This is a genomic window from Marivita cryptomonadis (genome assembly GCF_002115725.1).
GTDB lineage: Bacteria > Pseudomonadota > Alphaproteobacteria > Rhodobacterales > Rhodobacteraceae > Marivita > Marivita cryptomonadis.
The window spans coordinates 55815-113485 of sequence record NZ_JFKD01000011.1 but is presented as its reverse complement, the minus strand read 5'-3'; the positions used below and the strand labels follow the sequence as shown (position 1 = coordinate 113485).

The 57671-nt window shown below is 60.4% G+C and carries 50 protein-coding genes, 2 tRNA genes and 1 pseudogene (1 of these 53 only partly in view); 25 read left to right on the top strand and 28 right to left on the bottom strand.

The features are described from left to right. Positions 1-95 precede the first annotated feature (95 nt). Positions 96-1631, top strand: coding sequence for a trimethylamine methyltransferase family protein (locus MCRY_RS13570; protein WP_085630757.1), 1536 nt, complete (start codon positions 96-98; stop codon positions 1629-1631). A gap of 76 nt (positions 1632-1707) precedes the next feature. After that, on the top strand, positions 1708-2037 hold the full coding sequence (locus MCRY_RS13565; protein ID WP_085630886.1) for a DMT family transporter: 330 nt from the start codon (positions 1708-1710) through the stop codon (positions 2035-2037). 64 nt (positions 2038-2101) lie between these two features. Here MCRY_RS13565 and MCRY_RS13560 read toward each other — a convergent pair whose 3' ends face one another. Further along, positions 2102-2683, bottom strand: coding sequence for an outer membrane protein (locus MCRY_RS13560; protein WP_085630755.1), 582 nt, complete (start codon positions 2681-2683; stop codon positions 2102-2104). Between the two features lie 325 nt (positions 2684-3008). Between MCRY_RS13560 and typA the strand changes: the two genes are divergently transcribed. Then, positions 3009-4829, top strand: coding sequence for a translational GTPase TypA (typA, locus tag MCRY_RS13555; RefSeq protein WP_085630753.1), 1821 nt, complete (start codon positions 3009-3011; stop codon positions 4827-4829). Between the two features lie 50 nt (positions 4830-4879). On the opposite strand, the gene MCRY_RS13550 is transcribed toward typA, so the two are convergent. The 3 genes from MCRY_RS13550 to recA form a co-directional block, all read right to left on the bottom strand. Next, positions 4880-5167: a DUF1330 domain-containing protein gene (locus MCRY_RS13550; RefSeq protein WP_085630751.1), complete on the bottom strand. Its 288-nt coding sequence runs from the start codon at positions 5165-5167 to the stop codon at positions 4880-4882. A 3-nt stretch (positions 5168-5170) separates the two neighbouring features. Beyond that, on the bottom strand, positions 5171-7846 hold the full coding sequence (gene alaS / locus MCRY_RS13545; RefSeq protein WP_085630749.1) for an alanine--tRNA ligase: 2676 nt from the start codon (positions 7844-7846) through the stop codon (positions 5171-5173). Between the two features lie 195 nt (positions 7847-8041). Further along, positions 8042-9124 carry a recombinase RecA gene (gene recA / locus MCRY_RS13540; protein ID WP_085630747.1) on the bottom strand — a complete coding sequence of 361 codons (1083 nt, stop codon included), beginning with the start codon at positions 9122-9124 and terminating at the stop codon, positions 8042-8044. A gap of 181 nt (positions 9125-9305) precedes the next feature. On the opposite strand from recA, the gene MCRY_RS13535 reads away from it, so the two are divergent. Further along, entirely contained in the window at positions 9306-9911 is a 606-nt protein-coding gene (locus MCRY_RS13535) for a gamma-glutamyl kinase (protein ID WP_085630745.1), read from the top strand. 9 nt (positions 9912-9920) lie between these two features. Here the strand turns inward: MCRY_RS13535 and MCRY_RS13530 are convergent, their stop codons facing one another. From MCRY_RS13530 to guaB, 3 genes are all read right to left on the bottom strand, one after another. Next, positions 9921-12248: a hybrid sensor histidine kinase/response regulator gene (locus MCRY_RS13530; protein ID WP_244897912.1), complete on the bottom strand. Its 2328-nt coding sequence runs from the start codon at positions 12246-12248 to the stop codon at positions 9921-9923. Positions 12249-12342: 94 nt separating this feature from the next. After that, on the bottom strand, positions 12343-13494 hold the full coding sequence (locus MCRY_RS13525; protein WP_085630741.1) for an RsmB/NOP family class I SAM-dependent RNA methyltransferase: 1152 nt from the start codon (positions 13492-13494) through the stop codon (positions 12343-12345). 18 nt (positions 13495-13512) lie between these two features. After that, positions 13513-14961 (bottom strand): IMP dehydrogenase, encoded by a 1449-nt coding sequence (gene guaB / locus MCRY_RS13520; protein WP_085630739.1) that lies wholly within the window; start codon positions 14959-14961, stop codon positions 13513-13515. Between the two features lie 137 nt (positions 14962-15098). Here guaB and MCRY_RS13515 point away from each other — a divergent pair, with 137 nt between their 5' ends. Together MCRY_RS13515 and MCRY_RS13510 are read left to right on the top strand one after the other, a co-directional pair. Beyond that, positions 15099-16058, top strand: coding sequence for an agmatinase (locus MCRY_RS13515; protein WP_085630737.1), 960 nt, complete (start codon positions 15099-15101; stop codon positions 16056-16058). Between the two features lie 99 nt (positions 16059-16157). Beyond that, positions 16158-17309 carry a CaiB/BaiF CoA transferase family protein gene (locus MCRY_RS13510; RefSeq protein ID WP_085630735.1) on the top strand — a complete coding sequence of 384 codons (1152 nt, stop codon included), beginning with the start codon at positions 16158-16160 and terminating at the stop codon, positions 17307-17309. Between the two features lie 328 nt (positions 17310-17637). Here the strand turns inward: MCRY_RS13510 and MCRY_RS13505 are convergent, their stop codons facing one another. Then, on the bottom strand, positions 17638-18105 hold the full coding sequence (locus MCRY_RS13505) for a DM13 domain-containing protein (protein WP_085630884.1): 468 nt from the start codon (positions 18103-18105) through the stop codon (positions 17638-17640). Positions 18106-18265: 160 nt separating this feature from the next. Here MCRY_RS13505 and MCRY_RS13500 point away from each other — a divergent pair, with 160 nt between their 5' ends. Then, positions 18266-20314 (top strand): ASKHA domain-containing protein, encoded by a 2049-nt coding sequence (locus tag MCRY_RS13500; RefSeq protein WP_085630733.1) that lies wholly within the window; start codon positions 18266-18268, stop codon positions 20312-20314. Between the two features lie 940 nt (positions 20315-21254). On the opposite strand, the gene MCRY_RS13490 is transcribed toward MCRY_RS13500, so the two are convergent. Both MCRY_RS13490 and MCRY_RS13485 read right to left on the bottom strand, forming a co-directional pair. Next, positions 21255-21851, bottom strand: coding sequence for an SDR family oxidoreductase (locus MCRY_RS13490; protein ID WP_085630729.1), 597 nt, complete (start codon positions 21849-21851; stop codon positions 21255-21257). Between the two features lie 30 nt (positions 21852-21881). Beyond that, the gene (locus tag MCRY_RS13485) at positions 21882-23258 is read right to left on the bottom strand and encodes an NAD-dependent succinate-semialdehyde dehydrogenase (RefSeq protein ID WP_085630727.1); all 1377 of its coding nucleotides are present in this window, start codon (positions 23256-23258) and stop codon (positions 21882-21884) included. 133 nt (positions 23259-23391) lie between these two features. On the opposite strand from MCRY_RS13485, the gene MCRY_RS13480 reads away from it, so the two are divergent. Then, a tRNA-Gly gene (locus tag MCRY_RS13480) sits at positions 23392-23465 on the top strand. Positions 23466-23600: 135 nt separating this feature from the next. Then, entirely contained in the window at positions 23601-24530 is a 930-nt protein-coding gene (locus tag MCRY_RS13470; protein WP_138488173.1) for a hypothetical protein, read from the top strand. Between the two features lie 170 nt (positions 24531-24700). On the opposite strand, the gene mfd is transcribed toward MCRY_RS13470, so the two are convergent. Both mfd and MCRY_RS13460 read right to left on the bottom strand, forming a co-directional pair. Beyond that, positions 24701-28177, bottom strand: coding sequence for a transcription-repair coupling factor (gene mfd / locus MCRY_RS13465; RefSeq protein ID WP_085630721.1), 3477 nt, complete (start codon positions 28175-28177; stop codon positions 24701-24703). Positions 28178-28210: 33 nt separating this feature from the next. After that, positions 28211-28738 (bottom strand): component of SufBCD complex, encoded by a 528-nt coding sequence (locus MCRY_RS13460; RefSeq protein WP_085630719.1) that lies wholly within the window; start codon positions 28736-28738, stop codon positions 28211-28213. Between the two features lie 102 nt (positions 28739-28840). On the opposite strand from MCRY_RS13460, the gene hemB reads away from it, so the two are divergent. After that, positions 28841-29842, top strand: a complete 1002-nt coding sequence (gene hemB / locus MCRY_RS13455) for a porphobilinogen synthase (protein ID WP_085630717.1) — start codon at positions 28841-28843, stop codon at positions 29840-29842. A gap of 119 nt (positions 29843-29961) precedes the next feature. Then, entirely contained in the window at positions 29962-30519 is a 558-nt protein-coding gene (locus MCRY_RS13450; RefSeq protein WP_085630715.1) for a lipid-binding SYLF domain-containing protein, read from the top strand. 168 nt (positions 30520-30687) lie between these two features. Here MCRY_RS13450 and MCRY_RS13445 read toward each other — a convergent pair whose 3' ends face one another. Beyond that, positions 30688-31311: a thiamine phosphate synthase gene (locus tag MCRY_RS13445; protein ID WP_085630713.1), complete on the bottom strand. Its 624-nt coding sequence runs from the start codon at positions 31309-31311 to the stop codon at positions 30688-30690. 132 nt (positions 31312-31443) lie between these two features. On the opposite strand from MCRY_RS13445, the gene MCRY_RS13440 reads away from it, so the two are divergent. The 3 genes from MCRY_RS13440 (at position 31444) to MCRY_RS13430 (ending at position 34868) form a co-directional block, all read left to right on the top strand. Next, on the top strand, positions 31444-32187 hold the full coding sequence (locus tag MCRY_RS13440) for an RNA methyltransferase (RefSeq protein WP_085630711.1): 744 nt from the start codon (positions 31444-31446) through the stop codon (positions 32185-32187). 63 nt (positions 32188-32250) lie between these two features. Then, positions 32251-33399, top strand: a complete 1149-nt coding sequence (ctaA, locus tag MCRY_RS13435) for a heme A synthase (protein WP_085630709.1) — start codon at positions 32251-32253, stop codon at positions 33397-33399. Next, positions 33396-34868: a carboxypeptidase M32 gene (locus tag MCRY_RS13430; RefSeq protein ID WP_085630707.1), complete on the top strand. Its 1473-nt coding sequence runs from the start codon at positions 33396-33398 to the stop codon at positions 34866-34868. The genes ctaA and MCRY_RS13430 overlap by 4 nt, the downstream gene beginning before the upstream one ends. A gap of 84 nt (positions 34869-34952) precedes the next feature. Here MCRY_RS13430 and MCRY_RS13425 read toward each other — a convergent pair whose 3' ends face one another. Next, the gene (locus MCRY_RS13425) at positions 34953-35225 is read right to left on the bottom strand and encodes an usg protein (RefSeq protein WP_085630705.1); all 273 of its coding nucleotides are present in this window, start codon (positions 35223-35225) and stop codon (positions 34953-34955) included. 242 nt (positions 35226-35467) lie between these two features. Here MCRY_RS13425 and gyrA point away from each other — a divergent pair, with 242 nt between their 5' ends. Beyond that, a complete protein-coding gene (gene gyrA / locus MCRY_RS13420) occupies positions 35468-38167 on the top strand; it encodes a DNA gyrase subunit A (RefSeq protein WP_085630703.1) in 2700 nt (899 codons plus the stop codon). A 455-nt stretch (positions 38168-38622) separates the two neighbouring features. After that, positions 38623-38877, top strand: a pseudogene (locus MCRY_RS23610) (CBU_0592 family membrane protein); the annotation flags it as partial. 46 nt (positions 38878-38923) lie between these two features. Here MCRY_RS23610 and olsA read toward each other — a convergent pair. The 3 genes from olsA to MCRY_RS13405 all read right to left on the bottom strand — a co-directional run bounded on the left by olsA (position 38924) and on the right by MCRY_RS13405 (position 40820). Beyond that, positions 38924-39751 carry a lyso-ornithine lipid O-acyltransferase gene (gene olsA, locus MCRY_RS13415; protein WP_085630882.1) on the bottom strand — a complete coding sequence of 276 codons (828 nt, stop codon included), beginning with the start codon at positions 39749-39751 and terminating at the stop codon, positions 38924-38926. Continuing rightward, complete coding sequence (gene olsB, locus MCRY_RS13410; protein WP_085630701.1) at positions 39748-40509, bottom strand: L-ornithine N(alpha)-acyltransferase; 762 nt, start codon at positions 40507-40509, stop codon at positions 39748-39750. Before olsB ends, olsA begins: the two co-directional genes overlap by 4 nt. A 128-nt stretch (positions 40510-40637) precedes the next feature. Further along, positions 40638-40820: a DUF3553 domain-containing protein gene (locus tag MCRY_RS13405; RefSeq protein WP_085630699.1), complete on the bottom strand. Its 183-nt coding sequence runs from the start codon at positions 40818-40820 to the stop codon at positions 40638-40640. A gap of 33 nt (positions 40821-40853) precedes the next feature. Between MCRY_RS13405 and MCRY_RS13400 the strand changes: the two genes are divergently transcribed. Continuing rightward, positions 40854-41483 (top strand): histidine phosphotransferase family protein, encoded by a 630-nt coding sequence (locus tag MCRY_RS13400; RefSeq protein ID WP_138488175.1) that lies wholly within the window; start codon positions 40854-40856, stop codon positions 41481-41483. Here the strand turns inward: MCRY_RS13400 and MCRY_RS13395 are convergent. From MCRY_RS13395 to MCRY_RS13380, 4 genes are all read right to left on the bottom strand, one after another. Beyond that, the gene (locus tag MCRY_RS13395; RefSeq protein ID WP_085630697.1) at positions 41463-42566 is read right to left on the bottom strand and encodes an acetoin utilization protein AcuC; all 1104 of its coding nucleotides are present in this window, start codon (positions 42564-42566) and stop codon (positions 41463-41465) included. The two genes, MCRY_RS13400 and MCRY_RS13395, sit on opposite strands and share 21 nt — an antisense overlap. 88 nt (positions 42567-42654) lie before the next feature. Continuing rightward, positions 42655-44469, bottom strand: a complete 1815-nt coding sequence (locus tag MCRY_RS13390) for an ABC-F family ATP-binding cassette domain-containing protein (protein WP_085630695.1) — start codon at positions 44467-44469, stop codon at positions 42655-42657. A 9-nt stretch (positions 44470-44478) separates the two neighbouring features. Then, positions 44479-45267, bottom strand: coding sequence for a GNAT family N-acyltransferase (locus MCRY_RS13385; protein ID WP_085630693.1), 789 nt, complete (start codon positions 45265-45267; stop codon positions 44479-44481). Continuing rightward, a complete protein-coding gene (locus tag MCRY_RS13380; protein ID WP_085630691.1) occupies positions 45267-45722 on the bottom strand; it encodes an outer membrane protein assembly factor BamE in 456 nt (151 codons plus the stop codon). The genes MCRY_RS13385 and MCRY_RS13380 overlap by 1 nt, the downstream gene beginning before the upstream one ends. A gap of 87 nt (positions 45723-45809) precedes the next feature. Here MCRY_RS13380 and MCRY_RS13375 point away from each other — a divergent pair, with 87 nt between their 5' ends. The 8 genes from MCRY_RS13375 (at position 45810) to MCRY_RS13340 (ending at position 51411) form a co-directional block, all read left to right on the top strand. Beyond that, positions 45810-46367 (top strand): YceD family protein, encoded by a 558-nt coding sequence (locus MCRY_RS13375; RefSeq protein WP_085630689.1) that lies wholly within the window; start codon positions 45810-45812, stop codon positions 46365-46367. A 165-nt stretch (positions 46368-46532) separates the two neighbouring features. Next, a complete protein-coding gene (gene rpmF / locus MCRY_RS13370; protein ID WP_085630687.1) occupies positions 46533-46739 on the top strand; it encodes a 50S ribosomal protein L32 in 207 nt (68 codons plus the stop codon). A gap of 25 nt (positions 46740-46764) precedes the next feature. Then, a complete protein-coding gene (gene plsX, locus MCRY_RS13365; protein WP_085630878.1) occupies positions 46765-47874 on the top strand; it encodes a phosphate acyltransferase PlsX in 1110 nt (369 codons plus the stop codon). After that, positions 47871-48842 carry a beta-ketoacyl-ACP synthase III gene (locus MCRY_RS13360; RefSeq protein WP_085630685.1) on the top strand — a complete coding sequence of 324 codons (972 nt, stop codon included), beginning with the start codon at positions 47871-47873 and terminating at the stop codon, positions 48840-48842. Before plsX ends, MCRY_RS13360 begins: the two co-directional genes overlap by 4 nt. 94 nt (positions 48843-48936) lie before the next feature. After that, complete coding sequence (ihfA, locus tag MCRY_RS13355; protein WP_085630683.1) at positions 48937-49239, top strand: integration host factor subunit alpha; 303 nt, start codon at positions 48937-48939, stop codon at positions 49237-49239. A 4-nt stretch (positions 49240-49243) separates the two neighbouring features. Then, the gene (locus MCRY_RS13350; RefSeq protein WP_085630681.1) at positions 49244-50083 is read left to right on the top strand and encodes a MerR family transcriptional regulator; all 840 of its coding nucleotides are present in this window, start codon (positions 49244-49246) and stop codon (positions 50081-50083) included. 71 nt (positions 50084-50154) lie between these two features. Next, a tRNA-Pro gene (locus MCRY_RS13345) sits at positions 50155-50231 on the top strand. 100 nt (positions 50232-50331) lie between these two features. Beyond that, positions 50332-51411, top strand: a complete 1080-nt coding sequence (locus tag MCRY_RS13340) for a 2'-deoxycytidine 5'-triphosphate deaminase (RefSeq protein WP_085630679.1) — start codon at positions 50332-50334, stop codon at positions 51409-51411. Here the strand turns inward: MCRY_RS13340 and MCRY_RS22925 are convergent. The 7 genes from MCRY_RS22925 to MCRY_RS13310 all read right to left on the bottom strand — a co-directional run. Next, a complete protein-coding gene (locus MCRY_RS22925; protein WP_171046176.1) occupies positions 51408-51560 on the bottom strand; it encodes a hypothetical protein in 153 nt (50 codons plus the stop codon). The genes MCRY_RS13340 and MCRY_RS22925 overlap by 4 nt on opposite strands. 166 nt (positions 51561-51726) lie before the next feature. After that, complete coding sequence (scpB, locus tag MCRY_RS13335) at positions 51727-52398, bottom strand: SMC-Scp complex subunit ScpB (protein WP_085630677.1); 672 nt, start codon at positions 52396-52398, stop codon at positions 51727-51729. Further along, positions 52395-53183 (bottom strand): segregation and condensation protein A, encoded by a 789-nt coding sequence (locus tag MCRY_RS13330; RefSeq protein WP_085630675.1) that lies wholly within the window; start codon positions 53181-53183, stop codon positions 52395-52397. Before MCRY_RS13330 ends, scpB begins: the two co-directional genes overlap by 4 nt. Next, on the bottom strand, positions 53180-54193 hold the full coding sequence (locus MCRY_RS13325) for a glycoside hydrolase family 3 N-terminal domain-containing protein (protein ID WP_085630674.1): 1014 nt from the start codon (positions 54191-54193) through the stop codon (positions 53180-53182). Before MCRY_RS13325 ends, MCRY_RS13330 begins: the two co-directional genes overlap by 4 nt. Beyond that, positions 54190-55176 (bottom strand): SPOR domain-containing protein, encoded by a 987-nt coding sequence (locus MCRY_RS13320; protein WP_085630672.1) that lies wholly within the window; start codon positions 55174-55176, stop codon positions 54190-54192. Before MCRY_RS13320 ends, MCRY_RS13325 begins: the two co-directional genes overlap by 4 nt. 73 nt (positions 55177-55249) lie before the next feature. Continuing rightward, positions 55250-56995: an arginine--tRNA ligase gene (gene argS / locus MCRY_RS13315; RefSeq protein ID WP_085630670.1), complete on the bottom strand. Its 1746-nt coding sequence runs from the start codon at positions 56993-56995 to the stop codon at positions 55250-55252. A 56-nt stretch (positions 56996-57051) separates the two neighbouring features. Beyond that, positions 57052-57671 carry the 3' end of a cation:proton antiporter gene (locus tag MCRY_RS13310; RefSeq protein WP_409644986.1) on the bottom strand. The gene runs 1210 nt beyond the window's last position, so 620 of the gene's 1830 nt are visible here — the last part of the coding sequence; its start codon lies beyond the right edge, outside the window; it ends in the stop codon at positions 57052-57054.

Sequence of the window (57671 nt, the reverse complement as noted above, 5' to 3'; positions counted from 1 at the left end):
CACCATCGGGGCGCGACGCGGACGCGCGGCACGCGGACGTCCCTGATCGGGGTCTTTGCTGTCACCGTCCCCATCCCCTTCAAAAGAGTTTTCACATGACCGATCTGTCCCCTCGTCGCGCCGGTGGCCGTGCTGCCCGGCGTCATGCGCGTGCCAACCCGCTGGCCGACAATCTGCGCCCGATCCGCCCCGGCATGTCCGGTGGTCGCTATGATCCGCTTGATGTGGCGGATCTTGACCGCATTCACAACGCAGCCCTGACCGCACTCGAAGAAATCGGCCTGTCCGAAGCGCCTCCCTCCGGCATCAAGATCATGACCGACGCGGGTGCGATCCTTGGTGACGATGGTCGCATCCGGTTCCCGCGTGCGCTGGTCGAAGATATGCTGGCGATTGCCAACCGCGCGGTCACGCTGTGTGGCCGCGATCCGCTTTATGACCTCGATCTGTCAGGCACCCGTGTGCACTACGGCACGGCTGGCGCTGCGGTACACATGGTCGATGTGGAGAGTGGCAATTACCGCGAAAGCACGGTGCAGGATCTGCACGACGCGGCCCGCATTGCGGACCATCTCGAAAACATTCATTTCGTGCAGCGCCCAATGGTGGCGCGCGACATTCCCGACAACAAGGAAATGGATCTCAACACCATTTATGCCTGCTGTTCGGGCACCTACAAACATGTCGGTGTGTCCTTTACCGAACCGTCTTTCGTGCCGGATGCGTTTGAACTTCTGCACCTGATCGCGGGCGGCGAGGACGCATGGCGCGCGCGACCTTTCGTGTCGAATTCCAATTGTTTCGTCGTCCCGCCAATGAAGTTCGCAACCGAGTCCTGTCAGGTCATGGAAGCCTGTATCCGTGGCGGCATGCCTGTGCTCTTGCTCAGCGCGGGGCAAGCCGGGGCCACCGCCCCTGCGTCAATTGCCGGTGCCATCGTGCAGGCGGTTGCCGAATGTCTGGCAGGCGTCGTCTATGTCAACGCCATGGCGCCGGGCCATCCCGTGATCTTCGGCACATGGCCGTTTGTCTCGGACCTGCGCACCGGGGCCATGTCTGGCGGTTCGGGCGAACAGGCGCTGCTGACCGCAGGTTGTGCACAGATGCACCGCTACTACGGCTTGTGCGGCGGTGCTGCGGCCGGGATCGCTGACGCCAAGCTGCCCGACATGCAGGCGGGCTGGGAACAGATGTGTTCCAACGTCATGGCGGGGCTGTCGGGCCTGAATATGGTCTACGAGGCCGCCGGGATGCATGCATCGCTTTTGGGTTTCTGCCATGAAAGCCTGATCTTGGGGGACGACCTGATTGGTCAGGCGCTGCGCTGCGTACGCGGCATCGAAGTGACCGAGGACGATCTTAGCCTCGAAGTCATGCGCAAGACCTGCATCGGTGGGCCGGGGCATTATCTGGGCAGTGATGATACACTGAACCGGATGCAGCGAGACTATGTCTATCCGGTGCTGGGCAATCGTGCTTCGCCCAAGGAATGGGTCGAACAGGGGCAGCCGATCCTTGTGAACAAGGCGACCGAGCGCAAAGAGATGATCCTGTCGAAACCGTCGCGCGCCCGGATGGCACCCGAGGTCGATGCAGCAATCCGCAACCGCTTCAACATTCACCTGAATTGATCGCAACATGTGGTGCGGGGGGCTGGTCCCCCCGTCCGCAATCGGCCATGAAGATCGCACCGTTCAGGAGATCGCCATGCCCTATCTCGTCCTCATGCTTGCCGTTCTGGCCGAAACCATCGGCACCACCGCCTTGCAGGCCAGCCAACAGTTCAGCCGCCCCCTGCCTTCGGCCATCGTGGTCGTGGCCTATGGGGCCGCGTTCTACCTTCTCGCCATCGCGCTCAAGACATTTCCGGTGGGCATCGCCTATGCCATGTGGTCCGGCATGGGGATTGTGTTCATCGCGATCATCGGTTTTGCCGTCTTCGGACAAAAGCTCGACTGGCCCGCGATCTTTGGCATCGCCATGATCATGGCGGGTATCTTGGTGATCAACCTGTTCTCGAACACCGCAACACACTGACCCGCAAAGAAACGCGCACCGGAGGGACCGATGCGCGTTATGTGCCTTACGACAAGCGACTGCCTTAGAAGCGGAAGCTGCCGCGGATCGACAATGTGTCCGCCTCGACATCGACGCCGGTGTCGTCGAAATCATCAAAGCGATGGGCCAGGTATTCGCCACCCACAGTGAACTGTTCGGTCACCTTGTATTCGACGCCCAGACCGCCGACGATCCCGGTATCATCGCCAATGCTGGTGTTCAGCTGCGCCGCACCAACAGTGGCATAGACCAATGTCTGACCAAGGTCATAACCGCCACGCACCTTCGCACGCAGCACGTCGTCCACTTCGAGGCCGCCCAGCTGGATATCTTCGCCGGTCTGGTAATCGAGTTCACCACCAACCACGAACTGGCCGAAGTCGTAGTCATAACCACCATACACACCATAGACGCCTTCGCTGTCCTCAACACCGTCCGCATCTGCAGACAGGTTCCCAAAGCTCAGACCGCCGTAAGCGCCGGTCCAGTCGCCGCCCATCTGCGTCGGGGCCACGGTGACGGGTTCGACGATCATCGGCTCGACAGGTGCCGGATCGGCGCTGCCCGCATAGCTCGAAGTCGCTGCAGTGGCCACAAGAGCCGTTCCAAGCAGTATATGTTTCATGAGAGTTCCTTTCTCGTTTGCCTCATTGATCACGTCAGGCGCAGGAACCTCCTGTCGTCCCGCCGTGCTGCTGTCTCAACGTCGGCACCCTTGATCGCGTTTCAACGCCATGGGCAGAGCTTTCTTGAAACGGGCGGTTTTCCGGCCAAAGCCCGCCCAAAAACCCCGTGGCATCAGTGCTTTATTGCCGGTTCCCTGTCACGCTCTCGTGAGGGGCCTGTGGCGGCGATTGGGCAACACCCATATCGACGGGCTTTTTTGCTGGCCTTCTCTGGCGGTCCCTTGTAACCCCCGGCCAACTCTTCCCTGTACGAGACAAAGATTCATGGACCTTCGCAACATTGCGATCATCGCACACGTGGACCACGGTAAAACGACCCTGGTTGACGAACTGCTGAAACAATCAGGCGCGTTCCGCGCAAATCAAGCCGTCGCTGAACGCGCGATGGACAGCAACGACCTCGAACGCGAGCGCGGCATCACCATTCTGGCCAAGGCCACATCGGTCGAATGGAAAGGCAAGCGCATCAATATCGTCGATACGCCCGGCCACGCCGATTTCGGCGGCGAGGTGGAGCGCATCCTGTCGATGGTAGACGGTGTTGTCCTGTTGGTCGACGCCGCCGAAGGCCCGATGCCGCAGACCAAGTTTGTGACCTCCAAGGCGCTGGCCCTCGGCCTGCGCCCCATCGTCGTGTTGAACAAGGTCGACAAAACCGACGCCGAACCTGACCGTGCACTGGACGAATGCTTTGACCTTTTCGCCAATCTCGGTGCCAACGAGGACCAGCTCGATTTCCCGCACATGTACGCCTCCGGCCGGTCTGGTTGGGCGGACATGTCACTTGAGGGCCCTCGCAAGAACCTCGACGCGCTGTTCAAGCTGATCGTGGATCACGTGCCTGCCCCCAAGCAGGTCAAGCACCAGGACGAAGATTTCACAATGCTTGCCACCACATTGGGCGCGGACCCCTTTGTGGGCCGCATCCTGACAGGCCGCGTCGAAACCGGCCGCCTCAAGGTCGGCGCCACCGTGCAGGCTCTGAGCCGTGTCGGTCAGAAGATCGAACAGTTCCGCGTCTCCAAAATCCAAGCCTTCCGCGGCCTTGGTCCACAGGACATCGACGAAGCGCTGGCCGGCGACATCGTCAGCATCGCAGGCATGTCCAAGGCCACAGTGGCCGACACGATCTGCGCACTGGCAGTTGACGTGCCTCTCGAGGCGCAGCCCATCGACCCGCCCACGATCACCGTGACCTTTGGCATCAACGACAGCCCGCTGGCAGGTCGTGACGGCAAGAAGGTTCAATCGCGCGTGATCCGCGACCGTCTGATGAAAGAAGCGGAATCCAACGTCGCCATCAAGATCAAGGACACTCCCGGCGGCGAAGCCTTTGAGGTGTCGGGTCGCGGCGAACTCCAGATGGGCGTTCTGATCGAAAACATGCGCCGCGAAGGCTTTGAGCTGTCGATCTCGCGCCCTCGCGTGATCTTGAAAGAGGGCGATGACGGCAAGATGCTGGAGCCCGTCGAAGAAGCCACGATCGACGTGGATGACGAGTATTCTGGCGCTGTGATCGAAAAGCTGACCGGCGCCCGCAAAGGTGAACTGGTCGAGATGCGCCCCGCCGGTGTCGGCAAAACCCGCATCATCGCACATGTCCCGTCGCGCGGGCTCATCGGCTACCATGGTGAATTCCTGACCGACACGCGCGGCACAGGTGTGCTGAACCGTGTGTTCCACGGCTGGACCCCGCACAAGGGGCCGATTCCGGGCCGTCGCGCGGGTGTTCTGATCTCGATGGAAAACGGTGTCTCAGTGGCCTACGCCCTGTGGAACCTCGAAGATCGGGGACGCATGTTCATCGGTGCGCAGGAAGCGATTTACACGGGTATGATCATTGGCGAACACAGCCGCGAGAACGATCTCGAAGTGAACCCGCTGAAGGGCAAAAAGCTCACCAACGTCCGGGCCTCGGGCACCGACGACGCAGTACGCTTGACCACGCCAATCACGCTCTCGCTGGAAGAGGCGATTGCCTATATCAACGATGACGAACTGGTCGAAGTGACGCCAAACGCAATCCGTCTGCGCAAGCGTTATCTCGACCCGCACGAACGTAAGCGGATGTCGAAGTCAGGATGAGCCGGTTTGAAAAGGCTTGGGAAGGGCTTTCGAAAGCCCTTCCCTGCACCCTACTCAGTCGTTTCAACGATAAGCAATTCGCGCTCGGACGCGCCACGTGCATGGTCTAATGCGCGCTGGTATTCAGGGCTGTTGTAACAGGCTTCTGCTGCCTCGACAGATGGGAACTTGGCCACCACATTGCGCGGTCTTTCCTGCCCCTCAAGCTGCACAAAACGACCGCCACGGGCAATGAAATGCCCGCCATGTTTGGCAATCGCAGGGCCCGCAAGCTCGGCGTATTTCGAATACGCCTCGGGGTCCGTCACGGTGACATGGGCGATCCAGAGTGCAGGCATGGTTTATCCTCCCAAAACGGCTTCGGCGGCCTTGATGGCGGCTTCGGCATTCTCTGCCGACGCACCACCGCCCTGCGCCATGTCCGGACGGCCACCGCCGCCTTTACCGCCCAATTCTGGCACGGCAGCTTTGACCAGATCAACCGCAGAGATGGTGTTTGTGAGGTCTGAGGTCACGCCCGCAGCCACAGCCACTTTGCCACCTGTGTCGGCAATCAATAGCACGGCGCCCGATCCGATCCGCGATTTGTGTTCGTCAATGAGTGGCGGCAGGTCTTTGCCCGAAACCCCCGAGAGCACCTGAGCAAGGAATTTCACCCCGTTGATCTCTCGCGGTTCGGCCCCGCCACCCTGCCCTGCGCCACCAGCCATGGCCAGTTCGCGGCGCAATTGCGCGACTTCGTTCGACAGCGCCTTGCGCTCATCCAACAACGCACGGACACGGGCCGGCACGTCGGTTGCTTGCGCTTTCAGATCCAGCGCCACTTCGCCAAGGCGATGATCCTGCTCAGACAGGTAGCGGAACGCATCAGCGCCTGTCAGCGCTTCGATCCGGCGCACGCCCGCGCTTGAAGCGGAATCGCCGAGCGTCACAAAGACACCGATGTCACCAGTGCGCCGAACATGGGTGCCACCGCACAGTTCCAGCGAATAGGTGCTGCCATTGGTGCCTTTCCCAGATCCGGACTGTTCGCCCATCGACACAACCCGCACTTCGTCACCGTACTTTTCGCCAAACAACGCCTGCGCGCCAATGGAGCGTGCGTCATCCGGGGTCATGATCCGCGTCTCGACCGGAGCGTTCTGACGGATGTATTCGTTCACTTCGGCTTCGACTTGTTTCAATTCGGCCATGCTCAACGCTTTGCCGTGGCTGAAATCGAACCGCAGACGATCCGGCGCATTCAGCGACCCGCGCTGTGCGACGTGATCACCCAATGCGCGGCGCAGCGCCTCGTGCAGCAGGTGCGTCGCCGAATGGTTCGCCCGGATCGCCGTGCGGCGGCTGTGATCCACCTCAAGCTGCACCGCTTCGCCCTTCTTGAATGTCCCACTTTTGACCGTGACGTGATGCGCGAACACCTTGCCGCCACCCATCCGCTGCGTGTCGGTCACTTCGGCCTGATCGTCCTCGTTCTCTAGTCGGCGCAGCCAGCCGGTATCGCCCACCTGACCACCGGATTCGCCATAGAATGGCGTCTGATTCAGCACGATCCAACCGGACTCGCCTTCCGCCAACGTATCCACAACGGCGCCATCCTTAATCAGCGCCAGCATCTGGCCTTCGGCGGTTTCCGTGTCATAGCCAAGGAAATCGGTCGCGCCGTGGGTTTCAGCCAGATCGAACCAGATCGCCAGATCCGCAGATTCGCCCGTGCCAGACCACGCAGCCCGCGCTTTGGCCTTCTGTTCGGCCATCGCCACATCGAAGCCCTCGGTGTCGACCTTACGACCTTTTTCGCGCAGCGCATCCTGCGTCAGATCAAGCGGGAAACCATAGGTGTCATAAAGCTTGAACGCTGCAGCGCCCGGCAGCGGCGCATCATCGGCCAATCCGCCCAGCTCTTCGTCCAGTAACTTCAGCCCGCGATCCAGTGTCTGCTTGAACCGCGTCTCTTCCAACCGCAGCGTTTCTTCGATCAACGCCTGCGCGCGCGGCAATTCCGGATAGGCCGCCCCCATCTGGCGCACCAACGCAGGCACCAAGCGGTGCATGACCGGATCTTGGGAGCCCAGCAAATGCGCGTGGCGCATTGCACGTCGCATGATCCGGCGCAGCACATAGCCGCGCCCGTCGTTCGACGGCATCACCCCATCCGCGATCAGGAACGAGGTCGAGCGCAGGTGATCCGCGATCACCCGGTGATGCGTCTTGCCCGGGCCGTCAGGGTCGGACGAGGTCACATCCGCCGACGCCTCGATCAGCGCGCGCATCGTGTCTGTATTGTAATTGTCATGGCTGCCCTGCAACAGCGCGCCGATCCGCTCCAGCCCCATGCCGGTGTCGATCGACTGCATGTCGAGCGCTTTCATGGAGCCGTCTTCGAACTGCTCGTTCTGCATGAAAACGATGTTCCAGATCTCAATGAAGCGGTCGCCATCTTCGTCGGGGCTGCCCGGAGGGCCACCCCAGATGTGATCCCCGTGATCATAGAAGATCTCGGTGCACGGGCCACAGGGACCGGTCGGGCCCATCTGCCAAAAATTGTCGGATGTGGCGATGCGGATGATCCGGCTTTCGGGCACGCCGACCTTTTTCCAGATCTCGAACGCCTCGTCATCGGTGTGATAGATCGTGACATAGAGGCGCTCGGCGGGAATGCCGAAATGCTTGGTGATCAGTTCCCACGCAAACGGGATCGCTTCTTCCTTGAAATAGTCGCCAAAGCTGAAATTTCCCAGCATTTCAAAGAACGTATGGTGCCGCGCGGTATAGCCGACATTGTCGAGGTCATTATGCTTGCCGCCGGCGCGCACGCATTTCTGTGCAGTCGTCGCACGTTTGTAATCGCGGTGTTCGACCCCGGTGAACAGGTTCTTGAACTGCACCATGCCCGAGTTGGCGAACATCAGTGTCGGGTCGTTGCGCGGCACCAACGGGCTGGAGGCCACAACTTCGTGTCCCTGTTTCTCAAAGTAGCTCAGAAAGGTGGAGCGGATATCGTTCAACGTGGGCATGTGTGACCTGACCTGCATGGTATTCGGGGTCCGGGCGTTCCGGGTTCGGCCTGAAATAGCCCTTGGCACGGGGGCTGTCCACCGCAGAGGTCACGCCGAAACGGAAACAGGGTGACGCATCCGCCACCCTGTTCCAGGTATTCTCGAACTCAAGTCTGACTTCGGGGCGTTTCTGCAGTCGCCGTCTGCGTTTGTTCAGGATTCGACGATGTCGTCGGTGGTGTCGTCGTCATCCGATGCGGACATGTCGAAATCCAGCCCGTGTGCGGCGCGGATCTTGTCTTCGATCTCAAGCGCAATGGCCGTGTTTTCCTTGAGGAAGTTCTTGACGTTCTCCCGGCCCTGCCCGATCCGCTCGTCCCCGTAGGAATACCACGCACCCGATTTCTCGACCACTCCGGCCTTCACGCCAAGGTCGATCAATTCCCCGGTTTTGGAGATGCCTTCGCCATACATGATGTCGAATTCCACCTGCTTGAACGGCGGTGCAACCTTGTTTTTGACCACTTTCACGCGGGTGGCGTTGCCCACCACTTCGTCACGGTCCTTGATCGCACCGATGCGGCGGATGTCCAAACGCACCGAGCTGTAAAATTTGAGAGCATTGCCGCCTGTGGTGGTTTCAGGGCTGCCAAACATCACGCCAATCTTCATGCGGATCTGGTTGATGAAGATCACCATGCAGTTGGACCGTGAAATCGAGCTGGTGAGTTTCCGCATCGCTTGGCTCATCAGGCGTGCATGTACGCCGACACTGCTGTCGCCCATATCGCCCTCAAGCTCTGATTTCGGCGTGAGCGCAGCAACCGAGTCGATAACGACAAGGCTAACCGCGCCAGATCGGACCAGCGTATCCACGATCTCGAGCGCTTGTTCGCCAGTGTCGGGCTGCGAGATCAGAAGCTCGTCAAGATCGACGCCCAGTTTCTTGGCATATTGCGGATCAAGCGCGTGTTCCGCGTCGACAAAGGCACAAACGCCGCCTTTCTTCTGTTCTTCGGCCACGGAATGCAGGGTCAGCGTCGTCTTGCCCGAGCTTTCCGGCCCATAGATTTCGATGATCCGACCCTTCGGCAGGCCCCCGATACCAAGCGCAATGTCGAGCCCAAGTGATCCTGTCGAAGTCGATTCAATGTCACGCATGGCGTTTTCGCCACCCAGCTTCATGATCGAGCCCTTGCCGAACTGGCGTTCGATCTGCGCAAGCGCCGAATCGAGGGCTTTTTGTTTGTTCGCGTCCCGCTTGCTGTCCATGGTAAGAAGATCTGCCGTTGCCATTGCTTTTGATCCTTATTCCACACCCCGTCCGGGGCGGCAATTGCTGCTTTTGTTCGCCTCTTGTTCTCATTCTTTATGAGATCAAAACGCGAACATTTCAATATTTATTTTCACCTCCACTGTTGCGCGCTTTGGTTAAGGAGTGGTTTATAAAACCTCAAAAGGGATCGGAGCAGCGCGTATGATGGTGTTTTGGAACGAACGGCTTGTGCTGCTCTCGGTGCCCAAGACGGGCACTCATGCCTATACACAGGCACTTGGGCCGCGCGCGTCGATGGTCGTCACCGATCCACCCGATCTGAAGCACGCACCGGTCTATCGCTACAACCGATTCTTCCGCCCGATGTTCGAGAAGATGGGCGCCGAGGACATGGAGCTTGTTGCAGTGATCCGCGAGCCGCTCAGCTGGCTGGGCAGTTGGTATCGGTATCGACAGCGCCCGGCGCTTGATGGACGACCGACCTCGACCAAAGGGCAGAGTTTTGATGCCTTTCTGACCGCCTGCTGCGCCGAAACACCACCGCCTTTTGCAAATGTCGGCAATCAGGCGAAATTCGTCGAAGCGCGGCCAAACGGCACCGCGGTGCGCCATTTTTTCCGCTATGAAGATCAAGCCGGTTTGCGGGCCTTCCTGACTGAGCGTTTGGGGCCTTTGCCTGACATTCCAGCCGCCAATGTCTCTCCGAAGCTGCCACTCGACATGTCTGCCTCGGTGGCGGCGGAGGTGCGCCGTGCGCGGGCTGCGGAGTTTGCATTGTGGGAGTCGATCCCGCTGCGCGGAGCCTGATACAACCCTCTACTGCACCGGTGTCTGCCTTTCTGTCGCGCCCTGTATCGCGAGTTGCTGGTTTACGATTGAGGTCAATTCAGTGAGTGAAAACGGCTTGGCCAGAAAGGCCGAGGCTTCGATCCGCGCGCCCTGAGACTTGAACACGTCTTCCGCATAACCGGACATGAACACCACCGGCACCTCGGGGCGCATTTGCCGGGCTTTGCGCACCCAGCTTGGCCCGTCGAGGCCCGGCATCACCACGTCTGTGACGAACACATCCACTTTTAGCTCGGCGTCCTTCAACAATTCCAGCGCGTCCTCGGCGGTGCTGGCCTCGATCACGCGAAACCCGCGATGGGCCAGCGCGCGCGAAGCAAAAGCCCGAACCGGCGCTTCGTCCTCGACCAAAAGGACAACACCATCGCCATGACGCACCGGAATCGGGCGTGGCGGTTCCGGTGCGATGATGGGTTCGACCACAGGGTCATCACAGACCGGGAACATGAGCGTAAAGACGCTACCGCGTCCCGGCGTGCTGTCGACAAAGATAAAGCCGCCCGTCTGTTTGACGATGCCGTACACTGTCGAAAGCCCCAATCCGGTGCCTTCGCCCGTGCGCTTGGTGGTGTAGAACGGCTCGAACACCTTTTCGAGCTTGTCCGCCGCGATCCCGGTGCCATCGTCCTGCACCCGCACCACGACATACGCGCCCGCCGGCACATGTGCCCGGCCTTGGTTCAAGGGCGTATTCAGAATGCGATGATCGGTCTCGATCAGAATTGTGCCGCCCTTTGACATTGCGTCGCGTGCATTGACGACAAGGTTCATGATCACCTGTTCCAATTGCCGCTTGTCGGCGCGAATGGGCGGCAGCGCCGGAAGCTGACGCAGGTCAAGTGCGATCTTTTCGCCCACGAGCCGGTTCAACAGATGTGTCAGGTCCGACAGGATGTCGCGCAGTTCAAGACGTTCCGGGCGTAGGGTCTGCTTGCGGGAAAAGGCCAACAATTGTCCCACGAGCGCTGCTGCGCGGTTGGCGTTCTGGTGGATCTGGACAAGATCACCATATTCCGGATCCCCGGGGTCGTGCCGCAGGAGCAACAAGTCGCAATGGCCTGATATCGCTGTCAGAAGATTGTTGAAATCATGCGCCACCCCACCTGCAAGCTGACCGATGGCCTGCATTTTCTGGCTTTGCACGAACTGCGCCTCAAGGCTTTTGAGCTCGGTCGCATCGTTCAGAACCGCCACAAGCAGAACCTTGCCGTCCTCCACCACGCGGGTCAGGGTCACCTGAACGAAAATCTCACGCTCGGGGCGGGTCAGGCGGAGGAATTCGGATCGCCCAAGCCCCTTGCCCGCCGCCGCATCGGCCAGCCAATCCGGGATCGACCGGCCCAACCCTTCCATCAGGTCCGAAAGGCTTCGGTCGCGTTCGGCATCGGCATGCAGCAAATCCCGTGCACAGCGGTTTACGTTCGTGACATCGCCTTGTGGCGAAACCTTGAGCAATGGAACGGGCAGAGTTTCGAAACCCATATCCTCGGGAAGGGACGGCACTGGTATGGGTTTGGGGACAAACACCACCTCTTCCCGCCCGGCCCCTGCTGGGTGGACATTGATGACAAAGTCCTGTGCCGTACCATCGGTGCCGACACGGTGGGTCTGCCCTGGTCGAAGCGGTGGATCGGTGATCAGATCTTCCAACGACCGGACCCTCCCGCCCGCAAGATCCCGCGCAGCCGCGTTCATCCAAAGCACGGTCCCCCCGCGTCCGATGGTCAGCGTCGGGTAAACCGTTGCCAGCCCGGCGGCATCAGTGTCGGCGGAGCGCGCAACGTCCAGCCGCCACAAAAGCGCCGTTGGACCCACCTGATGCGCCGACACGTCAAACCGCCGATCCGGAAGCACAACTGTTTCTGACGCGATTCCCTGTCGCAAAGCCGCAGTCTGCACCCGGTGAATCAAGCCCGCGGCATCGACGATCTGCATCTCGATCAAAGCGCGGAGCATCTGGCCGGTCTGCGCCCGCAATTTCTTGACGCCCGCCCGGTTGGTTTGCAGCACAAGACCCTGCAGATCGGTCATGACGCAGGGCACGACATCATGTTCGACAAGCAAGGCAATGTGATTCAATGATCTTTTCTGCCGCCAGAGACTAAGGTTGCGCAGCGCGACAAGCCAAAAGAACGCGCAACCGAAGGCAATTGAGGCAAACACCAGCAGGCTGCGTACGCCATTGGCCGGTGCTGTTATGGCCAAACCTGCGGAAACACAGGCGCAGATAAGCATCCACGTGGGTGCCGATACACCATAGCGGGAAACGGATGGGCTTGGGTCGATGACGGTCACAGCATGGTCCCCGGAACACTGGTTCCCTGCCATTAGACCGCATGACACTTAAGCGACGCTTAACAAGGATGCGCGTATAAGTTGTATCTTAGACTCATGATCTCGTCAAGATGGCAGAGAAGAAGCCATCACCACCTGACTGAAGCCCAAACCGCGTCTGCTGCCCACATGTCCAATCGGGATGGCGGGTCAGAAAGCTCTCGATCTGATCCTCGTTTTCCGATTTGAGAACCGAGCAGGTCACATAGGCCAGGCTGCCGTTCGGCGCGACAAGCCCCGTGACCTTATCGAGGATGTGAGCCTGCGTCTGGTGCAGGCCAGCAAGGCTGTCCGGGGTCAGCCGCCATTTGCCCTCAGGGGCTCTGCGCCATGATCCGCTGCCGGAACAGGGCACATCGCACAGAACGAGATCATAGGGGCCTTTGGGTTTGTCGGTGCGCATCACACGGGCGTCCGCCCTTTCCGCACGTTCCGGCAGGTCCGTCATGCGGCGCGGGTCGGCGTCATGTGCATCAACGGGGCCGTCAATACGCGCCGCAAGCGCAAGTGTCTTGCCGCCACCGCCGGCGCAATAATCAAGACACCGCATCCCTTTGAAAACAGGCAAGGTTTCGATTACAGCTTGGCTCGACACGTCCTGCAATTCGACAAGCCCTGTACGGTAGGCCGTGCTTTGGGCGATACGCCGTGCACCGTCGGTAACCTCCAGCGCTGTGGCGCACAGAGGATGCGGCGTGCTCTCTATGCCATCATTGCGCAATGCGTCCTGTGCTCTGGCCAAATCGGCCTTGAGCAGGTTGACCCGAAGAAACACCGAGGCACGATGCCTCAAGGCCTCTGCCATTACATCAGCATCACCAGACAGGTCATTGAGAAATATCGCATAAAGCCAATCAGGCAGATCGACGGCTTCGGCCCCAACGGGATTTTGCCCTGCTTGTCGCTCTGTGTCGGTGCAAGCTGCTAGCGCATAGCCTTCGCCGGTGAACACAGTTTCCGGGTCGTCACCTGTCTGACGCAACCGACCCAGCACGCGCGCGCGCCCTGTCTCTCCCCCACCAAGGGCTGCGGTGCTCCGCCAGCAGCGCAGGATGTCATAGACATGATCCCGGATCGCTGCGCGGTCCTTGGACCCGGCAAAGCGCGACTTGCGCGCCCATGTGGTCAGCGCCTTTTCCGCCGGTTCTCCGGCTTCGATCTGGTCGAGAACGCTGGCGGCAGCGGCCCATCGTGCGGCTGGTGTCATGCGGGCAGGCTCTTGCGATCAGCCAAGGCGATAATTCGGCGACTCGCGGGTGATCTGCACGTCATGCACGTGGCTTTCCTTGAGGCCCGCGCCTGTGATCTTGACGAATTGGCAGTTGCTCCGCATTTCTTCGATGGTCGCGCACCCGGTATAACCCATGGCCGCGCGCAGGCCGCCAACCAACTGGTGCAGCACTGTTCCCGCCGAGCCCTTGTAGGGCACCTGTCCTTCGATGCCTTCGGGCACCAGCTTGTCGCTGGCCGCGTCCTTCTGGAAATAGCGGTCGGCCGATCCACGCGCCATTGCTCCGATCGACCCCATGCCGCGATAGGCTTTGAAGCTGCGGCCCTGGTACAGGATCACCTCACCGGGGGATTCGTCGGTGCCCGCAATCATGCTGCCGACCATCGCGCAGGACGCGCCCGCAGCAATCGCTTTGGCGAAATCACCCGAGAACTTGATGCCACCGTCTGCGATCACCGGAGTGTCGCCTGCTTCTTTCGCGCAATCCATGATGGCAGTCAGCTGCGGCACGCCCACACCCGCGACCATGCGCGTGGTGCAAATCGACCCCGGACCGATCCCGACCTTGACCGCATCGGCCCCTGCGTCGATCAGTGCGCGCGTGGCCTCTGCCGTGGCGACGTTGCCCGCGATCACCTGCACCTCATTCGACAGGGTCTTGGCGCGGGTCACCGCTTCGATCACGCCGCGAGAATGACCATGTGCTGTGTCGATGACCACGATGTCCACACCTGCCGCAACGAGTTCTTGTGTCCGCTCGAAACCGGCATCGCCGACCGATGTGGCAGCAGCGACGCGCAGGCGGCCCAGATCATCTTTGCAGGCGGTCGGGTTCAGCACAGCCTGTTGCGTGTCCTTGAGCGTGAGAAGGCCTGTCAGCTTGTCGCTGCCATCCACGACCAGCAGCTTTTCAATGCGGCGCGACTTCATCAGGCTGATCGCCTCTTCGCGGTCGGCGGGTTCGCGCAGGATCGCCAGATTGCTCGAGGTCATCATCACGCTGACCGGCGTGTCGTCGGATGTGGCAAAGCGCATGTCGCGATTGGTCACGATGCCGACCACGCGGCCCTGCTCGTCCACCACGGGGAAGCCGGTGAAGTTATAGCGCTCAATCAACGCCTTGGCGTCGGCCAGCGTCTGGTTGGGCCGCAGAGTGACCGGGCTGTAGACAATGCCAGATTCGAACCGCTTGACGCGTCGCACTTCGCGGGCCTGCTGTTCAACGCTGAGGTTCTTGTGGATCACCCCTATGCCGCCCGCCTGCGCCATTGTGATCGCCATGCGACCTTCGGTGACCGTGTCCATGGCAGAACTCAGCAACGGGATGTTCAAAGCGATGGTTTTTGTCACCCATGTGCGGGTGTCGGCAGTCGACGGAAGAACTTCTGACGCACCCGGCACCAGCAGAACATCATCAAAGGTGAGAGCCTCGCGAATCTCCATCGGAATCCCTTTCCACGGACAGCATCGTTAGGCACGTCCCTATCGCATGGGTTGCCGGTGGTGGAAAGCCCCAATCCGCCCTTTACGGCAGCAAAGCGCTGTCGCAGTCTGGCGCCAGATCAACAGGAGCATCATCCATGTCTCACGGATACGAAGCAGGCCGCCTGAACCTGCCTTTCACCGGCATCTGCACCTTTGGCCGCAACCCTTATGTTGCAGACTGGTCCACCATCGACGCCGATGTGGCCATCCTGGGCGCACCGTTCGATGCGGGCACACAATGGCGTGCGGGCGCACGGTTCGGACCACGTGGCGTGCGCGAGGCATCGACATTGTTTAGCTTTGGTCATGCCGGGGCGTATGACCACGAAGACGACGTGACCTACCTGGCCGATACGCGCATCGTCGATCTGGGCGATGCCGATATCGTTCACACCGACACGGTCCAAAGCCATGCCAATATCCGCAAGGGAGTCGAGGCCATTCGGGCGGCAGGTGCCCTGCCTGTGGTGATCGGCGGCGATCATTCGATCAACATCCCCTGCATCGATGCGTTCGAAGGTGCAAAGCCGTTCCATATCCTGCAGATCGACGCGCATCTTGATTTCGTCGATGAACGTCACGGGGTGCGCAATGGCCACGGCAATCCGATGCGTCGTGCTTCTGAGAAAGCATGGGTCAGTGGCATGACACAGGTCGGCATCCGCAACGTAAGCTCGACCGCGCGCGAAGGTTATGAGGCTGCCCGCGCCTGCGGATCAGACATCCTGTCGGTGCGGCAGGCCCGTGCGCTTGGTCCGGATGGTGTGGCAAACCGCCTGCCACAAGGCGCGCCGGTTTACATCACGATCGACATCGACGCGTTCTGCCCGTCCATCGCGCCCGGCACCGGCACCCCCAGCCATGGCGGGTTTTTGTATTACGACGTGCTGGAACTGCTGCAACAGGTGGCCAACCGACACGAGATCGTCGGCATCGACCTTGTTGAAGTGGCGCCCGATTACGATGCGACAGGCGCTACGTCGATCCTCGCGGCGCAGGTGCTGATGAACCTGCTGGGCTTCATTTTCCACGCCCGCGCGCAGCGCGACGGATGAGCACAGCAGTCGGGTTTTCGCCGACCCGACACCGCCCTGTTGCACTTATGTGCTGGGCTGCGTTCACTTGACAGAAACCACGACTCGACAGGGACACCCATGACCAAACCGCTTGCAGGTATCACTATACTTGACCTGACCCATGTGCTGGCTGGCCCGTACTGTTCGATGACGCTGTGTGACTTGGGGGCGCATGTGATCAAGGTGGAACGCCCCGTGATCGGCGATGACACCCGCGCCTTCCCTCCCTTCACCAAGGGCAAGTCTGCCTATTTCGCCACGATCAACCACGGCAAGAAATCCATCGCGCTTGACCTCAAGGCCGAAGGCGATCGTGCGATTTTCGAGCGTCTCTTGGCGCGGGCCGATGTGATCCTTGAAAACTACCGTCCCGGCGTGATGGAGCGGATGGGCTATGGCTGGGACGATCTGCACACACAATACCCCCGCCTGATTTACGGTGCGGTCTCGGGGTTCGGCCACACCGGACCCGAGGCCAAGCGCCCCGCCTATGACATGGTGGTACAGGCGCGCGGCGGCGTGATGTCGATCACTGGCGAAAAGGACCGCGAGCCGGTGCGCGTTGGGGCCTCTGTTGGGGATATCGTCGCGGGCATGTTCCTGTGCCAGGGCGTGCTGGCGGCGCTCGTGGACCGGGAACGGACAGGACAGGGGCGTAAGGTCGATGTGGCGATGCTGGATTCGCAACTGGCGATTCTCGAACATGCGGTTGCCATCACCTCGGTGACGGGGACACCGCCGGGCCCCACCGGGGCACGGCATCCGTCGATTGCCCCATTTGAAACCTTCCATGCCGCGGACGGACTTTTTGTGATTGCTGCCGGCAATGATGTCTTGTTCGAAAAACTGTGTGTTGCGCTGAACCTTCCGCTTGCTGATGATGCCCGCTTTGCCACCAACCCGGCACGGGTTGAAAACGCGCGCCTGCTCAAACGGTTGATCGAGGCGGTGACGCTCGACAAGACCCGTGCCCATTGGATCGCCAAGCTGGGCGCCGCAGGCATCCCAAGCGGTCCGATCCAGAACGTGGCTCAGGCGATGCGGGACCCGCAGATTCTGGCGCGCAATATGGTGGTGGATGTGCTGGACAGAAACGGTCGGCCGGCGTTCAAAGCGGCGGGGAACCCGATCAAGATGAGCGGGCTGGGTGATCCGACCGTGCGCGCCGCCGCACCCGATCTCGACGGTGACCGGGGTGAAATCCTGCGCTGGCTGGAGGAAAAGGGCTAAGCCCCTACGAATAGGCTTCTCCGCAACGGACGCAGGCTTTCCACATCCTTAACGCCTCTGCTGCACCTTCCGCCGCACAAAAGCTTTTGAGCGGGAAGGGTCACTCCCATGCCGCGACACGTGAACTGACATCGCTCTCAGACGCCCCAATACGGGGACGACCATGAGAGACCGGTCACATCAGGCCTCCGATCTGGGGGTACAGGTCCAAAGCCACGGCTTTGCCAGCATGAGAGACGGTCAGGCCTAAGGGGCGGCGCCGCTTCCACATGAAAAAACGATTGCCACGACCCCTGCCCGCATGTGCGTGGCGGGGCCGTCGTGCCTGTTATTTGTATTGTCCTGCTGTGATGAACTCGCCGAACGCTTCGCACCAAACCACCACGGTAGTGTATTTGGCCACGTCGACGCCCTCCGGCACCTCGAGCAGGAAGCCCGAGAAGGATTTGACGTCACCGATCAGCACCGCATCCGCCTTGATCGGCTCGAATGCGTCTTCGTGATCGACAAACTCCTTGGTCAGGTACAGCTTGTAATCCGGCCCCGGTGCCAGCTTGCCCTCGTGCACGATCTCCTCGGCTGTGACGCTGATCATGCCTTCCCCCCAATGCAGGAAATCACTGCCGCGCAACTCGCGTGTCAGCTCCACTGAATAAAGCGCCCGTGCTGCCTTTTCCTCCAGCATCGCGGCGTCTGGTGCGGGGGCCGCGGTCAGGATCGGCAGGATATAGATGCCAAGCGCCAAACCGGCGGCAAACGCCGCACCGTGAGTGATCAGGCGAAAGAGGTTGCGCATGGTGTGTCCTTTGCTCGGGCGTGTGTCACCATGCGCCTGACATGGCGACTGGTCAACGGCAGCAATGATGACGCTCTGCATAAAGATTATGACGCAATTCACCTTTTTCCCACCGCGCGGAACGCTATGGTCCCGATCAACCAAGGCCAGAGAGAATCCCATGTCCAATCAAGACCCGCTCGTCGTCTTCACCCCGTCCGGCAAACGCGGCCGGTTTCCCGTCGGCACCCCGGTGCTCACCGCTGCGCGGCAATTGGGTGTGGACCTCGACAGCGTCTGTGGCGGGCGGGGCATCTGTTCGAAATGCCAGATCACGCCGGGCTATGGTGAGTTCTCCAAACATGGTGTCACCGCCCGCGACGGTGCGCTGTCCGATTGGAACGCGGTCGAGGCGCGCTACGACGAAAAGCGTGGGCTAAAACAGGGGCGCCGTCTGGGATGTCAGGCCAAGGTGCAGGGCGACATCGTGATCGACGTGCCGCCGGAATCCCAAGTCCACCGTCAGGTCGTGCGCAAGGCCGCCAGCGCGCGGGTGATCGAAATGGACCCCGCCACGCGGCTTTACTACATCGTGGTAGATGAGCCTGACATGCACACGCCCACCGGCGATTTGGAACGTGTGGCCCGGGCGCTCAAGGACCAGTGGGAGATTGACAAGATCACCTGCGAATTCCCGGTCCTGACCCAGCTGCAAACAACCCTGCGCAAAGGCAAATGGGCGATCACCGTCGCGCTGCACAAAACCAGCGCCACCGCCACACCCAGCATCATCGCGGCATGGCCGGGCCTGCATGAAAAGGGCCTCTACGGCCTTGCCATCGACCTTGGCTCCACCACCGTCGCGGCGCACCTGACCAATCTTGACACCGGCGAAGTCGTGGCAAGCTCGGGCATCATGAACCCGCAGATCCGCTTTGGCGAAGATCTGATGAGCCGTGTCTCCTATGCCATGATGAACCCCGGCGGCGACCATGAAATGACCCGCGCGGTGCGCGACGCGATCAACACGCTGGCCGAGGAGATTGCCAAAGAGGCGGGCATCGAAACCAACCTCATTCTGGAAACCGTGTTCGTCTGCAACCCGGTCATGCACCACCTGCTGCTGGGCATCGACCCGGTAGAACTCGGCCAAGCGCCCTTTGCGCTCGCCACGTCGGACCACCTCAACCTGACCGCCCGCGATCTGGACCTGACCACCCTGCCCGCCAGCGCACAGATCTACCTGCTGCCCTGCATTGCGGGCCATGTCGGGGCCGATGCCGCCGCTGTGGCACTGTCGGAACAGCCAGGCAAATCCGACGACCTCGTGCTGATCGTCGATGTGGGCACCAATGCGGAGATCCTCTTGGGCAACACCAGCCGCGTGCTGGCCTGTTCCTCGCCCACGGGCCCTGCGTTCGAGGGCGCGCAGATCTCATCCGGGCAACGCGCTGCCCCCGGCGCCATCGAGGCGATCCGCATCGACCCCGTCACCCGCGAACCGCGCTTCCGGGTCATTGGCTGTGACAAGTGGTCGGACGAGGACGGCTTCTGGGACGAGACCGCCGCCTCTGGCATCACCGGCATCTGCGGCTCGGGCATCATCGAGGCGGTGGCCGAGTTGCGCATCGCGGGGCTGCTCGACCCGTCGGGCCTGATCGGATCAGCGGCGCAGACCGGGACCGACCGCTGCTTTGCCGAAGGGCGCACCAACGCCTACCTGATCCACGACGCCACGGCCGAGGGCGGACCGCGCATCACCGTCACCCAAGGCGACATCCGCGCGATCCAGCTGGCCAAATCCGCGCTCTACGCGGGGGCGCGGTTGTTGATGGACGAGATGGGTGTAGACGTGGTGGACCGGGTGGTGCTTGCCGGCGCGTTCGGCGCGCATATCAGCGCCAAACACGCGATGGTGCTGGGGATGATCCCGGACGTGCCGCTCGACAAGGTCTCCAGCGCGGGCAACGCCGCAGGCACCGGGGCGCGCATCGCGCTGTGCAATCTGGCCGCACGGGCCGAGATCGAACGCACCGTGCGCCAGATCACCAAGGTCGAAACCGCCATCGAGCCGCGCTTTCAGGAACATTTCGTCGCCGCCAACGCCATCCCCCACGCCACCGACCCGTTCCCGGAATTGGGCAAGGTGGTGACGTTGCCCGTCGTCGGGTTCAACACGCAGGGGGATGGGAGTGATGGCGGTCGGGTGCGGCGGAGGAAGCGGGGGTGAAATATTGAGAGGCAATATTCGTGCAATCTCGAAGCTTGACACTTAACGAGAAACAAATCTCTAAAGAGATTGACGAATTATTTCGAGGAATAATCGTACCACTCAAGATTTGGATGCCTGTTTTAAATGGCTCCTCGTCAAAGAGCGATGAATACATCAAAGATATTGCTTTTGTTATCCTGCAATCCTGTTTGAAGGACACTATCGAAGTTCACACTAAGCGATTTGACGATTTAAAGAGGCGAGTGAACAAAAGTGGGCGCGTGAGCATGGTCGTCAGCTTTGAAGTTTTTGAGGAATTAGCTCTCATGCCGTCTTTGGTCTTCGAGGATATGACAGACAATGAACAAATCTTGCTAAGCCTCGTTCGGGATCGGCTAGTTCATGGGTACTTGGGTGGTCGAGTTAGCCCCCAAGACCGCGTAATTCGATTTGTGCGTGGAAAACGAATTGAGAAAAGTCCCGTTTCACCTGCCAAGATAAAAACAGTCATAGGCTTCAGTGACAAAGTCACTAGCGAAGAAATTCGACCTATACGGCTTCGCACGTTCCCCAAAATTTCTGCATACGCAAACAAAGCGATTAAGTTTAATTCACTGTATGATCAGTTCGGAGATTTGGACAAGTTCTTCGAATCAGGGTCTTTTCTGTATAGAAACGAGTGAGACATATAGAGCGCGTGATTTCACGCATTTTTTTGGAAGTTGGTTTTTGGAACGTGCAAGCACACACTCTCCAAATCCTCAACTTTGGATATTCTAAACTCCGCCGTCGCGCAGCGGCGGCGACGCGTCCGCCCGCCCCATGGCGGGCGCGTTCCGCGCCCACCCGGGCGGACGCTTGCACTGTGATCGGATGTGGTGACATGGCGTAGGGTGCGTGATTTCACGCACCTTCCCAACAATAAAGGTGCGTGATTTCACGCACCCTTCGGGATGATTTAAGCCGACGCCATCAACAGCGTCTTGCCGCGCCATTCCGGGTCATCCACCGCCTGCGCCAACACATGGGCCACGTCGCCCCGGGCGGCCTCGCCCTGCACGTCCACAGCATCGCCATAGACGATGTCGCGCGACCCATCTTCATCCGTCAGCGCCACGGGCCTCAGGATGGCAAAGTCCAGCCCTGACGCCTTGAGGTGTTCATCCGCCTCGTGCTTGGCCATCAGGTAATGCCCCAGCTTGCTGTCGGGGTCCGGGTCGCCCGCCCCCACGGTGCTGAGCATGACAAAGCGCGCCACGCCCGCATCCTTGGCCAGATCGACCAGCCGCTTGGCCCCGTCGCGGTCAACCTTGTCGGTCATTTCCGGCCCCGTGCCGCTGCCCGATCCGGCGGCAAAGACCACCACGTCACAGCCATCGCAGACGCCCTGTTGCAGGTCGGTCAGATCGCCGTGGCGCGTCTCGGTGCCATTCGGCAGATCCGAGGTGTCCGAGCTGTCGCGCACCAGCGCAATCGGGTGGTGACCATTGGCCAAGAGGGTTTGGGTCAGGCGCAGGCCTGTTTTGCCGGTGGCCCCGGCGACGAGAATATTCATGGTCTTTCCTTTCAGATGGGAGGGGTCGGTTCAGGGACGGAAGATCGCCTTGATGTTCACGAACTCCTTCATCCCGAACCCGCCATGTTCACGGCCGTAGCCTGAGTCCTTGACGCCGCCGAACGGCATGTTCGGATCCGCCGCGCCAAAACTGTTGATCCGCACCATGCCGGTGTCAAAGTGATCGCGGGCGAGTTTCATTGCGTGTTCCTCGTCCTGACAGAAGATGCCACCGCCCAGCCCGTAGCGGCTGTCATTGGCGATGCGCATCGCGTCCTCGTCATCCTTGGCGCGGATCACCGCCGCCACGGGGCCGAAGATTTCGTCGTCATAGGCGGGCATCCCCGGTGTAACCTCCGCCAGCACGGTGGCCGGGTAATAGTGCCCGGTGCCGTCTTTCGGATCGCCACCACACAGGAGTGTTGCACCCTTGGCGATGCTCTTGGTCACTTGTTCTGCCACGGTGTCGAACTGGTCTTGACTGGAGAGCGGCCCAAGCTGGGTGTCCTCGTCCATCGGGTCGCCCAGTTTGATGGCCTTCATCTGGTCGACAAAGGCATCGACAAAGGCGTCATAGACCGCGTCCGTCACCACAAAGCGCTTGGCCGAGACACAGGTCTCGCCGTTGTTGAACAGCCGCCCCATGACGCTGGTCTTCACGGCCAGTTCCACATCCGCCCTTTCAAGCACAAGGTAGGCGTCGTTCGACCCCAGTTCGAGAACCGTCTTCTTGAGGTGCTTGCTCGCCAGTGCGCCAATGTGCCGACCCGCGCCATCACTGCCGGTCATGGTCACGCCGCGCACAAGGTCGTGGGCGATCAACTCGTCCGAGGTGTCGTGGTCAATGATCACCACTTGGAACAGGTCTTCGGGCAGTCCCGCCTCGATACAGATCTCGCGCAGTTTGAGCCCGCTGCCCGTGCAGATCGACGCGTGTTTCAGCACCACACCATTGCCCGCCATCAGGTTCGCCGCGAGCACGCGCACCGGCTGGTAGAGCGGGAAGTTCCACGGCTGGATGGAGTAGATCACACCAATGGGGCTGAACGTGACGATCCCAGACTTTTCGCCCCCGCCATGGGTGCGGGTCTCATCGGCGAGTTCGGCAGGGCCGTGTTCGGCGGTGTATTCAAAGATTTGCGCGCAGAGTTCGACTTCGGTCTTGCCGTCACGGTACAGCTTGCCCACCTCGCGGGTCATCAACTCGGCCAGTTCACCCGCGTGGTTGCGCAGCGCTTTGGCGATCTTGGTCAGGTACGGCGCGCGGTCGCGATGGGACAGAGAGCGCCAGTCGAGAAAGGCCGCATGGCACGCCTCGACCTTGGCCATCACGGCGGACGGATCCATGACCTCGTATGTGGCAATGGCGGTTTCGGTGGCGGGATTGATGGTTTCCATCTTTGACATGCTGACCTCGAATGTGATTATCGGTTTCGTTGGTCAGGCAACGCGTGATTGGGGGGATCGTTCCCTTCGCCGCCCGAAGGTGCGGAGCGATCTTGACGCCGATCAGAGCGCGGCGTATCTCAGCCCGCAGAGCGCGGGTATGGTGAAAAGGTATCACGCGAGCTTCCCAAGCTTACGTTGCGGGTTCGATTCCCGCTACCCGCTCCACTCTCCGGCAACAGCGCACTTGGACGACAACAGAGCATTTGGCTTGCGTGGTTTTTTCTGCCAGTCTGTCACGTGCATTCGTGGCGGCCCGGTGCCGCAAACCTTATTGTCAAAGCTGATTTCCGGAGACCCGCCATGGTCGCCCCACCCCGGCCCGTTTTTCCCAAACCCCAGGTCAAAGGCACCTGCCGCCACTGCGCGCAGCCGCTTGCGCCCAAGGACAATCCCGCCGACGCGCTGTGCCATCGACCCTCTTGTGTGACGCGCCGCCAGATCGAGGCGGCGGCTGATATTGGACGGCGGACGTTGGCACGTGACGCCGCCTATCTTGAGGTCAGCCGCCGACGGGCGCGTCCCGTGCTGAAGGCTGCGGCTGCAGCGGTGGGGCAGCCGGATCTGGGCCAGATCGCCCACGGCATCGCGCCCCGGTTCGACCGCCCTCTGGTGCCTCTGCCCGACGACCGGCGCGCCGCTTTTGTCGCCCATCTCGATATGACGCTTGAGGAAAGTTACGCGCAGGCAGATGGGATCATTCGCGCCCCCGCACAGCCCGAGCATGACCCCGATTACATCACCCGCAGAAAAGAGGAACAGCCCGAGCCTGTAGTCGTCAATGCCAGCTGCATTGCCTGCCAAGGGGAATGTTGTCTGCACGGTGCGTCACGTATGGCGTTTATTGAGGTGGCGACGATCAACTATGTGCGCTGGTCCCGGCCTGACCTGACGCGGGACGAGATCCGTGATCTGTACCTGTCACACATCCCTGAAACATCGACCTCCGACAGTTGCGTCTATCATGGTGCGTTCGGCTGCACGCTGGAAAGGAACCTGCGCGCCGATATCTGCAACAGGTTTCAGTGCCGCTATCGCCTTGCGCTGATGGAGGACTATGCAAAAAAGCCCGGCCATGGCGCGGTTGTGGCGGGCCTGTCCGCCGACCATGTCGACGATCCCTCTGCCGGAGCGCCCTACCTGCGGGTGGTCTCGGTTTCTGAAGATCACGAGGTGCGGGTGCATGACACCCTCCGCCTGCCCGGCCTGCGTAAAGGGATGCCCAAGTTCTAAGGCCGGCGCCCGCGAAGTTTTGGTCGAACGGTGCGTCCTGCGTCTGGACGGGCTGTGAGCCGCCATCTGCGACACCGCCAAGCGGCGGAGCGATACGAGTGTCAGCCGCATCCCCCAAGCCGCCGCCTGCGATGCGTCGACGCTTGGCTCCTATGCGATGACGGACAGCCTCATGCCTTGGCCGATTTTGCGTCCTTCACCTTCTTCGCCAGATCCTGCGCAATCGAAAAGGCCCCTTTGATCTTGTCGCTGTCCTTTGCCCAGTCGCGGCGGACGATGATCTTGTTGTCCTTCACCTTGGCCAAGCCGTTCTGATCCTTGATGAAATCCACCAGACCTTCGGGTGAGGCGAATTTGTCATTGTGGAATTGGATCGTCACGCCCTTTGGCCCGCCGTCGAGTTTTGCAATCCCCGCCAGTTTGCACATCGCCTTGATGCGCACCACAAGTAGCAGCGTGTTCACTTCGCGCGGGAGTTTTCCAAAGCGGTCGATCAGTTCGGCCGCAAAGCCCTCCAACTCTACCTTGGTCGAGAGCGAGGACAGGCGGCGGTAAAGGCCCAGACGCACGTCCAGATCAGGCACATAGACCTCCGGAATCAATACCGATACGCCAAGATTGATCTGCGGTGCCCATTGGTCATGTGTCTCGGATAGCCCCTCCAATTCGCCGGATTTGATCTTGGCAATCGCCTCTTCCAGCATGGATTGGTACAACTCGTACCCCACATCGCGCATCTGGCCGGACTGTTCTTCGCCCAAAAGGTTGCCCGCGCCGCGAATGTCGAGGTCTTGGGAGGCCAGCGTAAATCCGGCCCCCAGCGTGTCGAGCGATCCCAGCACGCGCAGGCGCTTCTCGGCGGCGGGTGTCAGCTTGGCACGGGGTTTGGTCGTCAGATACGCATAGGCGCGGGTCTTGGATCGGCCCACCCTGCCCCGGATCTGATAAAGCTGCGACAGCCCGAACATGTCCGCGCGGTGGATGACCATGGTGTTCGCGGTGGGAATATCCAAACCGGATTCCACGATCGTCGTCGCCAACAGCACATCATATTTGCCGTCGTAAAACGCGTTCATGCGCGTGTCCAATTCGCCCGCCGCCATTTGGCCATGGGCCACGACATAGGACACTTCGGGCACCTGCGTTTTCAGGAAGTCTTCGATTTCAGGCAGGTCGCTGATGCGCGGCACCACGAAAAAACTTTGACCGCCGCGATAGTGTTCGCGCAGCAGACCTTCGCGGATGGTCACCGCGTCGAATTCGCTGACATAGGTGCGGATCGCCAGACGGTCGACGGGCGGCGTGCCGATAATCGACAGATCACGCACGCCGGACAGTGACAATTGCAGCGTGCGTGGGATCGGCGTGGCGGTCAGCGTCAGAACGTGGATGTCCGAGCGCAGTTGTTTCAGCCGCTCCTTGTGCGACACACCGAAATGTTGCTCTTCGTCGATGATCAACAGGCCAAGGTTCTGGAACCGGATGCCCTTGGCCAAAAGCGCATGGGTGCCGACGACGATATCGACAGTGCCACGGGCCAAGCCGTCTTTGGTGGCGGCGGCATCCTTGGCCGAGACAAAGCGCGACAAGGGTCTGACTTCCAACGGAAATCCCCGGAACCGTTCGGCAAAGCTCTTGTAGTGCTGGCGGGCGAGCAAGGTGGTCGGTGCGATCACCGCGACCTGAACGCCGGACATGGCCGCGACAAAGGCCGCGCGCATGGCAACTTCGGTTTTGCCAAAGCCCACATCGCCACAGATCAGCCGGTCCATCGGCTGACCGGAATGCATGTCCGCCATCACATCCTCGATGGCGCGCAGCTGGTCGTCGGTTTCCTGATACGGGAACCGGGCCGAGAACGAGTCCCACGCGCCCGGAGGCGGGTCCATGATCGGGGCTTTGCGCAAGGCGCGTTCCGCCGCCACACGGATCAGCTTTTCGGCCATCTCACGGATGCGCTCTTTCAGGCGGGCTTTCTTGGCCTGCCACGCACCACCGCCCAGCTTATCCAGAAAGCCTTCCTCGTGGCCATATTTGGACAGCAGTTCGATATTTTCGACCGGGAGGTAAAGCTTTGAGCTTTCGGCATATTCCAGCAGCAGGCACTCATGCGCAGCGCCCGCTGCGGTGATGACTTCCATCCCCAGATAACGGCCGATGCCATGATCCACATGCACCACCAGATCGCCTGGCGAAAGCGACTGGGTCTCGGTCAGGAAATTCTCGGCTTTGCGGCGCTTCTTGGGGGATCGGATCAGGCGGTCGCCGAGAACGTCTTGTTCGGACACCACAGTGATCCGCGCGTCCTTGCCTGCGTCAGACCACGGTGCCTCAAAGCCCTGTTCCAGCGGCCATACCAAAAGGTGCAAGCCGCGCTTGCCAACGCGGGTCAGGTTGTTGATCGCGATGGTCTCTGACAGGCCTTCGTCTTCGATCAAGCCGGTCAGTCGTTCGCGTGCACCTTCAGAATAGGACGCGATGACAACTGGGCCATCTTGCATCTTTTTGCGAACATGATCCGCCAACGCGCTGAAAAGGCTAATGCTTTCCTGCTGGCGTTCTGGTGCGAAATTACGCCCGATCCGCCCGCCTGCATCTACGACCTGCGGGCCCGAGGCTTGGGAGAGCGGATGGAACTGTACCACCCGACGGTCACCCAAAGCCGCGACCCATGCGGCATCGTCAAGGTATAGCTGTTCGGGCGACACCGGCTTGTAGACCGTGTCCATGCGCGACTTCTGTGCCAAGGTCGCCTTGCGGGTCTCGTACTGGTCCACGATCCCATCCCAACGAGAGATCCGCGCGGGTGTGATCTGGTCGTCCTGCGTGACCGGCACGCCGGGCAGATAATCGAACAGCGTTTCCAGTTTTGCGTGAAAGAACGGCAGCCAATGCTCCATCCCGGCCTGTTTGCGACCCGCGCTGACCGCTTCATAGAGCGGGTCGTCGCTGCCAGCAGCGCCAAACTCGATCCGGTAGTTCTGACGAAAGCGCGTGATCGCCGCCTCGTCCAGAATGACCTCGGATACCGGCGCCAACTCCACCAGATCCAACTTTTCCGTGGTGCGCTGCGTGGCGGGATCAAACCGCCGTGCACCGTCCAGCACATCCCCGAACAGATCAAGCCGCACCGGCCCACCATCGCCCGGTGGGTAGATGTCGATGATGCCGCCCCGAATGGCGTAATCGCCGGGTTCAAGCACCGTAGGCGCTTGGGAAAACCCCATGCGGACCAGGAAATTGCGCAGCGCCCCTTCGTTGACGCGCCCACCGACACGGGCGCTGAACGCAGCTTCACGCAGCACGTCTCGTGCGGGCACGCGCTGGGTTGCGGCGCTCATCGTGGTCAGCAACACGTATTGCGATGGCATCGCGTGCGTCAGCGCGGCCAGCGTCGCCATGCGCGTGGCGGAAATGTCGGGATTTGGCGACACCCGGTCATAGGGCAGACAATCCCAGCCGGGAAAGACAAAGACCGGCATCGCGGGCGCAAAGATCCGCAATGCGTCGCGCATCTGCGCCAGACGTCGGTCGTCGCGGGCGATGTGGCAAACCGCTCCGCCCTGTTTCTCGGCCTCTGCCAGAACCAGACGGGCGTCAAAGCCTTCGGGCGCACCGCCCATGGTGATGTGTTGGGATGTCTTCATAGCGCGCTCATGTGGCGCGCCGCCCGCCCCGCGTCAACCGCCAAGCGCACCGACACTGAGGTTCATGTACATGCCCCACATGGCGGTGATGAAAATTGAGACCATCCCGATGCCCTGAACCATCAAGCGATGCCGCCCAAGGCGTTTATACACCGCTTCAAGGTCATGGTCCTTTTCGTGCAGGGCACGGGCGGTGTGGACGCTCAGCAGGCTGACCAGCGACATCGGAAAAGCAAGAAGGAAAAGCGCTTGCGCGATCTCGACCCAATAGACCCAGCCCAAAACCGCAAACCCGGTAAGGAAAAACGCGCCCGACGCGATCACCCAAAGACCGGCTTCGTCGGCAATATACAGAAGGCGCGAGGTGTAGATGCGCAGCAGATCAGTCAGATCCTCGGCCGCTTGCCCACCTTTGCGCCGCGCGCGACCGACCATGTCGAACGGCACGCCAAGCACCCAATGGCTGGCCGTGGACCACACAACAGCAAGCGCGATCCAGAACCAGAGGTTGGAAAAAGACCGCATGTCGATCAGTTCGAAAACGGTTGAGTACCAATCCAAGGCGCGCGTAATCCCTTGTTCAAACGGCCTTAACGCGTGGCAGGCCTTGTTCCAGCGGTCATTCCATGCCACCCAATCACGGTAAAGACAAGGACTGCCCCAATGAAACCGATCACCCCCGCTTTTCCCGCCACACGTTTACGTCGTCTGCGCCGCACCGAAGGTTTGCGCGCCATGGTGCGTGAAAACACCCTGACGCCCGACGATTTCATCTGGCCGGTATTCGTGCGCGATGGTGACGGGATCGAGGAGCCTGTGGCGTCAATGCCCGGTGTTGTGCGGCGCTCAGTGGACAAGGTGGTCGAGGCGGCGCGCGAAGCCCACGCTCTGGGCATCCCGGCGATTTGCCTCTTTCCGTACACGAACCCCGCGCTCAAAACCGAGGATTGCGCCGAGGCGTGGAACCCCGAAAACCTGTCCAACCGCGCCACCCGCGCGATCAAGGACGCGGTGCCGGACTTGATGGTGATGACCGATGTGGCTTTGGACCCGTACAACATCACAGGCCATGATGGGTACATGGACGAACACGGCCACATCGTGAACGACCAAACCGTCGAGGCGCTGGTCAAGCAAACTCTGTCACAGGCGCGCGCCGGATCCGACATCATCGGCCCGTCCGATATGATGGACAGCCGCATCGCGGCGATGCGGGGCGCATTGGAAAGCGAAGGCTTTTCGAACGTTGCGATCCTCAGCTATGCCGCGAAATATGCCAGCGCCTTTTATGGTCCGTTCCGCGATGCAGTGGGCGCGTCGGGTGCATTCAAAGGCGACAAGAAGGGCTACCAGATGGACCCCGGCAATTCGGACGAGGCGATGCGCCTGATCGCGCGCGACTTGTCGGAAGGTGCCGACATGGTGATGATCAAGCCCGGGATGCCATATCTCGATATCTGCCGACGCACGAAGGACATGTTCGGTGTGCCGACGTTTGCCTATCAGGTGTCGGGCGAATACGCGATGCTGGCAGGGGCTGCCGAACGCGGCTGGCTGGATCATGACCGGGTGATGCTGGAAAGCCTGATGGCGTTCAAACGTGCAGGCTGCGATGGTGTTCTCACCTATTTTGCACCGGCCGCGGCACGGCTCCTCAACGGATAGCGGTGCGCCGCTTATCGTGATCTATCCTTAGTGACAGGGCGCGTCTCTGCGGCTATACTTACGTCCAACCGGCGGAACAGCCGGATTTCAGAGGCATCCGCATAGAAAGAGCAGAGACAATGACATCCCTGACACGACGCAAGCTGGCCTTGGGCCTTGGCGGCACATTCCTATTGGGTGCCTGTAACAACGCCGTCGGCGGCAATGGCGGTGCGCGGATCGACGCGCGGGTCGATGCGACGATCGCCGAAATGTACCGCCGCTTTCCGGGCACGCAGAACCTTGCGGCCAATGCCAATGGTCTGCTGGTCATGCCGCTGGTCACCGAGGCGGGATTGGGCATTGGTGGTGCATTCGGACGCGGCGCATTGCGTGTCGGTGGCATCACCGTGGATTACTACTCGACCACCAAGGCCAGCGCCGGGCTGCAGATCGGCGCGCAGCAATATGCGCATGTGCTGTTCTTCATGACCGAAGACGCGCTGATGAATTTCCGCCGCTCACCCGGTTGGGCCGCCGGAGCCAATATCGAATACGCCATCCCCGAAGGCGGTGAGACCATTGCGGCCGAGACCACTACGTCTTTGGCCCCGGTCATTGCAGTTATCTTTGGTCAGGCGGGCCTGCGCCTTGGCGCGACGCTGGAAGGCGTGAAATACACGCGGATCATTCCTTGACCAACGAAAGCAAGGGGGCTCTGCCCCCGTCGCCCAAGGGCGACTCCCCCGAGGTATTTGGGGCCCAAAGAAACCAGAAGCGGTGCGTCTGAAGCTTCTTTGGGCCGAAAATACCTTCGGGGGTGAGGCGCGGTACGCGCCGAGGGGGCAGACAGCCCCCTGACCCGATCAGCCAGCCATCGCTGTGGTCAGATCTTTCAAAGCTGCAACAGGATCATCCGTGCGCCAGATCTCTTCACCGATGCCGAAGAAATCGGTGATCGGGGCGAGTGTTCGCACGATGTCGGCATCAAGCCCGCCTTCGGCAACTACGGGGATTTCGATCATTTCGGACCACCACTGGAACAACTCCGCCTCGGCGCGCGACCCGTCACCAAGGGTGGTGTCACCAACAGGGCCAAAGCTGACATAATCCGCCCCGGCCTCGCCCGCGCTCATACCGTCATGGCGCAACTGGCCGCAATACGCACCGACGATGGCGTCCGGTCCCAGTTCCTTGCGGGCCATGCGCACAGACCGCGCGCCGTCGGTCAGGTGCACGCCGTCCAGACCAAGGCGCTGGGCCAGAACCACATGGGTGTCGATCACCAAAGCCACATCGTACCGGTGCGCCACGTCGCGTACGGCATCGGCGGCGCGCAGGATCAGGTCTTCGTCGCGGGTGGCCAGAGACAGGCGAATACAGGCGATGTCTTCGGCATCCAGAACGCGGGCCAGATCGGTCGGGAAATGGCTGAGTTCGATCTCGGGTGGTGTGATCAGGTAGATCTGTGGCTGCTCTGCGTCGGACATCTTCGGCCCCTTCCTTGGTGGTCGACACCCTATACCGTGATTTCGCGCCCTGCGCCAAGGGCTTGCACCGCTTGCCCTTTGACGCATGGCACAATAGTCAGGCGCGACCTGAGATTTTCGGAGACGTCTTCCATGCCGAGCGACACGCCGCAGCCCAGTTTTGTTCTGGTGCGCCCACAGATGGGCGAGAATATCGGCGCCGCTGCACGGGCGATGCTGAATTTCGGGTTGCACCGGATGCGATTGGTGGCACCGCGCGACGGCTGGCCAAACCCAAAGGCGGTCGCGATGGCTTCGGGGGCGGGACGGATATTGGATGATGCGGTGCTGGTGGATCGTACGGTCGATGCGGTGGCTGATTGTTCCTATGTATTTGCAACGACGGCCCGTCAGCGCGACATGACCAAGCCGGTGATGACCCCGGAACGAGCCATGGAAGTGGCGCGCGAGAAGATCGCCGCCGGCGAAAAGGTGGCTGTGCTGTTCGGCCCGGAACGCGCGGGGCTTGAGAACGACGATATCGCTTTGGCCAATGCGATCATCTCGGTTCCGGTGAACCCGGAGTTTCCGTCTCTGAATCTTGCGCAATGTGTGTTGCTGACGGGGTATGAATGGCGGCGGCAATCGGTTGAGATCGCATCTGAGGCCACGGAAATGGCGGGCACCGATTGGGCCAATGCCATCGAGATGGACAAGCTGGCCGAGCATTACGAGAGCACGCTGGACAGTGCCGGGTTCTTTTTCCCCGAAACCAAGGCGGACAGCATGAAGCTGAACCTGCGGAACATGTGGTCGCGGATGCCGCTCACCCGCGCGGATGTGCAGATGCTGCATGGTATGCTGCGGCAAATGGTGCGCTGGAAGGAGAAGGGCTAGGCGCGCGCCTTGAAGCGCCCCTGCCCCAAGCCTAGTCTTTCGGCCAAGAAGGAGACCCTCTGAATGAGCACCAAACGCAGCATCTTTGAAGAGGTCGGTGCAGAGACACCGCGCAAAGACGCCCCCAAGGGGGGCATGATCGACGCAGGCAAGCGCGGCGCGCGGGGCGCGATCCGGGTTTGGCTGATGGTCCTGTTTGCGCTCGTCATGGTGATGATCGCCGTGGGTGGGTTGACGCGCTTGACCGACAGCGGCTTGTCGATCACCGAATGGCGGCCTCTGACTGGGGCTTTGCCGCCAATGACGGCCGAGGATTGGCAGCGCGAGTTCGACCTGTATCGCGCGATTCCGGAATACCAGTTGCAGAACAAGGGCATGAGCCTTGCCGAGTTCCAGTTCATCTATTGGTGGGAATGGGGCCACAGGCAATTGGGCCGGGTCATTGGTTTGGTCTGGGCGCTGGGCTTTTTCGGGTTCCTGCTTGCGCGCAAGATCCCAACTGGCTGGACCGGGCGTCTGTTCTTCCTTGGCGTTCTGGGGGGCATTCAAGGGGCCATCGGCTGGTGGATGGTGGCGTCCGGCCTCACTGGCACCATGCTAGACGTGGCCTCATACCGATTGGCGACGCATCTTGGCTTGGCCTTCGTTATCCTTGGGTTCATCGCGTGGTACACGTTCGAGCTGGGCCGTGAAGAGCGTGATCTGATGCAAGCGCGGCGGTCGCGGGAGGGTAAACTCTATGGGCTGGGCACGGGACTTTTGCACTTCACCTTCCTTCAGATTCTGCTGGGCGCGTTGGTGGCGGGCATCGATGCAGGGCGCACCTACAATGACTGGCCCCTGATGGCCGGGGCGTTCCTGCCGCCCTTCCCCTTCGACATTGAGCCCATCTGGCGCAACTTCTTCGAGAACGCCGGGCTGGTGCAGTTCATGCACCGAATGGCGGGCTATCTGCTGCTCGCCTTCGGTATCGTTGTCTGGCTGCGGGCGCGGAAATCGCCCAATGCGGACACACGGTTCCGGTTCAATGCGGTCTTTGCGATGCTCTGGGTGCAAATGGCGCTGGGCGTTGTAACCGTGCTTTACATGGCGCCGTGGCAGATCGCGATTGCGCATCAGGTGGGGGCTGTGATCCTGTGGGTGTTGATCCTGCGGGCGCGGTTCGCCGCGCAATACCCGGTACAACAATCCATTCGAGGAGCGACGGCATGAGCACAGCTTATGACGAATTGATGGCCTTCACGCGCGAGACAGAGGCGCTGGGCCAGGTCGCCGGGCGTCTGGGGTGGGATCAGGAAACCACCATGCCGCGGGGTGCTGCGGCGCAACGCGCCGAGGAGATGGGCGCACTGGAATCGGTTCTGCATGCGCGGCGCATGGATCCGCGTGTGAGTGACTGGCTGGCCAAGGCCAAGGGCGGCGATGATGAGGCCAAGGCGCATCTGCGGCACATCCAGCGCGATTTCGACCGGGCCTCCAAGGTGCCTGCCGATCTGGCGGCAGAACTCGCGCGCACCACGTCGATGGCGCAGGGCATCTGGGCCGAAGCGCGGGCGAATGACGATTTCGCGGCTTTTGCGCCAACGTTGGAGCGGGTGTTGGACCTGCGGCGACAGGAAGGTGCGGCACTTGCGGATGGCGGTGATCCCTATGACGCGCTGTTACAGGACTACGAGCCGGGTGCCACGGCAGAGCAGTTGGACGCGATGTTCGGCGCGCTGCGGCCTAGGTTGGTTGATCTGCGCGACAAAGTGTTGGGCGCCCCTGCCCCGGCGGCGTTAAGCGGCACGTTTGATGAAAGCGCGCAGATGAAGCTGTCGCGCCAGATCGCCAAGACCTTTGGCTATGACATGAGCCGCGGACGCGTCGACAAGGCGGTGCATCCGTTCAGTTCCGGCTCGGGCAATGACGTGCGGATCACCACGCGGACCAATCCGACCGATCCGTTCAACTGCATCTATTCGACGATCCACGAGGTTGGTCACGCCGCCTATGAGCAAAATATCGACCAGGCCTATCTGCTGACGCCTTTGGGGCGCGGTGTGTCGATGGGGGTGCATGAAAGCCAGTCGCGGATCTATGAGAACCAGCTGGGCCGCTCACGCGCCTTTACCGGCTGGCTGCACGGGCAGATGGTCGACGTGTTCGGCGATTTCGGCATCAGTGATCCCGACGCCTTCTACGGCACCGTAAATCGCGTGCATCAAGGGTTTATCCGGACCGAGTCCGACGAGGTGCAGTACAATCTGCATGTTCTGTTGCGCTTTGATCTGGAGCGCCAGCTGATCGCAGGCACCTTGGCGGTGGCCGATTTGGAAGAGGCGTGGAACACGCGCTTTGAGGCGGATTTCGGCTATGCGGTGGACAAGCCGTCCAATGGCGTCTTGCAGGATGTGCATTGGTCGGTGGGGTTGTTTGGGTATTTCGCCACCTATTCGCTGGGCAATGTCTATGCGGGTTGTCTGCACGAGGCGCTGAGCAAGGCGGTGCCGGATCTGGATGCGCAGTTGGCCGCGGGTGACACAGCTGCTGCGACAGGCTGGCTGCGGGACAATCTCCAGCGTCATGGCGGGCTGTATGAGCCGCGCGAGGTGATCGAGCGGGCCTGCGGGTTTGCGCCGAATGAAGCGCCGCTTCTGTCTTATCTCGAGGCCAAGTTCGGAGAGATTTACGGGGTGTGACAGGCCTAGTCAGCGTCGTCTTCGGGCTTGACCTGAAGATCTTTTGGTCAGGAGGTCCTCGGGTCGAGCCCGAAGACGACGTTCTTAGTGAACCGTAAATTCCCCGACAATCTGCTGCCATTCGCCGGACGACAGCATCTTGCGGTGGGTGTATTGCACCGAATGCAGCGGGCCTTCGATCGTGTCCTGCCAGAATTCGATAAACCCGAACAATTTGGGATGATCCGGGGCCAGATCGTATTCCTGCCAGACAAAGGTGTTCAGCACATTCTTGTAATCTGGCATCCGGTAGAACAATTGCGCGGTGGTCAGCCCGTAGCCACGCAGCATCAACTCGGTTTCACTCATTTCGGTCATGCAAACCTCATCGTTTTTTATTGTACGAATGAGTGTGCCGTGGATTCGCGACTTTTCAACAAAAACAGTGTGTTAGCCAGATCATGGCGTGAGTGCCAAGATGCCGGCGCCACTAATTTGGTCAAGTGCATTGCGGCCTACATGCTGTCTCTGATATACATGAGGCCAACAAAATATAGACATAACGACAGCAGGCTATCAACGTGAGCGACACGCCAGAAACTCCTGATAACACAGAAGATATGCCGCCTGAGCGCCCCAAATATGCGGGACCGCAGGTGTCGATCACCGATGAGATGAAGACCTCGTATCTCGATTACGCGATGAGCGTGATCGTGAGCCGGGCCATTCCGGACCTGCGCGATGGTCTGAAACCTGTGCACCGGCGCATCCTCTATGCGATGCACGAAAGCAACAATGGGCATGACAAGCCCTACCGCAAATCGGCGCGTCCGGTGGGCGATGTGATGGGGAAATATCACCCGCATGGCGACAGCGCGATCTATGACGCGCTGGTGCGGATGGCGCAGGACTTCTCCATGTCGCTGCCGCTGCTTGATGGTCAGGGCAACTTTGGGTCCATGGACGGCGATAACGCGGCGGCCATGCGCTATACCGAAGTGCGGATGGACAAGCCGGCGGCTTATCTGCTGGCGGATATCGACAAGGAAACGGTCGATTTTCAAGACAACTACGATGGCAAGGACCGCGAACCAACGGTCCTGCCCGCGCGCTTTCCCAACATGCTGGTCAATGGTGCGGGTGGTATTGCTGTCGGCATGGCGACCAACATCCCGCCGCATAATCTGGGCGAGGTCATCGACGCCACGCTGGCGTTGATCGAAGAGCCTGATTTGAGTTCGGAACAGTTGATCGAATACGTCCCCGGCCCCGATTTCCCGACCGGGGGCATCATGCTGGGCCGAACCGGCGCGCGCAAAGCGTATCTTGAGGGACGTGGATCGGTGATCATCCGGTCCAAAACGCGGGTCGAAGAAATCCGTAAGGACCGTTGGGCGATTGTCATCGACGAGATTCCATATCAGGTGAACAAGGCCACCATGATCGAGCGCATTGCCGAGGCGGCGCGCGAAAAGCGGATCGAGGGGATTTCCCACGTTCAGGACGAATCCGATCGTAATGGCGTGCGGGTTGTGATCGAGCTGAAGCGCGATGCGACTGCCGAAGTCGTGTTGAACCAGCTCTTCCGCTTTACGCCAATGCAGGTCTATTTCGGCTGCAACATGCTGGCGCTGAATGGCGGCAGACCCGAGCAGTTGACCCTGCGCAAGTTCCTGACCTCGTTCATCGACTTCCGCGAAGATGTGGTGGCACGGCGCACGGCGCACCTGCTGCGCAAGGCGCGCGAACGCAGCCATGTGTTGTGTGGTCTGGCGGTGGCTGTGACCAATATCGACGAGGTGGTCGCGACGATCCGGTCGTCTGCTGACGCCGCCGAAGCACGCGAGCGGTTGATGACCCGTCGCTGGCCCGCGGCCGAGATCCTGCCGTATATCGCGCTGATCGACGACCCGACCCACACCGCGAATGAGGACGGAACCTATAACCTGTCCGAAATACAGGCGCGGGCCATTCTCGAACTGCGCTTGCAGCGCCTGACCCAGATTGGTGTCAAAGAAGTCACCGATGAATTGGAAGAACTGGCCGGAAAAATCCGCGAGTATCTTGAGATTCTTGGCTCGCGCGACCGGATCATGGGGATTATTTCCGACGAATTGAAAGAGGTCCGCGAACTGTTCGCCGTGCCGCGCCGGACCGAGATTGTCGACTGGTCGGGCGACATGGAAGACGAAGACCTGATCGAGCGCGAGGACATGGTGGTCACAGTCACCCAGTCTGGCTGGATCAAGCGTACGCCGTTGGCCGATTTCCGGGCACAAAAGCGCGGCGGCAAAGGTCTGTCTGGTATGGCGACCAAAGACGATGACGTGGTCACCACGCTGTTTGTCGCCAATACGCACACGCAGCTTTTGTTCTTCACCACCGAAGGCATGGTCTACAAGCTCAAGACATGGCGCTTGCCGCAGGGCGGGCGCACGGCCAAGGGCAAAGCCATCGTCAACATCCTGCCCATTCCGACAGGTGTGTCGATTGCCGCCATTATGCCGGTGGATCGCGACGAAAAGCATTGGGACGACTTGCAGATCATCTTTGCCACCAGCGCTGGTGACGTGCGGCGTAACGCGCTGTCTGATTTCACCAATGTGATGCGCAACGGCAAGATCGCAATGGATCTGCCCGAGGGAGTGGAGCTGGTGAATGCCCGCATCGCGTCCGAGGATGACGACGTGATGCTGGTCACTGATGCGGGACGCGCCATTCGCTTTCCAACAACGGCGGTGCGGGTGTTCAAGGGCCGTAAATCCACTGGTGTCCGGGGAATTCGCCTGAATGGCTCGGACCGTGTGGTCAGCATGGCTGTGATCCGGCACTTCGAGGCAGATCCGGCGGAACGGGCCGCTTACCTCAAGATGCGTCGCGCGGTGGCTGGTCTGGCGGATGATGCCGAAATCGAAGATGACGAGGATGCCGCGGCTCCCGGGTCGATCACGCAGGAACGCTATGCCGAGATGTCGGCGGCGGAAAACCTGATCCTGACCATCACGTCCAAGGGCGCGGGCAAGCTGTCATCCTCGCACGACTATCCAGTTCGCGGTCGCGGTGGCCAGGGCGTTCAGGGCATCGACAAGGCGATGCGCGGCGGTGCCATCGTTGCGTCTTTCCCGGTCGAGATGGATGACCAGATCATGCTGGCGACCTCAAAGGGACAGTCGATCCGGGTCCCGGTCGACGGCATTTCCTTCCGCTCGCGCAGCGCGGGTGGTGTGCGGGTGTTCAACACCGGTGCGGACGAAGAGGTCGTGTCGGTGGCGTGGATCGCAGATCAGGGTGAAGAGGACGAGGCTGCTGGCGAAAGCTGAACCTAAACCACATCAGGATCACCTCGTAGTTCACTGACATGTAACATTTTTAAACGGCGTGGGGTCATCCTGCGCCGTTTTGCTTTTGTGTTACGCGACTCGTCTATTCTTGGTTTGACGCAACGAATTCGACGAGGTTTCACGCTCATTTCACGGGAAAATCCGACCGAGGTCAGGTATTCCAGACCTGCGCTGACTTAGCGTCACGTATATAACAAAGCGCATAAGGATAGTTCTTCGCAGACCACGACGCCGACACATTATTTCAATCGGTTGGCGGCTCCGGGCTTGGTTCGGACGGGGGATGTGACGGGTAACAAGGATCGGTTTCGGTTCACAAAGACTTTTTAAGGTTGCGCTTGGGTCAGCCCTCATCTGGCTCTGGTGTGTTTTCAGATTGTCGGCCCGACTGTTCGCCATGTGCAGCAGTCGGGTCTATTTTACGGAGCGCAAGTATGACAGGCCTCTTCGAAGCCATGCGAGCTTATCCCGACCTTCTTCAGATCTGCGGTGTGGTGGGATCGGCCCTGTATGTCGGGGGATTCGCGCTGGTACAGACGGGTCGGATCTGCGGCAACGGGCCATATTATTCCTGCAACCAATTGACTGCGGCAACGCTTGTTCTGATCAGCCTGATCGGCGCCTTCAACTTGGGGGCGTTCTTTATTCAGGTGGGGTTTCTGATCTTTGGATCAATTGGACTCGTGCGCAAGTTGCGGATGCGCAAGCTTGGGCTTTACCCCAGTGGCACCGGGGTCATAGATCGGGTGTCGGGTGGGCCGACCGAACCTGCGATTCCAGATGGCTGGCCAGCGACTTGCGATTGGGAAAAGCGTCGACCCGTGTTGGCACATGATAGACCAGTTCAATCTTGCCTTGCGGGTGCTGCGCCAGCACCTTGAGCAGATGTTGGGCAAAGCCCATGTCCCCCCACCAGCCATAAAAGCGCGGGTCTTCGCCATCGGGGCCGTGATAGATCACGGTAACCGGCTGAATGTGCATGTCATGTACAATCCGGTCGGAAAAGAACGGGGCGAACAGCGTGGGCTTGAACGGCAAAACCCGCAGCGTGTCGGTCGATGTGCCTTCGGGAAAGAACAGCAGTCGGTGCCCATGTTCCAGCCGGTCTTCGAACACCGCGATCTGGGCTTTTACCTCGCGGGGGTCGCGCTGGATGAAGACTGTTCCGGTGGCCCGCGCCAGCCAGCCGATTCCGGGCCACGAGGCGACCTCGGATTTGGACACGAAATAGACGTTCTTGCGGGCGTTGAGTGCAAAGATATCAAGCCATGATCCGTGATTGGCAACCACCGCACCCCGCACCTTCATACGGGGCCCGCGCACCACAAGCGGCAGGCGCAGGATGACAAACGCGCAACGGCACACAGCCTGAGTGATATAGGGTGTCAAAGGACGGTCGACGCCGAAAATCGGCCGCTCAAAAAGTCGGAGCAGCAGCAGCAGTGCGAGCCCGCCGAACACCACCGCACCCAATGTGATCCCACGCAGCAGCACCCGCACCCAGCCTGCCGCCGAGATCGGGGGGGCGATGATGGGGTCGTCGCTGTCCCATGTTGGGCTCATGTCGGCCGCCATGCGGATCTGTCGAAACGCCCTGCAGTCATCTGCGCCGTGTCGAGGATCAGGCACACATCGGTTGTGTTGAAGGCATGGTCCACAAAGACGCCCTGCCCGATTGTGCCGCCCAGCTTGAGGTAGGATTTGATCAGCGCAGGCGTGTCGCGCATCGCCGCCTTGCGGTCGATCCGGTTTGGGGGCAGCAGCGCCAGATCTGTGGTCATGGTAGCGGTGACGCGTAGCGGCTCGGGCGCAAGATAGGTGGCGTGAAGATGCGAGATCGGGTGCTGCAACGCCTCAAGATCCGTGCCGTGAAAGCTGGCCGTGCCGAACAGGATGTCGATGTCGTGGTCTGCCACATAATCGGCCAGCCCCTGCCACAGCGCCATCAGCGCAGGCCCGCCACGATGATCAGGATGCAGGCAGGATCGCCCCAGTTCCAAGAGGCTAAGACCACTGTTCAACAGGCGCGTCAGATCGAATTCCGAAGCAGAGTAGAACCCATTCGCGGCAGTCGCGTGATTTTTGGTCATCAGGCGGTAGACCCCGACGACAGTGTCGGCCCCGCTTTTTACATCGCGCAACAGCAGATGGTCTGCATGGGTGTCGAACCTGTCGATTTCCAGCCGGTTCGCGTGATCGACGCCGTCGCCGCTGCCGCCCAGTTCGGCAACGAACACCTCGTAGCGAAGCCGTTGCGCCGCGCGGATCTCGGCCTTAGATCGGGCAAGCGAGGTCTGATACTGGGGTGCAGTTTGTAGCATTTAGGGTGGCCCGCCTCGTTCGCAGTCACCTTAATGTGTCACCTGGTGACGCGCAACGGCGTCGGATTGACCGAAAAACCAATGTTTCCGAAAGAAATTAAGCTTTCATCAACTTTTGGTTGTGATGTTTACTCATCGAAAACAGGAACCAACCCGATGCGTGACCCATCAATGACCACTTTTCCCACTTCGCGGAAATTCACCGTGATGCGGTCGCCGATATTGGATTGCACCTGCCCGACACCCCAATCGGGTTCATCGGGGTGGCGAACCAGCGATCCGGGTTCCAAAATTCCATTCAGATCAGTCATGCGCGGTCTCCGTACTGCGTATGGGAGGATATAGTGCACCAGGATGCAGCTTCATTGGCCGCGTTGATCGGATCGCGCATTTGTCACGACCTGATCAGCCCTATTGGCGCAATTTCGAACGGATTGGAACTTGCTGGTATGACGGCTTCGGCACCGGTCGGGCCGGAAATGTCGCTGATCCAGCAAAGTTGCGATCATGCCACGGCCCGCATCCGGTTCTTTCGCATCGCGTTTGGCACCGCCACTGATACCCGCGCAATTCCCGTTGCCGAGGCGCGCGCGACGCTGACCGATCACTATGCGGGGACACGCCTGTCCACAGAATGGCGGATCACGCAGGATTTGGGCCGCGATGTCACGCAACTTGCCTTTCTATCGGCTCTGTGTCTTGAAGCGGCCTTGCCTCAGGGCGGGTTGCTAAGCTTTGATGTCCAAGACCGCAGCCTTGTTGCGCGCGCCGATGCCCCAAACGTGCGTGGGGATCTGCCGATTTGGGCCGTGGTCACTGACCGGGTATGTGCCGACATGCAAGGTATCAGCCCTGCCCATGTGCAGTTTGCTCTGCTGGCGCGGCTGTGCCGTGACCGCGACATCTGGCCGGACTGTGAAGTGCAAAACAACCGCGCCGTGTTGCGCCTGCCGCTACCCGGCCTGCCTTGCTGATCCGGATTTCAGATGCGCAATTGCCGCGCGGACCTGCTCTGAAACCGGGCCGGGACGTGGGTCATCAAGCAGCGTCGTCAACAGCGCGTCCGAAGGTTGTGCCTTTCGTGACCAACGAAGCGCTTGCAGAATATCTGCCGCGTTTTGCGGCAAGCGATCCGGGATCTCGTGTCCGGCCAATGTTGCCCAAACGCAGGTCCAGGCCCGCCCGACGCTCCACGGATTGTAGCCCCCACCACCCGAGACAATCAGGCGTGGCGCCATCGCGCGCAACGCCGTGACCGCCTTCACGTGACAGCGGTTCGACAGTGTAAGACGCGACAGCGGGTCTTCGGTCACGGCATCCGCACCGCATTGCAGATAGATGGCATCTGGCTTTTGCGCTGCAAGAGCAGGCAGGATCACGTCGTTCAGGATCAGGTCGAATTCGGTATCGTTGAACCCGCGTGGGACGGGAATGTTGATCGCCGCCCCGCCCGCGTCGTCGTCAAGCGCGCCTGTAAAGGGCCAGCGCTTGTCCTCGTGGACCGAGATCATGCGCACCTGCTCGGACCCATGGAACGCCACCGCCACCCCGTCGCAATGATGTGCGTCGATATCGACATAAGCGATGCGGTTCAGCCCCATACCCAGCAAGTGCCGGATCGTCAGCACCGGTTCGTTGATGTAGCAAAAACCATTGGCCCGATCAGGTAGCCCGTGATGGGTGCCACCACCGGGATTGTAGGCGACACCTCCTGCCCGTACATGCTCGGCCGCCAGCAGCCCGCCGCCCGCCGCTGTTGCGGGGCGTCGGTAGACCTCGGGAAACACCGGGTTCGACAATGTACCCAGATCAAAGGCGGGGTCTGCCTGCAGGGTGGCCTCCGCGCGCTGCAGGGCTGCGATATAAGCGGGGGTGTGAAAGTTCAGTAACGCAGACGGTTTGGCACAGGGGCTGGTGCGGTACTGCGTGTCCGTCAGCCAGCCAAGCGTGCGGCAAAGGTCGGTCACCGTCGGAACCCGGGGAATCGACAGCGGGTGGCGCGGGCCATAGCTTGAACCGCGATAGATGCGGGCGCCGATGAAGATGGGATCGTTCATAGTGCCGAAGTTAGGTCACCGCGCGCGGCCCGCCAGACAGAGCGCGAAGATGCGGCACCGCGTTTTGGCGTTTCCGTTGACCGAAGCGTCACCCGGCCTCGGCCTTTTCCGACAATTCCAGCCAAAGGTCTTCGGCTTCGGCCAACGCGGTCTGTCGGGTGACCAACGCTTCAGAGGCTTTCTTGAACTTCACGGGTTCGCGCGTGAAAAGTTCCGGATCGGCCATCAGCTGTTCCAGCTTGGCGATCTCGGCGGTCAGGCGGTCGATCTCGGCGGGCAATTCTTCAAGCCGGTGCTTTTCGGTAAAGCTCAGACCAGTTTTTGATTTGGGTGCGGCTGTAGCTTTGGCCGCTTGTTTGGGTGCGGATTTCGACGCTGTGGCCTCGGAGGCATCTTCGCCCCGCTGGGCGCGATAATCGCTCCACCCGCCTGCATAGACGGTGGCGCGCCCGCGCCCTTCCATTGCCACGGTGGTGGAGGCCACGCGGTCAAGGAAGTCGCGGTCGTGGCTGATCAGCAGAACCGTTCCGTCATATTCGCTCAGCAGATCCTGCAGCAGGTCAAGCGTTTCGACGTCTAGATCGTTGGTTGGTTCGTCCAACACCAGCAAATTCGATTCACGTGCCATGATCCGCGCCAGCAGAAGTCGTGCCTTTTCGCCACCCGACAATGAACGCACAGGCGCGCGGGCCTGTCGTTCGTCGAACAGGAATTCCTTGAGATAGCCCACCACATGTTTCGGCGCACCGCGCACCATGATCTGATCGGCTTTGCCCGAGACCCGCATTTCAGGGTCGCCCGTCAGGTTTTCCCACAGGCTGAGGTCTTCGTTCAACTGCGCGCGGGTCTGGTCGAACACCGCCGGGACAAGGTTCGTGCCCAGCTTGACCGTGCCCTCGTCAGGGTCGATTTCGCCCATCAGCATGCGGATCAGTGTGGTCTTGCCCACGCCATTGGGGCCGACAAAGGCCACCCGGTCGCCACGCTGTATGGTCAGGGAAAAGTTGCCCACGATGGTTGTGTCATCAAAGACTTTGGTCAGACCCACAGCCTCGATCACCTTGCGGCCGGACTTTGGCCCCGAGGCCAGTTCCATCGCGGCGGTGTCCTGCCGTTTGATCATTGCGGCACGCTCGCCGCGCAAATCTTGCAGCGCGCGAACCCGTCCCATGTTGCGTTTGCGACGGGCGCTGATGCCTTCGACGGCCCATCGCGCTTCAGATTTGATCTTGCGGTCCATTTTATGACGCTGGAGGTCTTCGTCGTCCCACGTCTTGTCGCGCCACGCCTCGAACGCGTCGAACCCTTTTTCCTGACGCCGCACTTGTCCGCGGTCGATCCAGAGCGTCGCGCGGGTGAGTTCAGAGAGAAAGCGCCGGTCGTGGCTGATCAGGACAAAGCCCTTGCGGGTGCGTTTCAATTCGTCTTCAAGCCAGCCAATCGCTTCGATATCAAGGTGGTTGGTCGGCTCGTCCAGCAGCATCAGATCCGGATCCTGCGCCATCAATCGTGCCAAAGCTGCGCGGCGGCGTTCGCCGCCGGATGCGGTTTCCGTCACGCGGTCTGGGTCGAATTTAAGCCCTTCGCCCGCGCGTTCCACCTTATACAATTCGGACGAATCAAGCCCGTGCATGGCGTAATCGCCCAGCGTGGCAAACCCGCTGAGGTCGGGGTCCTGCTCCATATATCCGGTGCTGATGCCCGGCGGCACAACGCGGTCGCCACGATCGGGTTCGACAAGCCCGGACATCACCTTCATGAGGGTGGATTTGCCCGAACCATTGCGGCCTACAAGTGCCACACGGTCGCCCGGTTGCACCACAAGGCTGAGGTCATGGAACACCGGCTCACCACCAAAGGTAAGCGAGATGTCATTGAGTTGCAGAAGCGGAATAATGGCCATGCCGTCGCGCTACGGCGCGGCGGGCGCAAGGTCAAGGGGGCTGGTTTGTGCAGCCTGCGCCAAGGCGCGCAGCCGGGCCTTTCGGGGCGCTGGAATGGCATCGACAGGCAGCCCTGTAAACACGTGCAGCCGGTCAAGTTCCCGGTCGAGCACCGCATGGTCGCTGACCCATCCACCCATCGCCAAATAGCTGCGCAAAAGCTGCGGCAAGCCGGTCGGTGATGCGGGACCATCGGGCAGATCAATGGCATCGGCTGACGCTCGGTTTGGGCGCAGTGCCTTGGGACCAAGGTGATGGGCGTGCAGAAATGCAAGCTCTGCGCGGTGTGTTTCGGGATCGGCTCCGGAAAACGAACTGCACCCAATCATCATGCGGATGTCGTGCCGGTCTACCAGAACGCCAAGAGCTGCCCATGCCAGCCGAAGCGCTGTCACGTCGGGTGGGCCACTGGACTGACAGAACCGACCCAGCTCAAGATACGGCCCCGGCATCCGGTGTAGCGGTGACAGGTCGTAATTCTGGCCGGTATAGCTGTCGGCCAGCGCGTCGGGGTCTTCGATCAGTCGGGCCCGAAAGGCCACCAGCGCTGTATCTGTGCGCTTGGTGACGCAGCCGTGAAGACATAGCGCATCGAACCGGTCTGTATCGGCGTCACCGTTTCGGAAGGCGGCGGCGCGTAGGGACAGTGCGGACTCGCGGCTTGCACATGAGGTGCCGATCACCGCTCGATATGGGCCAAAGCGCAACGACACATGATCCGGAACAGCAGCGATCTGCGCCGCTGCCTCCGTCGTCATCAGTTGAAGAAGTCGGCTGCGTTGATCCCGCCGATATTGCCGAAGAGCTTGCGGATAAAGCTGATGTCGCCATCCCCGGAGCCGGTGATGCGGCGGGCGATCGGCACGACCTGTCCGTCTTCGAGACCAAAGCGTTCGATGTTTTCGACGACACCTGTGGAATCGAACGTGATGGCCAGAACTTCGCGGTCGACCACTTCGGGTTGTTTCCATGCGAAATGGCGGACATCGCTTTCAATGTAATAGAACCCGGATTCGTTCAGTGTGCCCGACGTGGACGGCACGCCGACAAGGTCTTCGACCGTGGCGCGCGTGTCGACCCCCGGTACGATCTGCTGCAATTCGTCTTCGGATGGAACATAGCCATGCGTGCGGTAACGCGCGGTGCATCCTGCAAGCGCAATGCACAGAAGCGTCACAAGCCCGATCCTGACTGTCGATCTGATGCCCTGCATGGCGCCTCTCTTGCGTTGGCGTTCGCTGCCTTTTATCCCGATTACACGGCCTTGGGCCTGCGTTCAAGCAAAGGGTGAACACAAGATATGCCACAAGAGGTTCTGAAACCCGGAGAATATCGCGTCAGCGACCTGTCGAGCCGACGTGAAACCGCGTTCGACTTGCAGCCTGATGCGGACATGCGGGCGGCGATTGCGAGACAGCTCGACCTGCCGGGCGTTAAGAAATTGCGCTTTACCGGCGAGATTTCGCCATCGGGGGCGCGTGGCTGGACGTTGACGGCCAAGCTTGGGGCCACAGTGGTGCAGCCCTGCGTCGTCACTCTTGATCCGGTGACCACACGTATCGATGAAGCCGTCGAGCGGCGGTATGTCCCGGAAGAATATTTCGATGACGTGGAAGCCGGGGCTGAAATGGAGATGCCAGAAGACACCAGCACAGAGCCGCTGGGTGCGATCATCTCTGCCTATGATGCGATGGTCGAATCGCTCTTGCTGGCTTTGCCGCTTTATCCTCGGACCGAAAACGCCGAACTGGGCGAAGCGGTGTTCGCCGAGGACGGTGTGGCCCCCTTGAAAGATGAGGACACCAAGCCGTTTGCCGGTCTGGCCGCCCTGCGGGGTCAATTCGATGAAAAGTCGTAAAGAAACCCGCCAGAAAACGCTTGCGGATTTCACGATTGCCCCTATGTTCGCGCCTTCATCTGAGGTGGGGTTGTCACCCGGCCCGGTTTTCCCTTAAGAGGCCGGACACACCCAAAACGCGGCATGGCGAGCATGCTACAGATTATAGAAAATTGAGGTTGAGACATGGCTGTCCAACAGAACAAAGTATCCAAGTCGCGCCGCAACAACCGTCGCGCACATGACGCTCTGGTTGCTGCAAATCCGAACGAATGTTCCAACTGCGGCGAACTCAAGCGGCCGCACCACGTGTGCCCGTCCTGCGGCCACTACGCGGATCGCGAAGTGATCGCACAGGCCGACGAAATCGACCTGGACGAAGACGCGGCATAAGCAACGATTGGGCGAAACCCTCCGCATGACCTCTTCGCAGGATCATAAAAAGGTGGGTGTCGCGCCGATTGTGCTATCTATCGACGCTATGGGCGGCGATCTGGGGCCGGAGGCAGTTGTCTCCGGCATGTCTCGTTCTGCGAAGGCGAATCCGGATATCCATTTCCTCGTCCATGGGCCCAAAGGCAAGCTGACCAAACTGATCGAGCGGAAAAAGGCTTTGGCCGGACGCTGCGAAATCAGGGATGCGTCGGGCATTGTGTCGATGGAAGACAAGCCAAGCCACATCATGCGGCACGGGCAGGACACATCCATGTGGGCCGCCATCGAAGCCGTGCGTGACAAGGAAGCGACCGTTGCGGTGTCCTGTGGCAACACAGGCGCGCTGATGGCGTTGTCGATGATCCGCTTGCGCAAATTGCCGGGGGTGAACCGCCCGGCCATCGCGATTCTGTGGCCCTCGCGCAATCCGCAGGGCTTCAACGTGATGTTGGACGTGGGTGCGGATGTGCGCGCCGACGCACAAGACCTGCTGCAATACGCGCTTATGGGTGTGTCCTACGCCCGCAACGGACTTGATCTGGACCGGCCACGTGTCGGATTGCTTAACGTGGGCACCGAGGAACACAAGGGCAAGGCCGAACTCAAAGAAGCACATGAGCTGATCGGCAGGATGGCTGACAAGGCGCAATTCGAATTCGTCGGATTTGTCGAAGGCGGCGACATTCCCGGTGAGGCCTGTGACGTGATCGTCACCGATGGCTTTACCGGCAATGTCGCGCTGAAAACCGGTGAGGGTACGGCTTCACTGATCGGGGATCGTCTGAAAGAGGCATTTGCCTATTCGCCCTTGTCGCGGCTCGCGTCACTTTTGGCGCTGACATCCCTGCGACGCCTCAAACAAAAGATCGACCCGCGCCGGGTGAATGGCGGTGTGTTCCTTGGGTTGAACGGCACCGTCGTGAAATCGCATGGCTCTGCCGACGCAACCGGCGTTGCCGCCGCGATTCAGCTTGCGGTGCAACTGGCGCAATCGGGCTTTTCCGAACGGCTGGCTGCCCGGCTGGCGTCGATCACAGAAAATGCGTCCAAATCGGACCAAGAGACCAATACAGACGAGGAGAGCCCGAAATGACCACACGTTCGGTTGTCGTAGGGCTGGGCCATTACCTGCCAGAGCGGGTTGTGCCCAATTCTGAATTCGAAGCAACGCTGGACACATCCGATGAATGGATCAAGTCCCGCTCCGGCATCGAGAGCAGGCATTTCGCAGCGGACGGTGAAACCACGTCGGATATCGCGACCAAGGCCGCGCGGAACGCTTTGGCCAATGCAGGTCTGACGGCCAACGATCTGGACGCGATCGTGCTGGCCACGTCGACTGCCGATCTTACCTTTCCGTCTGCTGCAACCATGGTGCAAGCCGCGCTTGGCATGAACCGCGGGTTTGCCTTTGACGTGCAAGCCGTCTGCGCCGGGTTTATCTATGCGATGGCCAATGCAAATGCGCTGATCATTTCCGGTCAGGCCAAGCGGATCATGGTGATTGGTGCAGAAACCTTTAGCCGCATCATGGATTGGTCAGACAGATCCACCTGTGTGCTGTTCGGTGATGGCGCCGGTGCCGTGATCCTCGAAGCGCAGGACGGTGTTGGTGACAAGACGGACCGGGGCATCCTGTCGGTTGATTTGAATTCCGACGGCCAACACCGCGATATCCTGTATGTCGATGGCGGCGTCAGCACGCAAACGACCGGGTTTCTGCGGATGCAGGGTAAAGAAGTGTTCCGCCACGCGGTGGAAAAGTTGGCCAAGACCGCAAGCATTGCGATGGAAAAAGCGGGAATCGCCAATGAAGAGGTGGATTGGATTGTCCCGCATCAGGCGAATATCCGCATCATTCAGGGCACCGCCAAAAAGCTGGGCCTGTCGATGGATAACGTGGTGGTGACGGTTCAGAACCACGGCAACACCTCGGCCGCATCCATTCCTCTTGCCTTGTCCGTCGGTGTGGAACGTGGCCAGATCAAGCGTGGCGACGTGATTGTGACCGAAGCGATTGGCGGCGGTCTGGCCTGGGGTGCTGTCGTTCTACGCTGGTAGGCAAAAACCTTTTCTAAATACCCACCTGCAACCCGTTGATATTGACTCGGAAAATCGCAAGGCGCATGCTGCCTCAAACCGGGGAGGTTTGTGTATGGGACAAAAGACACTGACACGTATGGACCTGAGCGAAGCTGTGTTTCGCGAAGTGGGGTTGTCGCGGAATGAAAGCGCGGACCTTGTGGAAACAGTCCTCAATCATATGTCCGACGCTTTGGTCGAAGGTGAACAGGTAAAGATTTCGTCTTTTGGTACGTTTTCGATCCGGGACAAGGCTGCGCGTGTCGGCCGCAATCCCAAAACCGGCGAGGAAGTTCCGATCAACCCGCGCCGGGTTCTGACCTTCCGCCCCTCCCACCTCATGAAAGACCGCGTGGCCGCAGGCAACAAGGGCTGAGCGCATGAGCAAATCCGCAGACGCCTTTCGCACGATCAGCGAAGTCGCCGAATGGCTGGACACACCGGCCCATGTTCTGCGGTTCTGGGAAAGCAAATTCACCCAAGTCAAACCTGTCAAACGTGCAGGAGGTCGGCGGTATTACCGCCCCGCTGATATGCGCCTTCTGGGTGGGATCAAAAAGCTCCTGCACGATGATGGAATGACCATCAAAGGCGTGCAAAAAATACTTCGAGAACAAGGTATTAAGCATGTATCCTCGCTTTGTGAATTAAGTCTGAGCGACGAAGAAGAGGCCGATCTGGCACTTCTCGAGGACGTGCCCGCATCCGAGCCGCTGGACACCGTTGTGCCCTTCGCCAAGCCTGAGACCGTCGAGGAAACGCCGATTGCGGAAGCTCTGCCTGCTGACGCTGTCGAGGCTGAACCAGAGCAGGTGGACGCAAGTGATGACATACCTGATCAAGCGGTCACATCGGAGCCCCAGACGTCGTCTGCAGACATCGCAGAGACCGAGCCGGAGTCTGCTGTTGTAGACACGATCCTCGAGGAGAAACCACAGGCCACCGAACCTGAACCGGAGGTGGTTCTTGCAGTTGAGCCGGAGCCCGAAACCGCCCTGCCCGGATTTCTCCAACGTTCAATGGCGGATCGCGTGGCCACGGAAGACGCCCTTAGGGAAAAGGCCGACACCGTCCAAGAACCCGTCGTGCCTGTTGTGGCCACACCGGCGGAACCAGAGCCAAGTGCCCTGACCTATCTTGCACGCATACGGCACCTGTCGCCCGAACAAGCGCAGCAGATCGCACCGATTCTGGATCAGTTGAAAGCGGTTGCCCGGTAAGAGCGGCTTTGTCGAAACTGCCGAAATTCGCACTTGCGGCCCGACCCAAAACCGTTATGACAGGCCGCAGTCGGGCTATAGCGCAGCCTGGTAGCGCGTCCGTCTGGGGGACGGAAGGTCGCAGGTTCGAGTCCTGCTAGCCCGACCAATCATCACACAGCTATCAATACCGCTTTGCAGGGAAAAACGCCCTCGCATGGGGCGCAGTGGCTTGCTATGCAAGACAAACTGCGACCAAGGGGGTTCCGATGACAGGTGTATTGGCCAATCAGCAGATCACGGATCTGATGGATCGCGGTATCATCGCGGCGGACACACCCTTTGTCGATGGTCAGGTGCAACCGGCCAGCCTCGATCTTCGCTTGGGTAATGTGGCCTACCGGGTGCGCGCGTCGTTTTTAGCTGGTAAGGGGCGGCGCGTTGAAGACCGTCTGGCGGATTTCGAAATGCACCGCATTTCGCTTGAGGGCGGTGCGGTGCTGGAAAAGGGCTGTGTGTACCTTGTTCCCTTGATGGAGCGCCTTGCCCTGCCCTCGGATATCAGCGCTGTCGCCAATGCCAAAAGCTCGACCGGGCGGCTGGATCTGCTGACGCGCACAATTACGGATGAAGGCAGCGAATTCGACCGGATCGCCGCTGGATACCAAGGCCCGCTTTATGCCGAGATTTGTCCGCGCTCGTTTTCGGTTCTCGTCCGTCCGGGTATGCGGCTCAATCAGATCCGGTTCCGGCATGGACAATCGGTTTTGTCAGACGACACTCTGCGCGCGCTGCATGAAGAACAAAAACTGGTGTCAGGCGGGCCGGCGGTGATCAGTGACGGGCTCGGGTTTTCGGTCGATCTCAAGCCTGAAAGCGGCGATCTGGTGGGCTATCGGGCCAAGCCGCATACGGGTGTAATCGACCTCGACAAGCTGGGACATTATGCACCGTCTGAGTTCTGGGAAGAACTGCGCACCAGCAATGGTCAGATCATCCTTGACCCGGATGCGTTCTATATTCTTGTCAGCCGCGAAGCTGTGCATATCCCGCCCGATTATGCTGCTGAAATGGCGCCATTTTTGGCAATGGTCGGGGAATTCCGGGTGCACTATGCCGGGTTCTTTGATCCGGGGTTCGGCCATGATGCAGCCGGCGGCACTGGGTCACGCGGCGTTCTAGAGGTGCGCTGCCATGAGGCGCCCTTTGTGCTTGAGCATGGGCAGATCGTTGGTCGTTTGGTCTATGAACAAATGGACCAATCCCCGAGCCAGCTGTATGGCGCGGGGATTGCGTCGAACTATCAGGGACAGGGTTTGAAACTGTCCAAACATTTCGCAGTAGGTTAATCGCGCGGGCTTTGGTCTTGGGGAGCTGCGGGCTTTTTACGCTTGGACAAAGCGTTTTGACCTGCATTCATGCTTGCGTTGATCCCGGAATTGATCATGCGGCGCATCACGGTGCGCATCACCATGTTGATAATTTGATTGAGGTTCATGTCGTCCTCCTGTTGCGTGTGGCTGCCTCAGGACCGAAGATAGGGGATAATTGCGACGATTTTCAGGCATTGTTTCAAAAAATATGTGCCTTGTGGTGAAGATTCGAATGGTTCTGGAGGGCGATGCATCAACGCATGGCGTCTGCCCACCTGAGAAAAGACCTGCTCAATCCTCGAACAGTTCGGACTGACCTTCTTCGATCTCTTCCTCGGAATCCACATCGCCTTCGCCCATGTTCGGCATCGTGCCAGGCGGGGGACGGTTTTCCAGCAGACCTGCGGCGCGCAATTCCTTGAGCCCCGGCAAATCCCGCGCGGATTCGAGACCGAAATGATCAAGGAAATCCTGCGTTACCACGAATGTCACTGGACGGCCCGGTGTCATCCGCCTGCGACCAAAGCGAATCCATTCCATTTCAAGCAGTTGGTCCACCGTGCCCCGGCTGACCGACACGCCGCGGATCTCCTCGATCTCGGCGCGGGTGACAGGTTGATGATAGGCGATGATGGCCAGCGTTTCGATGGCAGCACGGCTGAGCTTGCGGGTCTCGACCGTTTCCTTCTGCATCAGGAACCCGAGATCGGGCGCGGTGCGGATCGCCCATGCGTCACCCACCTTGACCACGTTGACGCCCCTGCCCTCGTAGCGTTTGCGCAGGTGAACCAGCGCCTCGGCGGCGTCGGCACCGTGTGGCATGCGGTCGTTGAGTTCCTTCGTTGTCACGGCTTCAGCGGTGGCAAAGAGGATCGCCTCGACCATGCGTTCCTGTTCGCCCATGGGGGGCGCTTCGAACAGGCTTTTCTCGACCTTGGTCTCGATTTCGGTGTCGTCGGTCATCGCCCATCCCTCCGGCGCAATTCTATCGGCGCGAACGTGTCGGACTGGCGCAGCTCTACCTTGCCTTCCTTGGCCAGCTCCAACGATGCGGCAAAGGTCGATGCCGTGGCCGACCGCCATTTCACCGGATCGGCATCCCAACCCTCGGGCATGTAGGAGGAAATAGCAGTCCATGTTCCGGCAAAGCCGATCAAACCCCGCATCCGTTCCAGCGCCTGTTCCATCGTGAATACCGCATCCCGGTCCATTACGAAGGGGCGGAATTCGTCCTTGGTGCGGATGCGTGCATAGCCTTGCATCAGGTCCAAGAGCGTTGCGGTGTATTCGACTTTCCGCACCTGTTCGACCTGTTGTGTGATCCCTCTGGCAAAAAAGTCGCGGCCCAATTGATCCCGCGCCATCAGCTTGGCCGCGACATCCCGCATCGCTTGCAAGCGTTCGAGTTGAAACGCCAGATGTGCCGCAAGGTCTTCGCCGGAGGGGCCTTCTTCAGTCGGATCGGGCGGCAGCAGCAAACGGGATTTCAGGAAGGCAAGCCATGCTGCCATCACAAGATAATCGGCGGCCAGTTCAATTCGCAGCGCCTTGGCCTTTTCGACAAAGGTAAGGTATTGCCGCGCCAGATCCAAAACCGAGATCTTGCGCAGGTCGACTTTTTGCGTGCGGCTGAGTGTCAGAAGAAGATCCAGCGGGCCTTCAAAGCCGTCCACATCGACAATAAGCGCTTCCGCCGCCAAACGGTCCGCGACCGAGCCGTCAAAATTGTCCGATGTCGCGTCGTTCATGCACCGCGCCCTTGCTCCAGTTCCGCAAGCTTGGCTTTGAGGGCCGCAATGTCAACATCCTGAGGGCGGGTTCGACGGGCCAGTGCGGCTTCAGCACGCGCTTGGCTAGCCCTGGGCATGGTGCCGATGCGGTCCATCAGGGCGATGCGTTCTGCCAGATCGCCGTTGCAATGCAAGATCACGTCGCAACCTGCTTCCATCGACGCAGCCCCCCGTTCCGGGACGGTGCCCGAAAGGGCCTGCATGCTGATATCGTCGGTCATCAACAGGCCGGTGAATCCTAGGTCGTCGCGGATGCGACGGATCATACTGGCCGAGGTGGTGGCCGGGCCGGTTTCGCCAAATGCGCTATAGACAAGATGTGCCGTCATGCCCATCGCCACATCGGCAAAGGGGCGGAAAGCGGCGAAGTCGATTTTGTCCAAAGTCTCGGCCGAAACGTCGATGCGCGGCAGATCAAGATGGCTGTCCATCTGCGCCAGGCCATGTCCGGGAATGTGTTTGATCACCGGAAAGACGCCGCCCTGTTCATGTCCTTCGACCACAGCACGGCCAATTTTCACAACGTGATCAAGATTTGACCCGTAGCAGCGGTTGCGCAGGAATGGATGGGTTTCGGACCGCGCGACATCAAGCATTGGCGCACAATTGGCGTCGATGCCAAGCGCCATCAATTCATGCGCGGTGATACGGTAGCGCAGGCGCATACCGTCTTCGGCATTCGGGCCAAGCAGGTCGACGTGATCCAGCGGTGGCAGCCAGTCGGTCGCCAACGGCGCGCGCAGCCGTTGGACGCGGCCGCCTTCCTGATCAATGAAAACCGGCGCGGTCCAGCCCACCGATTCACGCAGTTCGGATGTCAAAGCGCGGATCTGATCGGCACTTTCCAGATTGCGGTCGAAGAGGATGAATCCAAACGGATTGGCATCTGCAAAAAACGCGCGCTCGTCCGGGGACAGGCGCGCGCCGTCGCAGCCAAAGATGGCGGCTCCAAACAGGTTGGATGTCACCGGCTGACCACGGGAATGCAATCAGCCCCTTCAGCAACAAGAGCGGCACAAAAGCGTCGCGACTCGCTCAGATCGCCAAACCCGTGGGCGCGGAGTCGGTAGAACACACGGCCGCCCGACGTGGCCTCTTCGATCACGCGTTCCTTGTCGCCCAGAAACTCTCCGAACCGTGCGGACAGCTTCGTCCATTGTTCACGGGCGATCTCGGGGCTGTCGAACGCGCCGAACTGGACAAGCCGCGTGCCTGGGGGGATCTCACTTGAGGCGCGTTCTGCCACGCCTGAAGAGATCTGCGCAGCAGAAGTCGGTGTGGACAGCGAGGCCAATTGCAGCCCGGCAGGGCGTTGTGCCGGACGCAACGAGCGGGCCACACCGGGCACTGATGTCGGAATGATGTCTGCGGCGGCCACGAGGTCTTGCTCGGACTCGTCTTCGAAGATGGCGGTGTCCCGTGCCGGGGTAATTTCCGAGAACGGCGTCGCATTTGCCGCGATCTGGTCAGCCAGCGCCTGAATCGGGTCATCAGCATTGGCAATGTCGGTCAAAGCGAGCGCTGGCGCTTGGGTTTGGGCGTCTTCCCTTAGCGACGCCAAGGCCACCTCTTCCTGCGTCGTCAGCGTGCGGGTGTCCGTGATCTCGGTCACGACCATGTCTTCTTCGGTAATATCAAGCGGCCGGGGCGCCAAAACGATCTGTTCGGGAGGTGGGGCCGAGGTGCCCGTTCCGGCGATGTTGTTGACTGCCAGCCCTTCATGACGCGCGATCTGGCCACCGGGGTTCTCCGGTGCAACGCGCATCGGGCCTTCTATCGCCCGCACCACGGGCACACCCGAGACATCGCGCACGATCAGCCGATATCCCCAAACCGCAACACCCACCACAAGTGCCAGCGACATGGCCGCGCCCAGCCAATTGGCTGTCGTGGCCAGGTTGCCAGACGTTTCTCCCCCGCGTGCGGGGCCCGTCATATGCATGTCTGCCATGTCCGCCTCATCTCCCGGCGGGCGTTGCCACCGGTGTTTCTTGCCTCTGCCTCAACCGGTCACGGCGCTTTTGTCAGCGCATTTCTTCGACCGGAGTGACCCCCAAGATACCAAGGCCTGCGGAAATAACAACAGAGACGGACCGCGCGAGGGCGATTTTCGCCTGTGACGCCTCGGTGTTGCCTTCCTGCAAAAAGCGCAGTTCAGGAACATCGTTGCCCTTATTGTAAAGCGCGTGCAGATCCGAGGCGAGTTCGTAGAGGTAGAACGCGACGCGGTGGGGCTCGTTTGTGCGGGCGGCGATTTCGATCAGACGCGGCCATTCGGCCAGTTTGCGCGCGACGGCCAGTTCGCTGTCATGGGCCATGTCCGACAGGTCGATCCCGGCAAGCGTGGCATCATCCACTTGGACACCTGCTTCGGTAGCCTTGCGAAGCACCGAGTTCACCCGTGCTACGGCGTATTGCACGTAGAACACCGGGTTGTCCTTGGACTGCTCCAGCACCTTGTCGAAATCGAAATCCAGTGGCGCGTCGTTCTTACGGGTGAGCATCACGAACCGGGTCACATCGGGGCCAACCTCTGCCACCACATCGCTGAGGGTGACAAACGTCCCTGCCCGCTTGGACATCTTGAACGGCTCGCCGTTCTTGTAGAGCTTGACCAGTTGCGTCAGCTTGATGTCGAGCGGCGTCTTGCCCCCCGACAGAGCACTGACAGCGGCTTTCATCCGTTTGACGTAGCCGCCGTGGTCTGCGCCGAAGACGTCGATCAGCAGGTCGTAGCCACGCTGCACTTTGTCGTAGTGATAGGCGATGTCCGGGGCGAAATAGGTCCATGCCCCATCCGATTTCTGGATCGGACGGTCCACATCGTCGCCATGGGCCGTGGACCGGAACAATGTCTGTTCGCGCGGTTCCCAGTCCTCGGGGGTTTTGCCCTTGGGCGGCTCCAACGTGCCGCGATAGATCAGACCCTTGTCGTCGAGATCCTTGATGGCGGATTCGATCAGGCCTGTTCCGTAAAGAGACTTTTCGCTGAAAAATTTGTCCATCTCGACGCCAAGCGATCCAAGATCAGCGCGGATCAGCATCATCATGGCGTCGGTGGCAAAGTTGCGCACCTCTTCCAGCCAGACGTCTTCGGGTTGGCCGACATAGGCATCACCAACCTTGTCCTTAAGCGCCTCACCCACCGGGATCAGGTAATCACCGGGATAGGTGCCGTCGACAAAGGCCACATCCTGCCCGTGAGCTTCGAGGTAGCGCAGGTACACTGACCGCGCGAGCACATCGACCTGCGCGCCACCATCGTTGATGTAGTATTCGCGCGTGACTTCGTAACCTGCGTAATCCAGCAGGGATGCCAGCGCGTCGCCAAAGACCGCACCGCGCGTGTGGCCCACATGGAGCGGGCCGGTGGGGTTGGCGGACACGTATTCCACGTTAACCTTTTTGCCCTGCCCCATGGCAGATTTGCCGTAGGCCATGCCGGAGGTCAGGATCGCCTTGGGCAAGCCCTGCCAGACGGCGTTGCCCAGCCGCAGGTTCAAGAACCCCGGTCCCGCCACTTCGGCGCTTGACACGCGGGGATCATCGGACAGTTTGGCGGCCAATGCCTCGGCGATGTCACGCGGCTTGGCACCGGCGGGTTTCGCCAGCACCATCGCGGCATTGGTGGCCATATCGCCATGCAGCGGATCGCGCGGCGGCTCTACCGTCACGTTGGCAAAGTCGAGACCACCCGGCAGCGCGCCTTCGGCCACCATCGCGTTCAGGCTGTCGATCACAAGCGCCCGGATATCGGAAAAGAGGTTCATGTCACACGTCCTTTGTTCGGGACGTCCTCTACCACCTTGGCGCGCGGCGTCAAATGTTAGGCTTGCCCTTCCGCCTTGGCGCGGTGTTCTTTCATCGGCAGCATGGCGATCAGGCGGGTCCCACGGGTTTCCTTGGGTGTGTCTTTGGGGCCAAGAATACGCAGCGTGCCGCGCGGTCCGATATCGGCGATCGGGATGCCTTCGGGATGAGTGTCGTACCAGTTCTGAAGGGTGAATTCCTCAGACAATGTGGTGACGCGGAATTCCCATCCGTCCCACATGCGGCGCTGCACCTGCCAAAAGGTCTCACCTGCGCCGATGTACCGACCGCCCAGTTTCGGTGGTAAAGCATAGCGCGCTGACTCCGAGGTTTCGCGGGTGAGTTGGTAGACGTTTTCGCGTCCGAATTCCGGCGCAAGGTCGGTGGCGACCAACGTGTTGTAGGCGTCGTTGTCGGTGGCTGCGATCACGGTTTCATAGGCCATCAGGTCAAGCCGGTGTTCAGCGCCTTCGGACAGAATGTCGCCAGTGTAAATCTGCAACCCGGCGTCGCGTGCGTCGCGCAGGTGGCTGCGGTTCGGGTCCGAGATCATAACCGGCAGGTCCAGCTTTTTCAGCAGCTTGCCGAATTCAACGGTCCAACGGTTGCCCCCCACGAGAAGCACACCGGGAGTGG

What these genes read in the sequence shown, in the direction of transcription:
- MCRY_RS13565 (WP_085630886.1), top strand. Translation starts at nt 1,708, where the DNA reads ATGCCCTATCTCGTCCTCATGCTTGCCGTTCTGGCCGAAACCATCGGC.
- MCRY_RS13510 (WP_085630735.1), top strand. Translation starts at nt 16,158, where the DNA reads ATGACCAAACCGCTTGCAGGTATCACTATACTTGACCTGACCCATGTG.
- MCRY_RS13440 (WP_085630711.1), top strand. Translation starts at nt 31,444, where the DNA reads ATGCCGAGCGACACGCCGCAGCCCAGTTTTGTTCTGGTGCGCCCACAG.
- MCRY_RS22925 (WP_171046176.1), bottom strand. Translation starts at nt 51,560, where the DNA reads ATGAACCTCAATCAAATTATCAACATGGTGATGCGCACCGTGATGCGC.
- MCRY_RS13500 (WP_085630733.1), top strand. Translation starts at nt 18,266, where the DNA reads ATGTCCAATCAAGACCCGCTCGTCGTCTTCACCCCGTCCGGCAAACGC.
- mfd (WP_085630721.1), bottom strand. Translation starts at nt 28,177, where the DNA reads ATGAAGACATCCCAACACATCACCATGGGCGGTGCGCCCGAAGGCTTT.
- typA (WP_085630753.1), top strand. Translation starts at nt 3,009, where the DNA reads ATGGACCTTCGCAACATTGCGATCATCGCACACGTGGACCACGGTAAA.
- MCRY_RS13560 (WP_085630755.1), bottom strand. Translation starts at nt 2,683, where the DNA reads ATGAAACATATACTGCTTGGAACGGCTCTTGTGGCCACTGCAGCGACT.
- MCRY_RS13330 (WP_085630675.1), bottom strand. Translation starts at nt 53,183, where the DNA reads ATGAACGACGCGACATCGGACAATTTTGACGGCTCGGTCGCGGACCGT.
- MCRY_RS13385 (WP_085630693.1), bottom strand. Translation starts at nt 45,267, where the DNA reads ATGACGACGGAGGCAGCGGCGCAGATCGCTGCTGTTCCGGATCATGTG.
- MCRY_RS13485 (WP_085630727.1), bottom strand. Translation starts at nt 23,258, where the DNA reads ATGTCAAAGATGGAAACCATCAATCCCGCCACCGAAACCGCCATTGCC.
- MCRY_RS13380 (WP_085630691.1), bottom strand. Translation starts at nt 45,722, where the DNA reads ATGCAGGGCATCAGATCGACAGTCAGGATCGGGCTTGTGACGCTTCTG.
- MCRY_RS13390 (WP_085630695.1), bottom strand. Translation starts at nt 44,469, where the DNA reads ATGGCCATTATTCCGCTTCTGCAACTCAATGACATCTCGCTTACCTTT.
- MCRY_RS13505 (WP_085630884.1), bottom strand. Translation starts at nt 18,105, where the DNA reads ATGCGCAACCTCTTTCGCCTGATCACTCACGGTGCGGCGTTTGCCGCC.
- alaS (WP_085630749.1), bottom strand. Translation starts at nt 7,846, where the DNA reads ATGCCCACGTTGAACGATATCCGCTCCACCTTTCTGAGCTACTTTGAG.
- MCRY_RS13490 (WP_085630729.1), bottom strand. Translation starts at nt 21,851, where the DNA reads ATGAATATTCTCGTCGCCGGGGCCACCGGCAAAACAGGCCTGCGCCTG.
- MCRY_RS13570 (WP_085630757.1), top strand. Translation starts at nt 96, where the DNA reads ATGACCGATCTGTCCCCTCGTCGCGCCGGTGGCCGTGCTGCCCGGCGT.
- MCRY_RS13550 (WP_085630751.1), bottom strand. Translation starts at nt 5,167, where the DNA reads ATGCCTGCACTCTGGATCGCCCATGTCACCGTGACGGACCCCGAGGCG.
- MCRY_RS13320 (WP_085630672.1), bottom strand. Translation starts at nt 55,176, where the DNA reads ATGGCAGACATGCATATGACGGGCCCCGCACGCGGGGGAGAAACGTCT.
- MCRY_RS13445 (WP_085630713.1), bottom strand. Translation starts at nt 31,311, where the DNA reads ATGTCCGACGCAGAGCAGCCACAGATCTACCTGATCACACCACCCGAG.
- MCRY_RS13340 (WP_085630679.1), top strand. Translation starts at nt 50,332, where the DNA reads ATGACAGGTGTATTGGCCAATCAGCAGATCACGGATCTGATGGATCGC.
- recA (WP_085630747.1), bottom strand. Translation starts at nt 9,124, where the DNA reads ATGGCAACGGCAGATCTTCTTACCATGGACAGCAAGCGGGACGCGAAC.
- MCRY_RS13395 (WP_085630697.1), bottom strand. Translation starts at nt 42,566, where the DNA reads ATGAACGATCCCATCTTCATCGGCGCCCGCATCTATCGCGGTTCAAGC.
- olsB (WP_085630701.1), bottom strand. Translation starts at nt 40,509, where the DNA reads ATGCTACAAACTGCACCCCAGTATCAGACCTCGCTTGCCCGATCTAAG.
- scpB (WP_085630677.1), bottom strand. Translation starts at nt 52,398, where the DNA reads ATGACCGACGACACCGAAATCGAGACCAAGGTCGAGAAAAGCCTGTTC.
- MCRY_RS13470 (WP_138488173.1), top strand. Translation starts at nt 23,601, where the DNA reads ATGGTCGCCCCACCCCGGCCCGTTTTTCCCAAACCCCAGGTCAAAGGC.
- hemB (WP_085630717.1), top strand. Translation starts at nt 28,841, where the DNA reads ATGAAACCGATCACCCCCGCTTTTCCCGCCACACGTTTACGTCGTCTG.
- argS (WP_085630670.1), bottom strand. Translation starts at nt 56,995, where the DNA reads ATGAACCTCTTTTCCGATATCCGGGCGCTTGTGATCGACAGCCTGAAC.
- MCRY_RS13425 (WP_085630705.1), bottom strand. Translation starts at nt 35,225, where the DNA reads ATGACCGAAATGAGTGAAACCGAGTTGATGCTGCGTGGCTACGGGCTG.
- ctaA (WP_085630709.1), top strand. Translation starts at nt 32,251, where the DNA reads ATGAGCACCAAACGCAGCATCTTTGAAGAGGTCGGTGCAGAGACACCG.
- MCRY_RS13375 (WP_085630689.1), top strand. Translation starts at nt 45,810, where the DNA reads ATGCCACAAGAGGTTCTGAAACCCGGAGAATATCGCGTCAGCGACCTG.
- MCRY_RS13405 (WP_085630699.1), bottom strand. Translation starts at nt 40,820, where the DNA reads ATGACTGATCTGAATGGAATTTTGGAACCCGGATCGCTGGTTCGCCAC.
- rpmF (WP_085630687.1), top strand. Translation starts at nt 46,533, where the DNA reads ATGGCTGTCCAACAGAACAAAGTATCCAAGTCGCGCCGCAACAACCGT.
- olsA (WP_085630882.1), bottom strand. Translation starts at nt 39,751, where the DNA reads ATGAGCCCAACATGGGACAGCGACGACCCCATCATCGCCCCCCCGATC.
- gyrA (WP_085630703.1), top strand. Translation starts at nt 35,468, where the DNA reads ATGCCGCCTGAGCGCCCCAAATATGCGGGACCGCAGGTGTCGATCACC.
- MCRY_RS13535 (WP_085630745.1), top strand. Translation starts at nt 9,306, where the DNA reads ATGATGGTGTTTTGGAACGAACGGCTTGTGCTGCTCTCGGTGCCCAAG.
- MCRY_RS13360 (WP_085630685.1), top strand. Translation starts at nt 47,871, where the DNA reads ATGACCACACGTTCGGTTGTCGTAGGGCTGGGCCATTACCTGCCAGAG.
- MCRY_RS13525 (WP_085630741.1), bottom strand. Translation starts at nt 13,494, where the DNA reads ATGACACCAGCCGCACGATGGGCCGCTGCCGCCAGCGTTCTCGACCAG.
- ihfA (WP_085630683.1), top strand. Translation starts at nt 48,937, where the DNA reads ATGGGACAAAAGACACTGACACGTATGGACCTGAGCGAAGCTGTGTTT.
- MCRY_RS13430 (WP_085630707.1), top strand. Translation starts at nt 33,396, where the DNA reads ATGAGCACAGCTTATGACGAATTGATGGCCTTCACGCGCGAGACAGAG.
- plsX (WP_085630878.1), top strand. Translation starts at nt 46,765, where the DNA reads ATGACCTCTTCGCAGGATCATAAAAAGGTGGGTGTCGCGCCGATTGTG.
- MCRY_RS13515 (WP_085630737.1), top strand. Translation starts at nt 15,099, where the DNA reads ATGTCTCACGGATACGAAGCAGGCCGCCTGAACCTGCCTTTCACCGGC.
- guaB (WP_085630739.1), bottom strand. Translation starts at nt 14,961, where the DNA reads ATGGAGATTCGCGAGGCTCTCACCTTTGATGATGTTCTGCTGGTGCCG.
- MCRY_RS13350 (WP_085630681.1), top strand. Translation starts at nt 49,244, where the DNA reads ATGAGCAAATCCGCAGACGCCTTTCGCACGATCAGCGAAGTCGCCGAA.
- MCRY_RS13450 (WP_085630715.1), top strand. Translation starts at nt 29,962, where the DNA reads ATGACATCCCTGACACGACGCAAGCTGGCCTTGGGCCTTGGCGGCACA.